This window comes from Citrobacter sp. RHBSTW-00671 (genome assembly GCF_014103415.1).
In the GTDB taxonomy this organism is placed as follows: Bacteria; Pseudomonadota; Gammaproteobacteria; order Enterobacterales; family Enterobacteriaceae; genus Citrobacter.
The window spans coordinates 3,223,433-3,279,676 of record NZ_JABXPR010000001.1; the positions used below are offsets into that span (position 1 = coordinate 3,223,433).

57 protein-coding genes, 2 tRNA genes and 2 pseudogenes (2 of these 61 only partly in view) are annotated in these 56,244 nt (G+C 51.7%); 28 read left to right on the forward strand and 33 right to left on the reverse strand.

What is annotated here, in order from left to right; translation table 11 throughout:
* The 3 genes and pseudogenes from HV261_RS15455 to HV261_RS15460 all read left to right on the forward strand — a co-directional run.
* On the forward strand, positions 1-66 hold the final stretch of the coding sequence (locus HV261_RS15455) for a Csu type fimbrial protein (RefSeq protein WP_202038744.1). Its footprint begins 882 nt before the window's first position; only the last 66 of its 948 coding nucleotides appear in the window; the start codon falls outside the window, past its left edge; its stop codon occupies positions 64-66.
* Positions 67-113: 47 nt separating this feature from the next.
* A pseudogene (locus HV261_RS27735) lies at positions 114-302 on the forward strand (deoxygluconate dehydrogenase); the annotation flags it as partial.
* A gap of 118 nt (positions 303-420) precedes the next feature.
* Entirely contained in the window at positions 421-903 is a 483-nt protein-coding gene (locus HV261_RS15460; protein WP_202038745.1) for a glutathione peroxidase, read from the forward strand.
* An 88-nt stretch (positions 904-991) separates the two neighbouring features.
* Here the strand turns inward: HV261_RS15460 and HV261_RS15465 are convergent, their stop codons facing one another.
* Complete coding sequence (locus HV261_RS15465; RefSeq protein WP_137381301.1) at positions 992-1,300, reverse strand: branched-chain amino acid transport AzlD family protein; 309 nt, start codon at positions 1,298-1,300, stop codon at positions 992-994.
* On the reverse strand, positions 1,297-2,004 hold the full coding sequence (locus HV261_RS15470; protein WP_202038746.1) for an AzlC family ABC transporter permease: 708 nt from the start codon (positions 2,002-2,004) through the stop codon (positions 1,297-1,299). Before HV261_RS15470 ends, HV261_RS15465 begins: the two co-directional genes overlap by 4 nt.
* A 124-nt stretch (positions 2,005-2,128) precedes the next feature.
* Here HV261_RS15470 and HV261_RS15475 point away from each other — a divergent pair, with 124 nt between their 5' ends.
* Together HV261_RS15475 and HV261_RS15480 are read left to right on the forward strand one after the other, a co-directional pair.
* Positions 2,129-3,001, forward strand: a complete 873-nt coding sequence (locus HV261_RS15475; RefSeq protein WP_202038747.1) for a LysR family transcriptional regulator — start codon at positions 2,129-2,131, stop codon at positions 2,999-3,001.
* A 238-nt stretch (positions 3,002-3,239) separates the two neighbouring features.
* Positions 3,240-4,277: a hypothetical protein gene (locus HV261_RS15480; RefSeq protein WP_202038748.1), complete on the forward strand. Its 1,038-nt coding sequence runs from the start codon at positions 3,240-3,242 to the stop codon at positions 4,275-4,277.
* 366 nt (positions 4,278-4,643) lie between these two features.
* Here the strand turns inward: HV261_RS15480 and HV261_RS15485 are convergent, their stop codons facing one another.
* Positions 4,644-5,225 carry a GNAT family N-acetyltransferase gene (locus HV261_RS15485; protein WP_202038749.1) on the reverse strand — a complete coding sequence of 194 codons (582 nt, stop codon included), beginning with the start codon at positions 5,223-5,225 and terminating at the stop codon, positions 4,644-4,646.
* A 220-nt stretch (positions 5,226-5,445) separates the two neighbouring features.
* A complete protein-coding gene (locus HV261_RS15490) occupies positions 5,446-5,916 on the reverse strand; it encodes a GNAT family N-acetyltransferase (RefSeq protein WP_202039705.1) in 471 nt (156 codons plus the stop codon).
* A gap of 198 nt (positions 5,917-6,114) precedes the next feature.
* On the opposite strand from HV261_RS15490, the gene HV261_RS15495 reads away from it, so the two are divergent.
* Positions 6,115-6,459 carry a DUF1294 domain-containing protein gene (locus tag HV261_RS15495; protein WP_202038750.1) on the forward strand — a complete coding sequence of 115 codons (345 nt, stop codon included), beginning with the start codon at positions 6,115-6,117 and terminating at the stop codon, positions 6,457-6,459.
* 134 nt (positions 6,460-6,593) lie between these two features.
* On the forward strand, positions 6,594-7,448 hold the full coding sequence (locus HV261_RS15500) for a DMT family transporter (RefSeq protein WP_202038751.1): 855 nt from the start codon (positions 6,594-6,596) through the stop codon (positions 7,446-7,448).
* 391 nt (positions 7,449-7,839) lie between these two features.
* Here HV261_RS15500 and HV261_RS15505 read toward each other — a convergent pair whose 3' ends face one another.
* Positions 7,840-8,061: a hypothetical protein gene (locus HV261_RS15505; protein ID WP_202038752.1), complete on the reverse strand. Its 222-nt coding sequence runs from the start codon at positions 8,059-8,061 to the stop codon at positions 7,840-7,842.
* Between the two features lie 97 nt (positions 8,062-8,158).
* On the opposite strand from HV261_RS15505, the gene HV261_RS15510 reads away from it, so the two are divergent.
* A complete protein-coding gene (locus HV261_RS15510; RefSeq protein WP_202038753.1) occupies positions 8,159-8,671 on the forward strand; it encodes a GNAT family N-acetyltransferase in 513 nt (170 codons plus the stop codon).
* A gap of 279 nt (positions 8,672-8,950) precedes the next feature.
* Here the strand turns inward: HV261_RS15510 and HV261_RS15515 are convergent, their stop codons facing one another.
* Positions 8,951-9,745 (reverse strand): AraC family transcriptional regulator, encoded by a 795-nt coding sequence (locus tag HV261_RS15515; protein ID WP_202038754.1) that lies wholly within the window; start codon positions 9,743-9,745, stop codon positions 8,951-8,953.
* Positions 9,746-9,897: 152 nt separating this feature from the next.
* Between HV261_RS15515 and HV261_RS15520 the strand changes: the two genes are divergently transcribed.
* The 3 genes from HV261_RS15520 to HV261_RS15530 are packed head-to-tail and all read left to right on the forward strand — an operon-like array spanning position 9,898 to position 12,927.
* Complete coding sequence (locus HV261_RS15520) at positions 9,898-11,862, forward strand: FUSC family protein (RefSeq protein WP_442781067.1); 1,965 nt, start codon at positions 9,898-9,900, stop codon at positions 11,860-11,862.
* Complete coding sequence (locus tag HV261_RS15525; protein ID WP_040233557.1) at positions 11,852-12,067, forward strand: DUF1656 domain-containing protein; 216 nt, start codon at positions 11,852-11,854, stop codon at positions 12,065-12,067. Before HV261_RS15520 ends, HV261_RS15525 begins: the two co-directional genes overlap by 11 nt.
* Positions 12,064-12,927 carry an HlyD family secretion protein gene (locus HV261_RS15530; RefSeq protein WP_005121043.1) on the forward strand — a complete coding sequence of 288 codons (864 nt, stop codon included), beginning with the start codon at positions 12,064-12,066 and terminating at the stop codon, positions 12,925-12,927. The genes HV261_RS15525 and HV261_RS15530 overlap by 4 nt, the downstream gene beginning before the upstream one ends.
* 303 nt (positions 12,928-13,230) lie before the next feature.
* Here HV261_RS15530 and HV261_RS15535 read toward each other — a convergent pair whose 3' ends face one another.
* Entirely contained in the window at positions 13,231-13,779 is a 549-nt protein-coding gene (locus HV261_RS15535; protein ID WP_202038756.1) for an AAA family ATPase, read from the reverse strand.
* Between the two features lie 263 nt (positions 13,780-14,042).
* Between HV261_RS15535 and HV261_RS15540 the strand changes: the two genes are divergently transcribed.
* From HV261_RS15540 to HV261_RS15560, 5 genes and pseudogenes are all read left to right on the forward strand, one after another.
* On the forward strand, positions 14,043-14,375 hold the full coding sequence (locus HV261_RS15540; RefSeq protein WP_063941528.1) for an EmrE family multidrug efflux SMR transporter: 333 nt from the start codon (positions 14,043-14,045) through the stop codon (positions 14,373-14,375).
* Positions 14,376-14,408: 33 nt separating this feature from the next.
* Positions 14,409-14,957, forward strand: coding sequence for a GNAT family N-acetyltransferase (locus HV261_RS15545; RefSeq protein ID WP_202038757.1), 549 nt, complete (start codon positions 14,409-14,411; stop codon positions 14,955-14,957).
* A pseudogene (locus HV261_RS15550) lies at positions 14,956-15,200 on the forward strand (glutathione peroxidase); the annotation flags it as partial. The gene HV261_RS15545 and the pseudogene HV261_RS15550, both read left to right, overlap by 2 nt.
* A 199-nt stretch (positions 15,201-15,399) precedes the next feature.
* Positions 15,400-15,476 (forward strand) — tRNA-Val (locus HV261_RS15555).
* A gap of 3 nt (positions 15,477-15,479) precedes the next feature.
* A tRNA-Val gene (locus HV261_RS15560) sits at positions 15,480-15,556 on the forward strand.
* Between the two features lie 67 nt (positions 15,557-15,623).
* Here HV261_RS15560 and HV261_RS15565 read toward each other — a convergent pair.
* Positions 15,624-16,421 carry an MBL fold metallo-hydrolase gene (locus tag HV261_RS15565; RefSeq protein WP_202038758.1) on the reverse strand — a complete coding sequence of 266 codons (798 nt, stop codon included), beginning with the start codon at positions 16,419-16,421 and terminating at the stop codon, positions 15,624-15,626.
* Between the two features lie 246 nt (positions 16,422-16,667).
* On the opposite strand from HV261_RS15565, the gene HV261_RS15570 reads away from it, so the two are divergent.
* A complete protein-coding gene (locus HV261_RS15570) occupies positions 16,668-17,408 on the forward strand; it encodes a substrate-binding domain-containing protein (RefSeq protein ID WP_202038759.1) in 741 nt (246 codons plus the stop codon).
* Here HV261_RS15570 and HV261_RS15575 read toward each other — a convergent pair.
* The 6 genes from HV261_RS15575 to puuE form a co-directional block, all read right to left on the reverse strand.
* Positions 17,377-18,129, reverse strand: coding sequence for an ABC transporter ATP-binding protein (locus HV261_RS15575; protein WP_202038760.1), 753 nt, complete (start codon positions 18,127-18,129; stop codon positions 17,377-17,379). The genes HV261_RS15570 and HV261_RS15575 overlap by 32 nt on opposite strands.
* Positions 18,126-19,130: a FecCD family ABC transporter permease gene (locus HV261_RS15580; protein ID WP_202038761.1), complete on the reverse strand. Its 1,005-nt coding sequence runs from the start codon at positions 19,128-19,130 to the stop codon at positions 18,126-18,128. Before HV261_RS15580 ends, HV261_RS15575 begins: the two co-directional genes overlap by 4 nt.
* Positions 19,117-20,172 carry an ABC transporter substrate-binding protein gene (locus HV261_RS15585; RefSeq protein ID WP_137383295.1) on the reverse strand — a complete coding sequence of 352 codons (1,056 nt, stop codon included), beginning with the start codon at positions 20,170-20,172 and terminating at the stop codon, positions 19,117-19,119. Before HV261_RS15585 ends, HV261_RS15580 begins: the two co-directional genes overlap by 14 nt.
* Positions 20,173-20,336: 164 nt before the next feature.
* Positions 20,337-21,347: an ABC transporter substrate-binding protein gene (locus HV261_RS15590; protein WP_202038762.1), complete on the reverse strand. Its 1,011-nt coding sequence runs from the start codon at positions 21,345-21,347 to the stop codon at positions 20,337-20,339.
* A 9-nt stretch (positions 21,348-21,356) separates the two neighbouring features.
* Complete coding sequence (locus HV261_RS15595; RefSeq protein WP_202038763.1) at positions 21,357-23,489, reverse strand: TonB-dependent receptor; 2,133 nt, start codon at positions 23,487-23,489, stop codon at positions 21,357-21,359.
* 216 nt (positions 23,490-23,705) lie between these two features.
* A complete protein-coding gene (gene puuE, locus HV261_RS15600) occupies positions 23,706-24,968 on the reverse strand; it encodes a 4-aminobutyrate transaminase (protein WP_202038764.1) in 1,263 nt (420 codons plus the stop codon).
* Positions 24,969-25,073: 105 nt separating this feature from the next.
* On the opposite strand from puuE, the gene pdxR reads away from it, so the two are divergent.
* Positions 25,074-26,552 (forward strand): MocR-like pyridoxine biosynthesis transcription factor PdxR, encoded by a 1,479-nt coding sequence (pdxR, locus tag HV261_RS15605; RefSeq protein WP_202038765.1) that lies wholly within the window; start codon positions 25,074-25,076, stop codon positions 26,550-26,552.
* Between the two features lie 98 nt (positions 26,553-26,650).
* Here the strand turns inward: pdxR and HV261_RS15610 are convergent, their stop codons facing one another.
* The 4 genes from HV261_RS15610 to HV261_RS15625 all read right to left on the reverse strand — a co-directional run bounded on the left by HV261_RS15610 (position 26,651) and on the right by HV261_RS15625 (position 31,757).
* Positions 26,651-27,859 carry a c-type cytochrome gene (locus tag HV261_RS15610; protein ID WP_202038766.1) on the reverse strand — a complete coding sequence of 403 codons (1,209 nt, stop codon included), beginning with the start codon at positions 27,857-27,859 and terminating at the stop codon, positions 26,651-26,653.
* Between the two features lie 3 nt (positions 27,860-27,862).
* Positions 27,863-29,755 carry an NAD(P)-binding protein gene (locus tag HV261_RS15615; RefSeq protein ID WP_202038767.1) on the reverse strand — a complete coding sequence of 631 codons (1,893 nt, stop codon included), beginning with the start codon at positions 29,753-29,755 and terminating at the stop codon, positions 27,863-27,865.
* Positions 29,756-29,844: 89 nt separating this feature from the next.
* Positions 29,845-30,318 (reverse strand): ester cyclase, encoded by a 474-nt coding sequence (locus tag HV261_RS15620; RefSeq protein WP_005121279.1) that lies wholly within the window; start codon positions 30,316-30,318, stop codon positions 29,845-29,847.
* Between the two features lie 11 nt (positions 30,319-30,329).
* Entirely contained in the window at positions 30,330-31,757 is a 1,428-nt protein-coding gene (locus HV261_RS15625; protein ID WP_202038768.1) for an aminobutyraldehyde dehydrogenase, read from the reverse strand.
* A 304-nt stretch (positions 31,758-32,061) separates the two neighbouring features.
* Between HV261_RS15625 and HV261_RS15630 the strand changes: the two genes are divergently transcribed.
* Both HV261_RS15630 and HV261_RS15635 read left to right on the forward strand, forming a co-directional pair.
* Positions 32,062-32,787, forward strand: coding sequence for a FadR/GntR family transcriptional regulator (locus HV261_RS15630; RefSeq protein ID WP_040233767.1), 726 nt, complete (start codon positions 32,062-32,064; stop codon positions 32,785-32,787).
* 24 nt (positions 32,788-32,811) lie between these two features.
* Positions 32,812-33,513: a cache domain-containing protein gene (locus tag HV261_RS15635; RefSeq protein WP_202038769.1), complete on the forward strand. Its 702-nt coding sequence runs from the start codon at positions 32,812-32,814 to the stop codon at positions 33,511-33,513.
* A 77-nt stretch (positions 33,514-33,590) separates the two neighbouring features.
* Here HV261_RS15635 and HV261_RS15640 read toward each other — a convergent pair whose 3' ends face one another.
* Entirely contained in the window at positions 33,591-35,072 is a 1,482-nt protein-coding gene (locus HV261_RS15640; RefSeq protein WP_202038770.1) for an APC family permease, read from the reverse strand.
* Positions 35,073-35,489: 417 nt separating this feature from the next.
* On the opposite strand from HV261_RS15640, the gene HV261_RS15645 reads away from it, so the two are divergent.
* On the forward strand, positions 35,490-35,630 hold the full coding sequence (locus tag HV261_RS15645; protein ID WP_003832695.1) for a hypothetical protein: 141 nt from the start codon (positions 35,490-35,492) through the stop codon (positions 35,628-35,630).
* Positions 35,631-35,676: 46 nt separating this feature from the next.
* Here the strand turns inward: HV261_RS15645 and HV261_RS15650 are convergent, their stop codons facing one another.
* Complete coding sequence (locus HV261_RS15650) at positions 35,677-36,570, reverse strand: LysR family transcriptional regulator (protein WP_202038771.1); 894 nt, start codon at positions 36,568-36,570, stop codon at positions 35,677-35,679.
* 117 nt (positions 36,571-36,687) lie between these two features.
* Positions 36,688-36,867 (reverse strand): hypothetical protein, encoded by a 180-nt coding sequence (locus HV261_RS15655; protein WP_005122845.1) that lies wholly within the window; start codon positions 36,865-36,867, stop codon positions 36,688-36,690.
* A gap of 248 nt (positions 36,868-37,115) precedes the next feature.
* Between HV261_RS15655 and HV261_RS15660 the strand changes: the two genes are divergently transcribed.
* The 4 genes from HV261_RS15660 to HV261_RS15675 are packed head-to-tail and all read left to right on the forward strand — an operon-like array spanning position 37,116 to position 40,221.
* A complete protein-coding gene (locus tag HV261_RS15660; protein ID WP_137383308.1) occupies positions 37,116-37,949 on the forward strand; it encodes an ABC transporter substrate-binding protein in 834 nt (277 codons plus the stop codon).
* A gap of 1 nt (position 37,950) precedes the next feature.
* Positions 37,951-38,769, forward strand: a complete 819-nt coding sequence (locus HV261_RS15665; protein WP_202038772.1) for an amino acid ABC transporter ATP-binding protein — start codon at positions 37,951-37,953, stop codon at positions 38,767-38,769.
* Positions 38,769-39,554: an amino acid ABC transporter permease gene (locus tag HV261_RS15670; RefSeq protein WP_202038773.1), complete on the forward strand. Its 786-nt coding sequence runs from the start codon at positions 38,769-38,771 to the stop codon at positions 39,552-39,554. Before HV261_RS15665 ends, HV261_RS15670 begins: the two co-directional genes overlap by 1 nt.
* The gene (locus tag HV261_RS15675; protein WP_202038774.1) at positions 39,544-40,221 is read left to right on the forward strand and encodes an amino acid ABC transporter permease; all 678 of its coding nucleotides are present in this window, start codon (positions 39,544-39,546) and stop codon (positions 40,219-40,221) included. Before HV261_RS15670 ends, HV261_RS15675 begins: the two co-directional genes overlap by 11 nt.
* A 9-nt stretch (positions 40,222-40,230) precedes the next feature.
* Here the strand turns inward: HV261_RS15675 and ydhT are convergent, their stop codons facing one another.
* The 9 genes from ydhT to ttrS form a co-directional block, all read right to left on the reverse strand.
* Positions 40,231-41,043 carry a protein YdhT gene (ydhT, locus tag HV261_RS15680; RefSeq protein WP_202038775.1) on the reverse strand — a complete coding sequence of 271 codons (813 nt, stop codon included), beginning with the start codon at positions 41,041-41,043 and terminating at the stop codon, positions 40,231-40,233.
* A gap of 3 nt (positions 41,044-41,046) precedes the next feature.
* Positions 41,047-41,832 carry a thiosulfate reductase cytochrome B subunit gene (gene phsC, locus HV261_RS15685; protein WP_115643466.1) on the reverse strand — a complete coding sequence of 262 codons (786 nt, stop codon included), beginning with the start codon at positions 41,830-41,832 and terminating at the stop codon, positions 41,047-41,049.
* A complete protein-coding gene (locus HV261_RS15690) occupies positions 41,829-42,497 on the reverse strand; it encodes a 4Fe-4S dicluster domain-containing protein (protein ID WP_048211825.1) in 669 nt (222 codons plus the stop codon). The genes phsC and HV261_RS15690 overlap by 4 nt, the downstream gene beginning before the upstream one ends.
* A 64-nt stretch (positions 42,498-42,561) precedes the next feature.
* Positions 42,562-43,230 (reverse strand): YdhW family putative oxidoreductase system protein, encoded by a 669-nt coding sequence (locus HV261_RS15695; RefSeq protein ID WP_202038776.1) that lies wholly within the window; start codon positions 43,228-43,230, stop codon positions 42,562-42,564.
* Between the two features lie 9 nt (positions 43,231-43,239).
* Positions 43,240-45,342 carry an aldehyde ferredoxin oxidoreductase gene (locus HV261_RS15700; RefSeq protein ID WP_048211827.1) on the reverse strand — a complete coding sequence of 701 codons (2,103 nt, stop codon included), beginning with the start codon at positions 45,340-45,342 and terminating at the stop codon, positions 43,240-43,242.
* A 119-nt stretch (positions 45,343-45,461) separates the two neighbouring features.
* Entirely contained in the window at positions 45,462-46,088 is a 627-nt protein-coding gene (locus HV261_RS15705; RefSeq protein WP_005122832.1) for a ferredoxin-like protein, read from the reverse strand.
* Positions 46,089-46,587: 499 nt separating this feature from the next.
* On the reverse strand, positions 46,588-46,797 hold the full coding sequence (fumD, locus tag HV261_RS15710; RefSeq protein WP_040233753.1) for a fumarate hydratase FumD: 210 nt from the start codon (positions 46,795-46,797) through the stop codon (positions 46,588-46,590).
* 92 nt (positions 46,798-46,889) lie between these two features.
* Complete coding sequence (ttrR, locus tag HV261_RS15715) at positions 46,890-47,474, reverse strand: tetrathionate respiration response regulator TtrR (protein ID WP_202038777.1); 585 nt, start codon at positions 47,472-47,474, stop codon at positions 46,890-46,892.
* Complete coding sequence (ttrS, locus tag HV261_RS15720; RefSeq protein WP_202039706.1) at positions 47,449-49,182, reverse strand: tetrathionate respiration histidine kinase TtrS; 1,734 nt, start codon at positions 49,180-49,182, stop codon at positions 47,449-47,451. The genes ttrR and ttrS overlap by 26 nt, the downstream gene beginning before the upstream one ends.
* Positions 49,183-49,408: 226 nt before the next feature.
* Here ttrS and ttrB point away from each other — a divergent pair, with 226 nt between their 5' ends.
* Genes ttrB through ttrA form a run of 3 tightly spaced genes read left to right on the forward strand, consistent with a single transcriptional unit; the run spans position 49,409 to position 54,227 of the window.
* Entirely contained in the window at positions 49,409-50,143 is a 735-nt protein-coding gene (ttrB, locus tag HV261_RS15725; RefSeq protein ID WP_005122827.1) for a tetrathionate reductase subunit TtrB, read from the forward strand.
* A complete protein-coding gene (gene ttrC / locus HV261_RS15730) occupies positions 50,144-51,169 on the forward strand; it encodes a tetrathionate reductase subunit TtrC (RefSeq protein ID WP_202038778.1) in 1,026 nt (341 codons plus the stop codon).
* Positions 51,162-54,227, forward strand: coding sequence for a tetrathionate reductase subunit TtrA (ttrA, locus tag HV261_RS15735; protein WP_202038779.1), 3,066 nt, complete (start codon positions 51,162-51,164; stop codon positions 54,225-54,227). The genes ttrC and ttrA overlap by 8 nt, the downstream gene beginning before the upstream one ends.
* A 78-nt stretch (positions 54,228-54,305) precedes the next feature.
* Here the strand turns inward: ttrA and HV261_RS15740 are convergent, their stop codons facing one another.
* The 3 genes in view from HV261_RS15740 to HV261_RS15750 are tightly spaced (at most 21 nt apart) and all read right to left on the reverse strand, a layout consistent with a single transcriptional unit that may run on beyond the window.
* A complete protein-coding gene (locus HV261_RS15740) occupies positions 54,306-55,118 on the reverse strand; it encodes a MetQ/NlpA family ABC transporter substrate-binding protein (RefSeq protein ID WP_137383318.1) in 813 nt (270 codons plus the stop codon).
* Between the two features lie 21 nt (positions 55,119-55,139).
* Complete coding sequence (locus HV261_RS15745; RefSeq protein WP_048211835.1) at positions 55,140-55,808, reverse strand: methionine ABC transporter permease; 669 nt, start codon at positions 55,806-55,808, stop codon at positions 55,140-55,142.
* On the reverse strand, positions 55,801-56,244 hold the final stretch of the coding sequence (locus HV261_RS15750) for a methionine ABC transporter ATP-binding protein (protein WP_202038780.1). It continues 579 nt past the right edge of the window; the window shows 444 of its 1,023 coding nt (coding positions 580-1,023); its start codon lies beyond the right edge, outside the window; its stop codon occupies positions 55,801-55,803. The genes HV261_RS15745 and HV261_RS15750 overlap by 8 nt, the downstream gene beginning before the upstream one ends.

Consider the following 56,244-nt stretch of genomic DNA (forward strand, 5'->3'; position numbering starts at 1 on the left):
CCACCGCAGAAATGGCCATCGGCAGGCGTGTATACTGACACGGTAGTGATTACGTTAACCTATTAACTCACAAGATGATCGCGACTCATGCGCCGTTCGGTGAGTTAGCGACATATCCAGCGGATGTGAACTTACTTAGCGGGTTAGATGTATTTGTCGACGATCAATCCAAAATGGGCTAGCGTCTAATGAATGGGCGTACTGTCTGGGAAACGATTCGTTTTGTGCTGACTCAACCGCGTGACTGTCATATTCATATCTTTTACTTTCCAGGACTCACGCGCGAAGATCAGCAGCATTAGGCTCTGAATCTGGCGGCGCTAAACCGAGTGGACCAGCGTACGCTTCTCACTTGCCCCAGCAGCACCGTGCTGGATGGCTATGCCGATATCTAACCGGTTCAGCTCTGAGGGATTCGCTATGACCACCTTTCATCAACTGACAGCCACCAGCCTGCACGGCCAGCGTATCCCTATGGCTGACTATGCTGGCAAGCTGGTTCTGGTGGTAAATACCGCCAGCCATTGTGGCTTCACGCCACAATACGCAGGCCTGGAAGCGCTTTACAAAAAGTACGCCGCTCGCGGACTGGTGGTGCTTGGCTTCCCCTGCAACCAGTTCGGTAAGCAGGAACCCGGCAACGCCGACGAAATCGCGCAGACCTGCCACGTCAACTACGGTGTAAGCTTCCCGATGTTTGAAAAAGTGGAGGTTAACGGCGCCGCTACACATCCGGTATTTCGTTATCTAAAAGATGAATTGCCCGGCATGCTGGGTGGACGGATAAAATGGAATTTCACAAAATTCCTGATCGGACGCGATGGCAAGCCGCTAAAGCGTTTTGCACCGTTCACTACCCCTGCGAAAATGGAAACCGTCATCCTGGCTGCACTTGAAATCTAGGTATTCTTGTCATTTGAACCGTCAGCCTGGTGCCAAAAGCTGACCTTACCGTAATGAGGTCAGTCAGGAAAACACTCGTTAGAACGGTTTAACAAAACCTGACCAGCGCTGAAACGCCAATCCCAAAAGCGATCGCAAGCAAAGGCCTTTTAAAAACCAGCATTACAATAGCGGTGGTCAATAATGCCATCTGAGCACCTTTGTCGCCGGTAAGAGCCACGGGGGCTAAAATCGCAACGAGAACGGAGCCTGACATGCCCTGAATAAAGGCTTTTATTCTGTTATTAAAAGGAACAAAAGACATAACCCAAACGCCCCCCCATCGGGTAGCAAGAGTGACCAGGGCCATAATAATGATAATAATCAGAGGCCCAAAACCTACCGTCTCAATACTCATTTTTTATCTCTCATGATGATTCCAGCGATGCCTCCGGCGAGGGCTCCGGCGATCACGTGGCTATTTTCTGGTAACCCTTTATACGCTATCAGCGAAGCCCCGGCCGCTACGGCCCAGATACAAAGCATCCTTAGATTTCTTTCTCCTTCGAACACCATGGAAAGGAGAAAACATCCCATGACCATGTCAAGTCCATAGCGTTTAGGCTCATGTATAGCATTGCCGAAATAAAGCCCTACCAGAGTCCCTGCTACCCAAAAAAGCCATAACGCAAGACCGCCGCCAAAGAGCAATCCAAGTCCTGCTTTTCCCCTGCCGAATGCCTGAATGGACATAGCCCAATTAGCATCGGATGCAACCATCATGATTCCGTAGCGTTTTGCAGGTTTTAAAAAACGTAGCCACGGATATAAGGTGGCTCCCATCAACAGATGCCGGGCATTAATGGCAAAGACGGTGGCTATTAGCGTTAATACAGGAACATGAGACGTCCAAAGCTCTAACGTAGCGAATTGCGCATAACCGGCAAAAACCAGCAAACTCATCATTGTTGCGGTTATCTGGTCCAGTCCTTTCTGCGATGCAGCCAGGCCAAAGGCAGCACCAAAAACAGCGACAAAAAGTGACACCGGGATAAGTTGCCGAAAACCAGCCCATACAAGCGAATGATTTAGTTGAGATAAATCAGATTCGTGATACGTCATCCGGGGCCTCATGCTCTTCCTCTCAGTCATGTTAAACAGAGCGCCACTATGACAGCGTTGTGAAATCAATAAAAACGCATAATAATTGATGTTAATATTTGATTATCGAATATAAGGATCAACGGTGCATTATCAAGACCTCCAGATGGACTGGCTCAAATGTTTTGTTGCGGTAGTAGACGCGGGGTCGCTTTCGGCAGCGGCACCTGAGGTTCATCGCTCGCAGTCTGCGGTCAGCATGCAACTCAAGAAGCTGGAATCCGCATTAGGATGTCAGCTTTTACTTCGCGGTCCTCGGCAGCATCAACTCACCTCTGAGGGACAAAAACTGTTGGGATATGCCCGAAGGATGCTCGACCTTCATGCTGAAACGCAGGCAGCATTCCACGGTAAGGAATTAACAGGGCGTATTCGTCTGGGGGTTCCTGATGATTATGCAGCAAAATACCTTACACCTGCGCTGAAGAGATTTGCGCCTAACTTTGGATCGGTCGAGATCGAACTGAGCTGTGAGCAATCAACATCACTCATTCCTCGCGTTGAGAGCGGCGATCTCGATTTGGCCCTGGTTTCCCGGGAACATCCCAGCCAGGGCTCGTTATTGTTTTATGAACCCATGGTGTGGGTAGGTTCTCCGCAATTTGAAGTGTGGAGGCGAGATCCATTACCTATTGCGGTATATGAAAGCACGAGCCTTGCTAAGCGTAGCGCTATCAATGCATTAGCATTACAGGGGCGGCGATATAAGGTGGTGTATAACAGCTCCAGTCTGTCGGGACAGATTACAGCAGTAGAAAGTGGCCTGGCTGTTGCCGTTCTCACCCAATGCAGCGTCCCCCCCCACTTGCAAGTTCTTGACAGTGAACATCTTTTGGGGCCCCTTGAACCGATGGAAGTAGCCTTGTTCAGAAGTCGTGCTTCTCAGAGTTCTTCAGCTGTGGATAGCTTGTATGATTTGCTAATCAGGACATTAAGGGTAAGAAAAGTTGAAAACTGAGACAATTTATCAGGTGCCTCAACGTCCGCTTCTCGCTCACTGAGGATCTTCAGCTCAGCAACTTCCGCTTCGTGCCAGGAGCAGACATTTATGACTTGGAAATGACCAGATTAACATGCACAATAATTAGGCTCACTGAATGAAAGCCATGAATAATTTTGTCGAGAGATTTCCTGATAATTTTGAGTTAAGAATGTAAAAGCAGTACATGTTGTCTATAGGTGGAAAGAGGCATTTAATGATCAATAATATTTGCATCAGTCTGTATGGTTCAATTGAAGATATCTGCAAACAGCAACTTGCTAATGCAGGTTTCAGAGTTCCTAAGGAAACTACTAACGGCTACTTATCTCTACTTTTGAACATGAATAAAAGGCTTATTGAACCCCGTAAAAGGAATGTACATTTTCACAGATCCTTGATTGTTCCTGAAAAAAATAGAAATGGTTTTGCTTTACTCATTAATAAAATGCAATGTGGGATCAACATTAACGGCTATCAAAGTCATCATTTGGAAAGAGCTAATTTCAATGATGATTTTTTGAATGATTTTGGCTTACATCATTTCCACCTTGGTGAAACAACTCAAAAGACTGGAAAGCATAAGCGCTACATTGAAAGAACTGGCAATACTGTTTTTGCAAAGGTTGATCAGAACGACATTTATTTATTAGGAGTGTTCGGTCATAACAGTGAAGAAAAACAATTCATCTATTCTGATGAACAACTGCTCAAGTCCTTATATGATGAGTGGCCACATCTCCTTGAACAGTGTCGAGTTAGAGGTGTGACAGGGCAAACACTATCCCCAGAAGAACGAAATGCCTTACGAAGTAACGGTGCCAATGTGATTACGGCCCTTAGTGATGACATTGCAATTATGTCCCCCGGGGGAGGGTACATGGCAAATAAAATGAGTGCTTCTGTTTCCATAGAAATGATACATCTATACCGTACAATTTCTATGCTTAAAAAATCATTATTTGAGATTCAAGAACAGCACTATCCATTTGATGCTGAATTCAAAGTGATCACTTTCGGTCACGATGAGTTAAGCTTATTTTGCGATAAAAACTGTTTTTTTACAAAAATACAGATATTAGATGGCCATCATAAAACCATGAGTTTAGCGCCTGGATATGGGCCAGTTTACTCTCATGGCTTTGTACTAGGTAAAACGACTAAGCTATATTTTGCATTGATTGAAGCGCTAAATACTACTGCGAGCAGAAATTATCTACATCCATTTCCGTCACTATATATACGACATTTATGAATCTTTAATATACAATTAAATCAAAACTAAAATTTTTCAGGCATTTATTTCGAATCATAGATGTGCCTAAAATCCACACAATTTCCTTAAGGGGTCTTTGCATGCGGATTAGGTTACCTTTAAAGTGAACTTCCGCTCCTCGCTCACAGCGGACCCGACAACCGACTGGTTGGCCCGCTTCACACCATGAGCAGGCGTTAGTAACGCCCGCCCTACATCAATTGGAAGAGCGCAGATCAATCTCTTCTCGCCAGCAAAAGAGTGACCGTGGTATTCCGTTTGAGGCCTGGCGTTCAAAGGCGTCGATTGCGAGGTAAAACACGTAATATCCCTTACCTCCTGTCGGCAATTCTTCGAAAATTTTTCTTACCGGTGACCGGAAAGGCGGCGCTCAAGGTTGGCCTGAACCTGCGGCCACTCATCATCAATTATGCTGTACCGTATGGAAGTACGCTTTCGACCATCAGGCATAATCCGTTCATTTCTGATGATACTTTCCTGGACCGCACCAATACGGAGAATGGCAGCCTGAGAGCGCTCATTCAATACATCAGTCGTAAACTGAACGCGAACACACTTAAGTTGCTCAAAGGCGTAGCGCAGCAGTAACAGTTTACTCTCGGTATTTGCAGCTGTTTTTTGCCAGCTTTGTGAATACCAGGTGTGACCAATTTCGAGTTTTCGGTTTTCGCGATCAATCTTCCAGAAACGCGTTGATCCAATGACACGTTGGTCGGATGAGAGCGTTACAGCAAACGGCATGACAGTGCCTTCGGCCTGCCCCTTCAGGGCTTTCTGAATGTACGAATCAGCGGTGTCAGCAGACGGAACTACCGTAAATGGCAGAGACCAAAGTTCCCCATCTTCAGCTGCATCAATCAGTAGCTGAGCATCCGTCTTAAGCAGAGGGCGGAGCGTTACAAGAGCCCCTTGCAAAGTAGGCGTCATATTTGTGGCCTCACAGTTATTTTGTGTAGATGGATTGGGCTGCATAATCCTGTACCGAATGACTTACTATGCTCCGTTTACATTTAATAATCGACTCATTCAGGGGCTATTGTCTGTTCACCGTTTATACTACATGGCAATATAAGTAATTCCCCCATGCATGACTCACTTCCACTATTCACTCACTACGGACCTTACCGGGTAGGAATCAGCCGGTGTTCTATTGTTTCGTCAAATATTTCCGCATCAGCGCATTTTGTAGTGTCACGCCACGACACACAGGGAAACCTCGTTCTACGACATGAAAGCCGTGTCGTAGAAAGAACGCTTCTGCAGCCTTACTGACATTTGAAGTAAATTCAGCCATTCCACGTTCTCTGGCTTCTTCATGAATGCGGTCCATCAGTAGCGTCCCTACGCCCTGTCTCGGGTAGGCTCCCGAGACATAGAAATGGTCAATGTAGCCATTTGGCTGAACATCCGCATATCCAGCTATTTCACCATCCACTTCAACAACAAAGGGACGTAGCGCCCTCATGCGATTGGTCCAGTGGTCCGGGTCGATATCTGATGGGGCCCAGGCAACTATTTGTTCATGTGTGTAGTAGTGGGATGCGAGGGTATGTACAGAAGATAAAAAAACGCTGAATAACGAAATTTCATCTCCATTTCTGAACCTTCTGATTTTCATAAAACCTCGTATGAGCGTGACTGGTAGAACAATATCATTACTTTTCATAATGCTCTATTTTCCAGGCTGACCATGCGATTCCGACATTTTCTGCATCGAAATCTGGATAACCTTAGCTTCTGAGAATCTCATCTCCCTTTATCAGTGTCGGTTTTGGGTTAAGATAATCGCCTCTCCGTTCTGGCTGTGGTTAATGATATGAATCTCAATCGCTGTTGTTATTTGCTACTGGTCTGCGCTGCGGTCAGTAGCCTTTTTGCCCCACATCCGTTGCTGATATGGGGCCTGCTCGCCAACATATTGACGCTGGCGATTTACGGCGTGGATAAAATGGCAGCGCGTAAGGCCTGGCGCAGAGTGCCGGAATCCACATTGCTGGTATTTGGCGTTGTGGGCGGATGGGCTGGCGCTATTGTCGGGCAACAACTCTTTCGCCATAAAACACAAAAGCAGCCCTTCAAAACTTACTTCATCATCAGTGTGATATTAAGCACCTCCGCTATGGTAGCCGCGTATCAATTCTTTCCATTCTCACTTTTCTGAGCATCATTTAGGGATAGCGCCAGCCCCCTGCGCTACCTTAGCGTGTTGGATTATCACCAAAAGCATCGTTAGCCTGTCTGTCCTGATGTACGCACTCTATACTCTGCAACAGATCATCAACATTAAGGATGGGTATGAAAAAGCTGTTGCTGGTTATCCTGGTGTTAACTGCATTTGCAGCCAATTCTATCCTCTGTCGTATCGCCTTAAAGAATGGGTATTCGGACCCTGAGACGTTCAGCGTGCTGAGATTATTCGGTGGTGCAGCAATGCTGTTTTTCTGGCATATAGCTCGGGGGAAACTGAAAGACATACGCTGGAAAATCATCGATGCCCTGTTGCTGTGTGCCTATGTATTATTCTTCTCAATCGCGTATGTTCAGCTCAATACCGCAACAGGCGCATTACTGCTATTTGGCGCAGTGCAGATCTGCATGATTGGCTGGGGATTAATAAAAGGTGAAAAACTTAGCGGATACAAAGCCACCGGGATCGTCATTGCCATTGGCGGGATCATTATGCTGCTGCTCCCCGGCGCAACCGCTCCTCCTTTTATACCTGCCCTGACGATGGTTGCTTCAGGCCTGGCATGGGGAGCTTACTCTGTACGCGGGAAAAATATCCTCTCTCCTGCCGGGACGACTGCGGGAAATTTCATTCTGAGCATTCCGGTTATTCTCATCCTGAGTCTGGTACGACAGGAATCCGTGCATACTGACGCCAACGGCGTCATCCTTGCCCTGCTCTCCGGCGGACTGGCTTCTGGTGTGGCTTACGTACTTTGGTACCAACTTGTTGCCACCATGTCTTCCGCAACCGCCAGCACATTGCAGTTGAGCGTGCCCTGTATTGCTGCGCTAGGTGGGGTGCTATTTCTTGGCGAATTACCTGATTTGAGAATTCTGGTTTGCACACTCATCGTTCTGGCTGGCATAGCCATTGTTATTTCATCCGATCGAACACAGAGCAAGAAATCAGCACAGGGATAGCGTCGAGGAGTCGCAGCACTGTGCTTCGGTGCTTTGATTCACCGCCCAGATGCGCCCTGTCACGCCCTTTGCGCGATAATCAACTTGCTTAATTACTCTGCAATTACACAGGAAAATAATATTCAGCCGTAAACTCAAATACATACATATAAATCAGTAAGATAAAAAATTGCAGGGACAGTTAATAGCGGGTTATAGCAGCTATTAATGTGTCCCTTTTCATGTCCCTGCCCTTAGAAATGCCCCCAAATTTGCCCCCAAAAACTCTCCCATCCATCTGTCAAGGTCATATCAATGGTGACCCTCAGCTCCACGCCTGGCGCGGAGTAAACACATCTGTGTAAGTGCACAATTTTCATATGCCACTAAAGCAGCGAGTTCCCATCGACATTCAGTCAGCTTTATACGCCAGCCACTCGCGCCAGACATTCTCAGGATCAATATCGCGGTAGCCGCGCTCTCTGATTATATCCTCAGCTACTTCGGCCGACAGGCGGATGGCTGTAGCGCCATCGCGGATGGACTCAACCTCATCGCGGATCAATTCCCGCCCCATGTCCTGTTCTTTATCAATCAGGACGACGATCAACGCAGGGATAAAAACAATATTCATACTGATAAGCCTCTGAAATATTCGCATATCACTGTATCACTGACAATTTTGATATAGTTCAGTAATCGTTAATTTATTACCAGGACGGGTATCATTCATGTCATTACAAATCCGTGAAGCCACACCAGCCGACGCGATGTTGCTTAATGCGCTGGGCTACCGCATCTACCGCGCACACTTCGAACATCTGTGGGAGTCTGAGTCTGAACTGGAAGCTTTTTTAGCAAGCGAATTTTCTCTGGATGAGCTGGAACAGAGCCTGAAAGAGCAAGCGGTTTGTTGGTATGTTGCAGAGACCGATAGGCCAATTGGTTTTGCGAAAGTGACCTATGAAAGCAGCATCCCTGATACGAATATATCAGGGATGCTGCTTAACAAACTTTATCTTGATCCTGCTGACAACCATAAAGGTTACGGTCAGGTCATGTTTGATACCGTCAAAGAGCTGGCCCGAGCCAGGGGGAAAGACTTTGTATGGCTGGAGGTTCTTGAACAGAACGAACGCGCCTGTAATTTCTACCGCAAACAGGGCATGACCTTAATTAAAAGCGACTATTTCAAAACTGCTTCACAGCAGAGCGTCATCAGGATCATGGGGATCACTGTCTAGCTTGTGACCGGCCGCTCCGTGCTGTGAGTTCAATGGGTCGATGCAACGCTATCCTTTGCTGGCTTAAGTTTAAAAATAAAAAACTGATATGATTTTAATTAAAGCATTTTACCACCGTACTTGGCAGAAGGTTTAATCGTTATTGGCAATGATATTTTACAATAATACCAAAACTATTTAGATTTTTCTGCAATATCCTCTCCTCACTGTGAGTTCAACTCAGTAAGCTTGCCCGCATCTTGCCCACGCGCAAATCAAGAGCCTCACACTTTATCAAGTCTATGAATCCGCCGTTTTGCGAACAGAAAAATAGTGCGCTGGCGTACTGCCCATGGTTTTTCTGAACATGGTGATAAATGCGTTAACCGACTCATACCCCAGGTTTGCTGCCACATTTTGTACTGACACCCCACTTGCCAGCTCCCGCAGGGCAATAATCAAGTGCAGTTGCTGACGCCAGCAACCGAAGGTCAGACCTGTTTCACGCAGCATTAAGCGCGCTAACGAGCGTTCGCTGAGTGCCAGTCGCTTTGCCCAGACTTTGAATGTGCTCCGGTCGTCAGGATTGCTGACTAACGCATCGGCCATAGCACGAATTTTAGGGTTCGCAGAGACCGGCAGGCTCAATTTCTGCTGTGGCATGGTCACGAGTTCATCAAGTGTCACTCTGGTTAGCCTGCCAACATGACTCTGCGGTGCGTAATCAACGCCTTCATTCGTTAAACGATCAACTAACTCTTTAATCAGCGGTGAAATGGCCAGCGTGCAGCATTTTTCCGGCAATGCGGCAGTGCCAGGTTCAATAAACAGATAGTTAAGGTGCGCATTCCATGTCGCTTTGGCGCTATGAGGAACGCCGCCGGGGATCCACACCGCGCAATCGGGTGGCACAATCCAGATATCGTTTTCCGCACGACAAATTACCGCCCCATACAGAGCAATAATCAACTGCCCTTTACGGTGCGAATGAACCGGAACTTCGGCTGCGTAATCGACGAAATCGATATGACGAGCGACTGCCGGGCTCGACGTGCTGTCGGGATCAAACAAGGTATTGGCAAGTCGGGATGTCATGTTATTGGCAACATTTAGGTATTTTTTGACAGAATAGAGTATTTAGTGACGTGTGCAAACCGGGAATAATTCTCGGCATGAATACAATCATCCCCCAACACGTCCCTTTTTGGCACGCGATACGCCGCTGGTCAGGCAGCATAATCACTCCCATGCTACTGAGTGACGCCCATGCCCTGCTCTATTCCCTCAGGAGTTTTGCCGCTGCGATGCTCGCCTATTATATCGCCCTATCGATTGGCCTGGAACGGCCCTCCTGGGCCATCATCACCGTCTATATTGTTTCGCAAACCTCGGTGGGCGCTTCGCTGAGCCGGTGTCTCTATCGCCTGGTCGGCACCGTGGCGGGCGCAGGGGCAACGGTATTGATCGTGCCTACGTTTGTGAATATGCAGATTGTATGCAGCGTGATGCTGACAGGCTGGATAGCCTTCTGCCTCTGGTTATCCCTGCTTGACCGTACTCCCCGCGCCTATGCCTTTGTACTGGCCGGTTACACCGCAAGCCTGATTGGCTTTCCCGCCGTATCCGACCCAGGCTCGGTGTTTAACATTGCTATCATCCGGGTGCAGGAGATAACGATCGGTATCGTCTGCGCCGCGCTGATCCACCGGTACATTCTGCCAAGTCGGATATCAGGCCTGTTCAACAGCAAATTGACGCAGACGCTACACGCGGCACGACAGCTTGTTGCCGATACCCTGGCGGGCAAGTCTGATAAGGTTTCAGCCCCCTTGCAACTCGCGCTTGCACTGCAATTCCTGCAGGGCATCAGCCACCACATCCCGTATGATTTTGCCCTTTCAGTTCCGGCCCGACAGGCCAGAAAAGCACTCCATGACAGGCTGGCGCGATTAGCCATCGTGAACGGCGAATTACGCGATCGCTTGCAGGTGATCGCGGATATGCCCACCGATATACAGACGCTGCTGAATGATGTCCAGGCCTGGCTCACCTGCGACAATGTCGGGAAACACAAAAGTACTGCTGAAGCCCTACAAAAACGTAGCACCCGGTTACTACAGAAGCGTGCGATGCAATCACTGACCTTTGAGGACGCGCTGGGGGTGAACTTCTTAGGCTACATAGCGGAGTTGATTAGTCTTATTCACCAGTGTGAGCGCCTTTCGCAGGCTATATTTCACGCGGAACCCGAGACCATACGGGCGGAAGATAGCGCGGCGAAAGGATATATTTTTCATCGCGATCCCCTGAGTGCAATCCGGACGGCACTGGGCGCGTTTGCCATAATCCTGAGCGGCTGTCTGATATGGATCGACTCAGCATGGTCAGATGGCGGTACAGCGGTTTCCATTCTTGGGGTTTGTTGCACTCTGTTTGGAAGTTTCGACACGCCTGCACCCCATATTGTGAAATACATTATCGGCTCCTTCTGGGGCGTATTGATAAGTCTCATCTATAGTTTTGCCCTGCTTCCCCAGGTCAGCGATTTTCCCGTACTGGTTGCCGTGCTTGCTCCGGTCTACCTGCTTGCCGGGTCACTCCAGGCACGGCCGCCCACCACGTTTATGGCGATGGGAATAACGTTGACGCTACCTGTATTGTGCGAGTTGGGTGCGCATTACAGCGGCAACTTCGCCGATGCGGCTAACACCGCCATCGCGCTATTTTTCGCGACCGGTTTTGCGGTCTTTAGCATGAGCCTGCTGCAAACCGTGCAAGCCGACGCGGCGATAAACCGCCTGCTGAAACTTTGTCAGCGTGATATCCGCCGGAGCGTGAACGGCGTATTTAAAGGAGATGAAACGCACTGGACCAATCTGATGATTGATCGAGCTGCCTTGCTGCTGCCACGCATACCGCGTAGCAGGCCATCATCCGCTCGGGCACTTGTTCACCTGATGCACTTTCTGCGCATTGGCCTCGGTGTGATGCATCTTCGCCGCTGCGACATGCCCTCAGGCTGTGGCATCAACGCCATCCTTTATGACCTTACCCGCTCTACGGAGACTGAAGCCTTGCGCGAGCGCATCGCGGAGATAACCGTTCAATGCTTGCCCGCCACTGATAAACCATCGCGCCAGTTAGTCGACAAACTGGTTGATTTGCACTGCGCGTTACGAACGCAGGACGAGGAATCCACAAATGATAAATGACATCAATATCGGGGGTGTTTTTTTTCCCGGTCTGCTGATGACTGTGCTCATCGCGCTGATCTGTACTCTATCACTCTTATTAATTTTCTCTTTCAGCAGGCTTTACCGACGTTTGCCCTTTCGCCCGTTGATTGATTTTTCGACTTTTATCATTAGTTGTTTCCTGCTTTTGCAGGGCCTGACCACTCTGGAGTTATTTGCATGAAATCTTTACTCTCTTTATTGGGTCGCTATGCGCTGACGTTAAGTGCCGTTGCAGTGGCGATACTCGTGGCATTTATTTTCTGGAAACAGTATGCGCAAACACCCTGGACACGCGACGGGCGGGTTCGTGCGGATGTGGTGCAGATTGCACCGGATGTTTCCGGGCCGGTGAGTCGCGTGGCGGTCCGCGATAACCAGTGGGTTAACCGTGGCGATATTCTCTATGCCATCGATCCCCACTGGCTGAAGCTGGCCGTGCTGAGTTCACAGGCTGACGTTGAGGCAAAACGTCATGAGATGCTGATGCGGCAGGATGCGGCAAGACGACGGGCGCTGATCAAAGGGGTGATATCCAGTGAGGACATCCAGCAAACAGGCAGTGCGGCAAGCATCGCGGCGGCCAATTATCAGGGCGCACTGACCGCGCTGGAACTGGCGCAGCTTAATTTAGCGCATGCCACCGTGAGATCACCGGTGGACGGCTATGTCACACATCTCCGTCTTCGACCCGGTGACTATGCCACCGCGGGAGAGACAAAAGTCGCCATTGTCGATGCGCACAGTTTCTGGGTGGTGGGCTATTTTGAAGAGACTAAACTGCGTCATATCCGCGTCGGGAAAACCGCGCAGATTTCACTGATGGGTTTTGATTCGCTGCTCATAGGCCATGTGGAGAGTATCGGGCGGGGAATTGGTGACAGCAACGATGAGACCGGCGGACTTGGGCTGCCGGATGTCAATCCCACCTTTAGCTGGGTTCGGCTGGCTCAACGCGTACCGGTGCGCATCCAGTTAGATACCATGCCTGCAGGCATTGAGTTAGTGGCAGGATTATCCGCTAGTGTATCCATTATGCCTTAACAGGTATTAACAGCTCTGACTATCATAGGGTTGAGGTCACGGTGTATGTGTAAATATCCCAGTAACACCGGTCATCCCATGGCTTCTGCGGACCTATAATGTTGATTTATTAATGAGCCAGGGAGCAACACGCAGGGTAGTAGCCATATTTCTATTAAAGAGGTGAAGCTTGACCGTTTTGGTGAGATCGAGGGTGTCCTGTTTGCGAAGGTCCCCATCGTGCCAGGAGCGGAAGTTGTATATTCACTGGAATGCGACAGATTCAGGTATGGTGATTCGTCATTACGCGTAGTTGATATTTTATCAACGTACTATCCTGGAAAGGATAAAATCCACACGATCCTCTACAGAAACACATGGCAATTCAATCAACTGATAATCATACGTACGGTATGTTTTCACCATTGCCTGATATGTCGCTATGGCGATATCGAAAGATTGTTTACGCTCTGTATCCTGTACATATATGTCACGCCAGGGTGGTGCAATAAATACGGTTCGGTTATAGCGAAATTTCTCGATGGCATTTTCCAAATGCCTCGGTATGGTAAGTTCAGAAAGGCTTAAATAACCTACAACATCAGGAACACCACGGTCGAATAAGCATGGTTGTGTTTGCCCTTCAGCTTCGTGCCACGAACGCATTTCCCAGGATAGCATGAGCTCTGCAAATGCAGTCTGGTTGGCCCACGGTAATGCATTGCCACCTATGTTCACCTGATCTTGTATAACGCCTCTTCCCGCTTCTTTAGAGCACCAAAACCCTCGTTTTTTAATCGTATCAATTATCGTGCTTTTGCCTGACCCTGGACCACCTGTAAGAATGAAACGATGTTGAAAAGCTGAAGACATTGAACCCTCCTATACATTTATAGACGCGATAAAGCAGCAATACTGATGGCGCACGTTTCACGAGTTGCCAGATTACTTGTTGACGGTTTTACTAGCTACATTTTATATCCCCATTGAATATCTGCTCCCGCTCAAAGCGAACCTTGCGGTACTTCGCTAGATGCCATGAAACGGACATTTCAGTAGTAGTTTGGGCTGTGTTCAAACTCACCCAACCCTTTGTGCTACGATATTTGCTTTAGATTGTCACATAGGATCAGATTTTGAATTCATACATTTTCCTTGCCGGGGCCATCGTAGCCGAAGTCATAGGTACAACCCTGATGAAGTTCTCTGACGGCTTCACACGCCTATGGCCATCTGTAGCAACTATTGTGTGCTACTGCACCGCCTTTTATCTTCTCTCCCAGACTCTGTCGACCATTCCGACGGGTATTGCGTACGCAATTTGGTCAGGTGCTGGAATCGTATTAATCAGCCTTTTGGGCTGGTTGGTCAGTGGGCAAAAGCTTGATTTTCCGGCGATCGCAGGCATGCTTCTTATTTGCGCTGGAGTTCTGGTTATTAATATTTTTTCAAAATCCTCCCCACATTGATTCTCTTATCTTGCTCAAGTAGGAAAAGCGCATATGAAAATACCAAAACTCCATACGGAACGCTTGCTGTTAAAACCATTAGAAGCCGAAGATGCCTCGCAGATTCAGGCGCTTTATCCACGCTGGGAGATAGTTCGCTATATGGTTTCCTCAGTACCCTGGCCCTATCCTGATAACGGTGCGGAGAATTACGTCAATAACGTTGCCCTGCCTGATATGGAAAAAGGGATTGCGTGGGTCTGGACTATCAGACTCCGCGAGGCCCCTGATGCTCTCATAGGTTTAATTTGCCTTTATGACGTTGAGGATAATAACCGTGGATTTTGGTTAGCTCCGGAATATCAGGGTCAGGGTTTTATGCGTGAGGCCAGTAATGTCGCTACGGATTACTGGTTTAATACGTTAAATAAGACGGTATTGCGTGCGCCGAAAGCATCTCTCAATATCCGTTCCAAACGTATATCAGACAGTAGCGGCATGCGGCTTATCAGGACGGAAAAGAAAGAGTATGTCAGCGGGTTGCTGGATTCTGAACTTTGGGAAATCACGCGCGACGAATGGAACGCTCGTCAGGTTGGTTAATATAAATTATGGAATGTACAGTGTGGGCTTCCCGATGTTTAAGGAAGTGGAAGTCAACGGTGCCGCTACGCACTCGGTATTTCGTTACCTGAAAGACGAATTATCCGGCGTGCTGGGTGGGCGGATCAAGTGGAATTTTGCTACGTTCCTGATCGGGCGTGACGGCAAGCCGCTCAAGCATTTTACCCCTTCACTACCCCAGAGAAAATAGAAACCACTATCCTTACCGCGCTTAAAGTCTGAGCGCCCCTGTAATTCAAACCGACCCTGGCATGCTCCAGTTCGCTGTCTGAATAAAAAACACGCTGCAAAATCAACAAAATATAATCAACTTGCTTAATTACTCTGCAATCGCGTGAAAACATGCAGAAAAATGCTAATTCCCTCTTGCCTCATTCGGTCTGTGCCGCTAATATTCGTCCCCGTTGTCACCTACAACGTTGCGTTCATAGCTCAGTTGGTTAGAGCACCACCTTGACATGGTGGGGGTCGTTGGTTCGAGTCCAATTGAACGCACCATTTGCGTCCGTAGCTCAGTTGGTTAGAGCACCACCTTGACATGGTGGGGGTCGGTGGTTCGAGTCCACTCGGACGCACCAAATCATATCCCTTTGATTTGGTGCTTTTCTACTTCGATAATTCTCAAACGTTCTCCTGAAACACATCCTATTCTTTGCGCAGACAGGCAAGATACTTCTGCACCGATCGCACCACAATTTGTCTGGCATTGGATTTAATATTCTGACCTTCAAATGCGCCATAGAGTCGATCGAATCTGACATCCTGCAGCGCGTGCATAATGTGGATAACCGCGCTTGCCGGCAATGGCAGTATATTGGGGTAGCTCCACATAAACGACACGGCATCCGCACCGGGCGTAACCTGCAGAATATCGCCTGCGAGGATTATCCCCTCTCCATCATCAATATGCATAATACTCCCCCCCGCAAAATGTCCGCCCAGGCGTAACAACGTCACGGTAGGGAGCAATTTATGCACATCGCCTTCCCATAACCGAATAGAGGGACTGTCACGCATAATCCACTGGCGATCGTCGGCATGCAGATAAATTGGTGCATCGAATGCTGCCGCCCAATCCTGCATCGTGGAGTAGTAGTGAGGATGCGAAATGGCAATAGCGCTCAACCCACCCAGCGCGGTGATGAGCGTCTGCGTGGCCGGGTCCAGATTCGCAATACAATCCCAGAGCACATTCCCCTGCGGGGTGCGTAGCAAAAATGCCCGCTGGTTAATGGCAAACCGTGGCACAGTCTGAATACTCAGTAGCGAACGCTCATGCTGCTGCCATTTATTCGTATGCGTCGCGTGAAGCACGGCTGGATCGATCCAAGATTGCCCGGTAACGGGAACATACTGGCGCTCATCTTCGCAGATTTTGCAATGCGTGATACCCCCTTGCGCATCGTCATACGACGTTCCGCAGGTCTTACACAAGATTGTCATTTGTCTTCCCCCTGCACGTTTGCCCTCTTCCGTTCCCGTTCAGGATCTTTTATTACGGTCAAAGCATAGAACAAAAAAGACTGCGTCAGCATCCCACCGCACGCTGGGTCAAATGTCCCTTTGAAAGTGAGTACCACACCAAATGATGCCAGCGGAACCGCGTCACCAGATGCCTTCAAAATTCCTGGTGCGGAGCGTATCATTCACCTTCTTCGCATAACCGCCATAGCCCAGAGATCAGATTTCATGTCCTCTTCAATCACCCTCCTTGCTGCGGGAAGTTTACGACTGGCATTTACCCCATTGCTCAATCAGTTCACCCGCCTTAGCGGCATTGAGGTCAACGTTGGCTATGGCCCGGCAGGGTTGCTACGCGAGCGTATTGAAGCCGGGGAACCGTGCGCACTGTTCGCCAGTGCAAATCGGGCACATCCGCAACGGCTACTGGACACACGCCAGGCCGTTTCCACGCATACACTGTGCTGGAATCAACTGGGTCTGGTCACCAACCGGCGCGGCGAATGGCTGGATTTACTACGCGACCCGGTGCTGCGTATTGGCACATCCACACCGGGCTGCGACCCTTCCGGTGATTATACCTGGGCATTTTTCGACAACATGGATGCACGGGAACCGGGCCTTGGACAACAGCTTCGTGCACGCGCCCTGCCACTGGTTGGTGGCCGCGATACGCTCAGCATCCCGCCAGGTGAATTGGCAAGTAGTTGGCTTCTTCGCCAGGGGTTGGCCGATCTGTTTATTGGTTACGCGCATTATGCCAAAGCACTGGGTTCACAGTCCGATGTTCGCTACGTTGCTATTCCCGCTGAACAGAACATCTTGTGCGAATACCAACTGGCGGTGCTTGATGCGTCTGAAGAAGTGATGAGGCTGGTTAAATTTATGCTTGCCCACGACGGTCAGGCATTCCTGACCGCCGCCGGATTCTTGCCCGTTAGCGCTGGATCGCAAACAGCGGTGCAATAAATGGGGTCTGATAGTTTTCCACACTGAATTTTCGCAGCGGCAGGCCATAGGCCTGGAACAGATTGTCTTCTGTCACCACATCGTCCGTCGGCCCTGCCAACCATTTGCCCTCGGGAAGCAACAGCAGCGTATGGGTTGCAATCTGTAAGGCGTGCAATGGATCGTGCGTCGAGAAAAGCACGCTACAGCCCTGCCGGTGTGCCAAATCGCTGATGAGCTGTAGCACGACCTGCTGATTGGCAAGATCCAGCGCTGAACATGGCTCATCAAGCAACAGCGTCTGGCATTCCGTAACCAGAGCGCGGGCAATCATCACCAGTTGCTGCTGACCACCAGAAAGAGAGCTAAACGATATGGCGGCGAGATGCGCAATGTTTAGCTGTTCCAGCGCCTGCTCCGCCCGTTGTTGATCCTGACGGCTGGGCTGAGCAAACAATTTTACGTGCTGTGCCCGCCCCATCAACACCACATCGCTCACCGTATAGGGAAACGGCAGATGGCAATGCTGGGCCACAATGCCTATCCCCCCATGAACCTTAATACTCCCGCCCAGTGCGGGTCGCGTGCCCGTGAGCGTATCCAGCAGCGTGCTCTTGCCCAGACCGTTTCGCCCAAGTACCGCCCAGATCTGGCCTTGCTCACACTGAAAAGTGAGGGGGTCAAACAATGGAGAGCGATAGCCATAGCTAAGCTGATTCACACTGAGCGCAACAGATGTCATTGTTTCCCCCGACGACTGGTACGAATAAGTAAGAAGGCAAACAGCGGTGCGCCGAGCAACGCGGTGATGATCCCCAGCGGTATTTCCGCATGCATCAGGGTGCGGGCGATATCATCGACCGCAATCATAAAACCGCCCCCCATCCAGAATGCACACGGGAGCAAGCGACGATGATCAACCCCCGCCAGCAACCGCGCAAGATGGGGAATAACCAGCCCGACCCAGGCAATGCTGCCGCTGACCGCCACCTGTGCGGCAACTAAAAACGCGCAGCACACCAGCACGCTACGCCGCAGCGGAACCACCGCCACGCCCAGTGCTTTAGCATCTTTATCATTGAGCGATAACAGATTTATCCGCCAGCGCAACTGGTACAACATCGTCGCCGCAATGGATACCGGGATCGCCAGCAGCAGGACTTTATGCCAGTTAGCCGTGGCAAAACTACCCAGCAGCCAGAATACGATGTTGGGCAAGGTTTCTTCCGTATCGGCCTGGTATTGAATCAGGCTCACCAACGCGGCAAAAAAACCACTTAAAATGATGCCAGACAAGATCAGCACCAGCGTATTTTCCAGCCCCTGTAAGGCCGCAATGGCATACACCAGAATCAGCGCCGCCAGACCGAAGAAGAAGGTTGACCCCATCATCAGCCACGGTTCAAGGCCCAGCAGAATAGCCAGTGTCCCACCGAAGGCCGCCCCCGAGGTTACGCCTATGATGTGCGGGTCGACCAATGGGTTGTGAAACACCCCTTGCAAGGTAGCGCCGCACAATCCCAACGCACCACCCGCCAGCAACGCCATCAGAATACGCGGTAGTCTGACCGTCCATATCACCTGACTGGCAATACCCTGCGCATCGCCAAAATGGGTGAGTTGATAAAACACTTCACGTAGCGACAACGGATATTGTCCGAGACACAGCGAACTGACCCCCAGCACCAACACCCCTGCTATCAGTAATGATTGCAGGGGGAAACCCCGTTTACTTAGCAGCATCAGACTGCCAGTTCACACGATAAAAACGTTGATAGTAATCCTGCGCCTGCGCATCCACGTCGACATTCTTATAGGCATCCGGGTAAAGTTTTTTGGCCATCCACAGCTCGCCTATCGCCAACGCTTCCGGCATCGGATAGCCCCAAGCTTTGGCATATTCAGGCATCAACCAGACACGATGATTTTTCACCGCATCAATGCCCTGCCAGTTAGGATCGTTTTGGATCTCAGTGACCACCTGTGGATATCGGTCCTGAACAAAAATCACCTGCGGGTTCCACGCCAGCACCTGCTCAAGCGCCACCTGACGTGCGCCTTTCACGCTGGCCGCCGCCACATTTAACCCTCCCGCATGTTGCATCATCAGGCCGGTGTATTTCCCGGAACCGTAGGTCATAAGATCAGGGTTAGCCATATAAATGCGAACCTTTTGCGCTTCCGGTATGGCCGCAACTGGCGCATTGAATTTTGCTCGCGCCGTAAAGACGTAATTGATCAGCGTTTCTGCCTGCGTTTTACGCCCTACCACATCCGCAATCAGGCGGATCCCCTGCTTTAAACCGTCGTTGTAGACCTGCTCTTCATCAGCCATCGTCGGGTTCATTTTATTCTGTTGCCCGGCAATATCCTGACGTAACGAGATAGCCACCACCGGGATACCGGCATTCTGAATCTGCTGGATCATCTCCGCCGGCGCATAGTTGGCGACAAACACCACCTGCGGATGAATCGCCAGCAGACTTTCGATATTCACGCTGGTGAGATCGCCAGGCGTAGGCAGCGTAGTTATTGTCGGCATAAACCGGGCAAACTCTGGCCCAAGCTGTTTTTTCCAGCTCGACATCACGCCGACGATATCCTGCGCAGCATCCAGTTGCACCAGAATATTCAGCGTCTGGTGTTGCAGCACAACCACCTTATCGACATGGTCAGGGATCGTAACCTGACGCCCAAGCTGATCGGTGATAGTACGATCCGCCTGCGCGGAAAAGGCAAAAAACATGCTGGCGCAAACCAGCACAAAAGAGCGAAGCGTTAACATAGATACCATCTGGATTGGGAAAAATTCGATATGCATTAAATTATATAACGTAATAGCTGGCAACCCATTCTCGCCAGACACGGTATACTGCAGCGCATGCTGCTACGGCAAATACAGCGTGTAACCCTGAACTGGCCTGCATTTGCCCGCCCACGCTTCCCGTTTTACCCCTGTGGGGGTAGCCCGGCTAAAATCCGCATCGCCTGCGCCTCGCTAAGCGAATAATCAAAAAACTGGCGGTAAAAATCGCGGGTTACGTTAACCATATCCAGACCGCTAAACAGTGTTGGATGCAGTTTTGACGCGGCCCACTGCAACTGCAACGCGCTTTCGGTTCCATAGCGATCCCAGGGGAAGACACCCGCCGGATTGCGCCAGACTTTTCCCTGTTTCACCGCGTTAAGTTCTTTGAACAACGCGGCATAAGGTGAACTGGCAATATCGCCACACCCCGCCCCGAGAATAATCACCTCCGGCTGCCAATACAGCACCCGCTCGGGTGAGACTTCTTTCATGTTACCGTCCACTTCCCCGGCGACGTTCCGCCCACCCGAGAGCGCAATCCAGGTATCAATCAACGTATTTCTACCGTCGACTTTCAGTGGATTTAGCGACTGAATATGCAGAACCCGCGGGCGCTGATTTTCCGCTAACGTCGCCGTTTTAGCGCGAACATCCGCAATCGTGTCGGTTAAAAATTGATTATATGCCACCGCCCTGGCGCGCGCCTGGTCCGTGCCCAACACGTCCGCCGTGGTCGTGACTGACTTTTCCATCGACGGATAATCAGTAAATGCCATTTCCAGCGTCGGGATACCCGCCTGGTTGTAGCTCTGCGCATCCCCCTTGCCCATTGCGACAAACAGAACGTCGGTATGCAGAGCCAGCAGGGCCTCGCTATTGAATGACGTCCCGTGAATTTGTAAGGCCTGATTAAGCGATGGGTTTATTTTGAACATCCACGGCTGGCTCTGTGGATGGTTGACAGTGGCGACAATCTGACGTCCCGCCCCCAGCGTCATCAGCACCGAGTGATGGGCAAACCAGCTATCCGCAATACGTTGAACCTGTGTGGGGACAGTTACAGTGTGACCGGCATCATCCACAACCTGACGCGTGGCCAGGGCGGGAAACGCCAGCCACACACAGAGCAACCATGTGTGGCACGTTTTCATCAGCAATCCTTAAAAATCAACCTGAACAGATATCTGCGCCTGACGTGGGGCGCCAAGTTGCGCACTGGCCGCCCCGGCCCCCGTATAACCCGTCAACGCGCCCGGGACAATGTTGGTCCAGTAGCGGCGGTCGGTCAGGTTAGTGATATCAAACCGGAAAGTCGTGGGCGTGTTCCACAGTCTGGTGGCATAACGGCTACCAATATTCACCGTGGTATAACTGCCTACCCAGGTATCATTCGCGTTATCGGTAGCCCGACGTCCGACGTAATGCACGTTGGCATCCACATCCAGTCCCTGAACCTGTTCAATGCTATAGACTGCCAGCACATTCGAGGTAAAGCGTGGCAAGCCGACAACCTGCTTACCCTCTGCATTACTGGCGGCAGTGTTGTGCAGCATGGGGTCCAACCAGGCGGCTCCCCCTAACACCCGTAAATTTTCCGTGATATGCCCATCAGCCATCAGTTCCAGCCCGCGGTTTTTCTGCGTCCCGTCCTGGGCAAATTCGCCATTGTCGTTGGTATAAGCGAAGGGACGTTTTGCTTCAAATAGCGCAGCGGTGAGCAGCAGATCTTTGACCGGCGCATATTTTGCCCCCACCTCCACCTGATGGCTGCGATACGGATCCAGTACGTGTCCTGCGTTGCTGGCCCCGGCCGGTGCGGTATCCCCCTGCTGCAAACTGTCAGCCCAGGTGGTGTACAGCGTGACGTTCTCAACCGGTTTATACATCAGGCTGGTGGAGCCGCTCATACCGTTATCCTTTTGGCGACTGGTTTCATGACCGGATTTGTTATAATTGCTGACGGTAAACAGGTTTTCGCTGCCAGACAGCAACAAACCCCATTGCGGAGTGAAATGCAGCGTATCGCTTAACAGAAATGCATGCTGCGTAGTGGTCGCCGAATGATAGCGATGAGTAAAGTCAGGATAAGGCGGGCGTGGATAGTCGGGGTGTTGATCAAGTGAAGAATGCCCCAGCGTAAAGGTTCCCCCATTTCTCGGGTTATAGTTTTTCCATACAAATCCGCGCATTCCGGTCGCGATATCCTGCGTCAACCAGCCAGAATCAATGCTGCCGGTCAGGTTCGCTAAATAGCTGTTGATCGTAAAGCGACTGGCCGCTGAATTCGAGGTCGTGGTGGTGTAGTGACCCCGATTATCCGTCAGGGTATTGGTTACCGCCGTCGATTCACGGTCAGCCACCTGGTGTAAGGCTCCCAGATCCAGCATCCAGTTACCGTCAAAATCATGCTTGATGTGCATGTCCGCGGTGGTCGTTTCATCATCATGACCCGCATACGACTGACCATATTTACTGTTAGTCGGATCGAATGCCGAAGGAAACTGCACGCCTTTTGCCAGCGCAAAGCTGCCCGGCATGCCTTTTTCGTAATAATGGTAATAGCTGAAATTACTCTCCAGCACGGTTTTATCGGTCAACTGAAAATCCAGGCCCAATCCTGCGTACTGCCGACGAACATGACTATCGGTGGTGTAACTGTGCCCTTCATCATTCATCAGGTTGAGGCGGTACTTCACTCGGTCTCCCGCGTCGACAGGGCCGCTGAAATCCATTGATGCCAGCGTTCCTGACCCTGTACCTTGCCCTAAGGTAACCCGATGCAGTGGCGTATCCAGAGGGCGTTTCGAGACCAGATTAAACATCCCCGCCGGGTTGGCTGGCCCGTACAGTGAGCCCGCGATACCGCTCAGTACGTCTATATTCTGGAACTGCTCTGTCGGATATTCGGTGGTGGAAACGGCATTCAGCCCATCAATCATATGGTTTTGCACCACGCTCCCTTGCATGCCACGGGTTTGTGGTCGAACACCCTCTCCCTGAACGGACGGTATGTAGCGATAAACATCCTTAACATCTTTGATTTGTTGCTGATCAATCACCTTTTTCGACAGTGTTTGTACCGACCACGGAACATCGATTAACTCTCGCTGGCCCAGGCTACCGATCGTCGCCTTTTTTTCAGCCGCCGCAGGCTCCTGCTCGGGGAACGAAGATTGAGCAGGCGCGGAGGCAGTCACGGTAATGGTGTCATCAGCATGGGCCGACAGGGGGGCGGCAAGACAAGAAAACGTCAGCAACCCGGAGGCAATTGGGGTGATTTTGCAATTTAACATGTGTTGATTCAATTCGTTAGATAGAAAGACTGGCGGTCGCTAACACAAGCGCCTTCTCTTGCGGGGCACGTTTATTATATTTGTATGATGAATAGGATAGGCTTAATCGATATGTATGTAAATATATAACGACAGGGGATTGGCGAATTGGCGACAACAAAAAAGCCGACGGTAATGGCTACTGTCGGCTTTACACACGATCTGTGCTGAACGAGATTACTTCATCGACGTTTTGATTATCTCTAACGCTTGTGCAAACTGATCCTGCGGAATAGTCAGTGGGTACAGGAAGCGGATCACGTTGCCATACTGACCGCACGTCAACAGCAACAGCCCCTGTTCAAGCGCTTTTTTCTGCACGCGCTGTGCGGCGGTGGCACTGGGTTCACCCGTGGCCGCATCGCAGAATTCAGCGGCAATCATCGAGCCTAATCCCCGCACTTCAGCAAGTTCAGGACATGCTGCACGCGCATCGGTCAGCACAGCACGCAGCTGCTCGCCAAGCGCTGCTGCACGCTGGCACAGCTTTTCATCACGGATGATATCCAGTACCGCATGAGCTGCCGCAATCGAGAGCGGGTTCCCGGCGTAAGTCCCCCCCAGCCCACCCGGCGCAGGCGCATCCATAATATCGGCTTTGCCTACCACACCCGATAACGGCATCCCACCCGCAAGGCTTTTCGCCATGGTCATCAGATCTGCTTTATCCGCATAGTGATCCATCGCAAACAACTCCCCGGTACGGGCAAAACCACTTTGCACCTCATCGGCAATCATCACGATGCCATGCTCATCGCAGATACGGCGAATTGCCGCGACAAACTCCGCCGGTGCGACAACAAAGCCGCCTTCACCCTGGACGGGTTCGAAGATAATCGCCGCGACCTGGCTCGGATCGATATCCGCTTTAAACAAACGCTCTATCGCTTTGACCGAATCTGCAGTTGAAATCCCCTGCAGCGCAGAAGGATACGGCGCATGGTAAACGGACCCCGGGAACGGGCCGAAGCCTTTTTTGTATGGTGCCACTTTGCCGGTTAACGCCATCGTCATGTATGTCCGCCCGTGGAAACCACCGCCAAAGGCGATAACGCCAGGACGGCCGGTGTGAGCGCGGGCAATTTTAACCGCATTTTCCACGGCCTCAGCCCCGGTGGTAAAGAATGTCGTTTTACGCTTACCGTCAATTGGCGCCACCGCGTTGATTTTCTCCGCCAGCGACACATAGCTTTCGTAGGGAACAATCTGATAAGCCGTATGGGTAAAGGCTTGCAGTTGCGCTTCAACGGCCTGCACCAGACGCGGATGGCGGTGCCCGGTGTTCAGCACGGCTATCCCGGCGGCGAAATCGATATACTGATTGCCTTCTATATCGGTAATCGTGCTGTTTTCAGCCGACTGGGCATAAAAATCACACATCACGCCCACGCCACGTGGGGTGGCATCCAGACGACGTTGTTGCAGGTTTTTATTGTTCATTCTCTACACCTTGTCCATAAACACAATTGGTTGAATTACCCTTTAAATTTAGACGCCATCTGGTACTTTAATCGAGAGCCAAATCGTTTTATTTTAAGGAGCCAAATGCGTTCACTTGCCGGAGATGTGATCAAGCATGCATTTAGCCAGCAGACTGACGAGAAGCTGCATCGTCGCCTGTATGCCGCCATCTGTAGCTGCATCCTTGAGGGGAACCTGAAACCCGCTACCCGCATGCCTCCTTCACGCGATCTGGCGAGTGAGTTGGCGTTATCACGGAATACTGTCCTGCGGGTTTACGAGCAGTTGCAGGCCGAAGGCTATATCTCTGCGCGCACCAGCAGCGGTACATTTGTGACCGACAGCGTGCTGGACAATCTCGGCCTGGCCCCTAATAAACAACTGGTTTCACCTGCAACACATGAAGACCACACCAGTTTGTCCGCCCGTAGTCTTGAACTGTTAGGGCATGCCAGCGCCAGCCCCCGCCAGTGGGGGGCTTTTATTCCTGGTGTACCGGACGTGCATTCTTTCCCGCATCGCACACTGAAAAAAATTCAGGATCGGTTGGCAAGGCGGCTACGCCCGGAGTTTCTCACCTACGATGCCACTGGTGGTTTGATTGAACTGAAAGAAGCGCTGGCGGACTATCTGCGCACCGCACGCGGCGTGCGCTGTACGCCCGATCAAATATTGATTACCGAGGGCATTCACCAGGCGTTGGATCTGGTAACCCGCTCGTTGTGTAATCCTGGTGATAATACGTGGATTGAAGAACCCGGTTACTGGGGAATAAAAAACATTCTGCGCATCAATGCCGTCAACTTTTCGGCCATCCCGGTTGATGAGCAAGGCATGGTTCCGCCTGCTTGCGTCGAACCGGCGCCGAAACTCATTTTTGTGACACCGTCACATCAATATCCCCTTGGCCCGGTAATGAGCCTTGGTCGACGGCGGCAGCTACTCTATCAGGCACGTGAAACGCACAGCTGGATTGTGGAAGATGACTACGACAGCGAGTTTCGTTTTTCCGGCCAACCCATCCCGTCATTACAGGGACTGGAAGAAGATGCTCCGGTTATCTATATCGGCACCTTCAGCAAGACCCTCTATCCGGCACTGCGGCTCGGGTACGTTGTGATCCCCAAACCGCTTGCCGCCCCACTGATGAAGGTACACAACGATCTCTATCGTGGTGGGCATCTCCTGATTCAGGCGGCGCTGGCTGAGTTTATTCGTGAGGGTTACTATGCAGCGCACATCCGTAAAATGCGCCAGTTATATAGCCGCCGACGCCATACGTTGGTAGAGCTCATCATCAGCCAGCTTGGTGAGGATTATCTGGGACCTTACAGCAGCAACGCCGGACTACATCTGATTTTACAGCTACCTGCGGGTACTGATGATAGCGCCATTGCCCAACAGGCCAACGCACAAGGTCTTCTGGTTCGCCCGCTTTCACGGTACTACGTGAAAGAAGAAAAACGCAGCGGTCTGCTGCTGGGCTTTGCCAGTATTGAAGAACATGAAATGGCTGAGGCGTTTACCCGACTGGCGGGTATTATCAGGATAAACAGCGAGTAAGCACTGCCGGATGGCGGTGCAAGCACCTTATCCGGCCTACGAATTACGCATTTTTGTAGGCCGGATAAGCGCAGCGCCATCCGGCATCATCGCACCGATTAATGTGAGGCTTTTTTAATCCCGGACAGATCTTCCTGGCTTATCTCACCATTACCCTCACCCCAGCTTTTACGCACGTAATTGATCACGTCGCGCATTTCGCTGTCGCTGAGCAACCCACTATAGGCTGGCATCTTAAAGGAGACATTCCCGCGTGTCGTCGGTGTTTCTGCGCCGTGGGCAATCACCCTGAACAACGGCGTTGGGTCGTCTACCATCACTAACGGGTTGTGAATGAGCGAAGGTGCATTATCATCGGTTCCTTTCCCTTCCAGACCATGACAGGTCGAGCAGTAGCGGTTGTAAGTCACTTTACCCGCTTCAGGCGAATTCGACCAGGAGGCCGTGACAGCTACTGTACGTGCCGGTTCCGTCTTCGCACTTTTCAGGCTCAACAGATATTGTGCAATCGCCGTGGCATCTTCGTGCGTCAAATACTGAGTGCTCTGGCTGACGACTTCAGACATCGATCCCGATACTGCAGCATGTTTGCTTTTCCCCGTCAGCAGCAATGACGTTAACGCCTGCTCAGACATCCCGGTTCCCCGTAGCGATGGCGCATACCAGCCGTCGATCATCGCCCCGCTCAGATACTCAGCATCGGCATTGGTATAGGCTTTTTCGTTCATCGCCATCCCTCGCGGGGTATGGCATGACCCGCAGTGACCCGGACCTTCCACCAGATAAGCACCCCGTTTTACCCGTGCTGCTGTATCATCCGCTTTGTGGTCTTCAACAGCGGCAGTCGGCGCATCGGTAAACAACCAATTCCAGATATGCAGCGGCCAGCGGGCCGAGACAAGCCAGGGAATTGCGTTCTCTTTATTGGGCTCTGCTGACGGCTTAACATCATGCATGAAGTAGCTATACAGCGCCTGAACATCTGCGTCGGACAGTTTCGAGTAAGAAGGATAAGGCATCGCCGGATACAGGGGATGGCCGTCTTTGGCAATCCCCTGACGCACGGCCTTCTCAAAATCATCGTAAGAATAGTTGCCGATACCGTGAGTCTTATCCGGGGTAATATTCGTCGAATAGATATCACCAACCGGCGTGGGGAACTTCTTGCCTCCTGCCATCGCCGCTCCGCCATCCGCGGTATGGCATGCCACGCAGTCGGAGATCCTCGCGATGTACTCACCGTTAGATTCAGCGGCAGAGACAGAAGCAGTAAACAGGCAGGCGATGAGAACGGTTACATTACGCATAGATCACCCCATATCCTTGAGTTCATTGACCGCGCGCCATGCCTGATCGATAGCAGCATGAGCATAAGCGCTCCAGTCAGCATCAGAGTTAGCGATGGCAATACGTCCGATAGGTTTACGCGCCCGCTCAATAATCTCCGGCATTTTTTCCATATCGTCGAACAGTGAATTAGCGTAATACGCATAACCATGCGCCCAACGGTTAACGGTAATGGCCGCAATATCCCGCTGATTGTCAAAACCGGTTGAGCCAAACATTTCCTGCAACTGAGAACGGATCATCTCTTCATGTGCGGCAAACGTGGTCCCCAGCAGATAAGCACGACCCAAACGGAACTGCTCCCTCGCGGACAGATTACTGCCAGGATACGTGGGCACATAGACCATATGAATCACCATGGGCTCGTCCGGCGAGGCCGGGTGTTGATATCCGCCGATACTGACCGGATAGTCGAGCTTGATTCGGCTGTAAGGCGCGGCTGGCGAATAAAACTCATGAACCCCCAGTTGCTTAAACGCTTGCCAGTTTTTGACCACCACATTGGTGTACACCAGCGGCGCCTTCACGTTCAGTTTGAGATCGGCCTGCTGCTGCTCCGGCGTTTCCGGTACCAGATACGGGATCATCATGTTATAGCCCGCCATAATGGCGTTCTTACCGCGCACGCGATGCATTTTGCCGTCGCAAAGATACGTGACGGCAACGCCCCCCTCCACGTTCGCCGCATTTATCACCGTGCTGTTCAGGCGCAAACGCGTGGCGTTTTCCGGCAGGTCGAGCTTTTCATAATGCAGTCTGGCGAGGACAGAATCTTCCATGGTATTGCCCGGCAGCGCGTCCGGCACCATGTGTCTGACCAGCAACCGTGCCAGACCCGCATTGCCATCCGGGAAATGATAGACATAGGGTTCTTCGAGGTCGGCCAGCGATTCACCGTCCAGCGGCGGCAGCCCTAACGCTTCCATTCCCGGCAATGCGCACGCACGAGCATCACTACCGGATATGCCTTCAATACCGATGGCAAAGAAATCGTTGGAACGCTGCTGAAAATAGAGCAGCGCCATTTTGCTTAAACCAACCCTGGTGGAAAGAAACTCACTATAGCTGTGGGTATCCAGCCATTCTGTTTTCTCATCAACCGTCATCCCAGGAAGATAATCAACCGGACGCACGTGCAGATCGATCAGCGCTTTACGATCTTCCTCACTCAAGGGGAAGTCGTTGATAAAGTCTTCGATATTCCGGCCATTGAGCCGATCCGGCGGAATATCATCGGACACCGCACGCCCCGGATCGCCGCTGACTATTTTCGTCTCACCAAAATTCTTTTTATCGAAGAAGACGCCGCGACTAAGCTGCCAGTCGGGGTAGAAATTAACGTCAAAACTCTTTTTCAACCGCGTGACGCTTACGCCGACGGTTTCCATCAGCTTATTCACTTCGGGGCTGAAATTATGCGCGGGTGACTGAAAGGCTTCACTCCCGCCATATCCGATCAGTTTTTTGCCTGCTGAGGTAAATTCATTGCGTTTGGCGTGACCACCAAAATCATCATGGTTATCGAGGATCAGCACCTTGCTGTTTTTCCCGGCCAGTTCATGCCAGAAACAACCCGCGGCCAGTCCGCTGATACCGCCGCCCACAATCACCAGATCGTACTCTTCCTCTACGGGCAGAGCGCTTAAATCAAAGTGTTTATGTTCACGGCCTAACGCATGAGCCATTTCAAACGAACCCGGATGGTTACCGCGTAGCCCCGTTAACGCCGGCGGATAATAACTTCCATCAATAAATTCGTGCCCCTTTCCAGCCGCTCTGACCAGATCCAGAGGGGTCAGTCCCGCAGCGATCGTCACCGCCACGCCGTTGAGAAAATCACGTCGGGTAATTGCCATTACTTTGTCCTTTTGCCACTGACACATTGTCCTAAAAAACACTACAAATGAGAGGTTCCCCCTCGCAGATACAAGGAGGATACCGCCGACTACTTCACTGGCTTTAGCTCTTCATCCAGTTTTTTAGCGTCATAATAATCACCCTGCCAGGTGATTTTTCCTGCCTTAACATGAATATAGCTGACACCTTCAAATTTGATCGGATTATTTGTCGGCGGGCTTCCCGCCCATTCGCCGCTATTTTTACCCGAGAATTCCCAACGAAATGCCACAGTATCTTCATCAGCAACAGGTTTACCGACCATTTTCCAGGTCAGATCCGGGACCGCCTTAATAAATGCACCGATCACGTCTTTTTCAGCTTTTTCCCGGCCGGTTACCGGCTCCCCTGCAGCGGCATCGTAATAAACGGCATCGTCCGCCAGGTACTGGGCTGCCAGCGGCGCATTATGCGCATTCCATGCTGCCATATACGCTTTTACCGTATTCAGCGGTGAGCTTTCTGCCAGGCTGAACCCTGAGAACATCACTAATGAAAGCGCGGCTATTTTTAATGTTTTCATCGTATTACCTGTTATTCGGAAATATCACACATGATATGTTTCACCCGGGTATACTCATCGAGCGAATAAGAGGAGAGATCTTTTCCGTAGCCGGATTTTTTGAATCCACCGTGCGGCATTTCGGCGCACAGCGGAATATGACTGTTAATCCATACGGTGCCGAAATCGAGATCAATGCTGAAACGCTGCGCGCGACGGTGATTGCAGGTCCAGACGCTCGCGGCCAGGCCATATTCCACATCATTCGCCTTGTGCAACGCATCTTCATCACCAGAAAACGACTGAATGGTCATTACCGGACCAAACACTTCGTGTTGAATGGCTTCATCGTGTTGATGCAGGCCGGAAATTATCGTCGGCTCAAAGTAGAAACCCGGCCCAGGCCCCGCATGGCCACCGGTTTCAATTTTCGCATGTGCAGGTAAACGCTCAATAAACCCCTTCACCTGCTCAAGCTGGTTTTTGCTATTCAACGCGCCATATAACGCATCCTGATCCTGCGGAGGACCAAACTTGATACTTTTCGTTTTTTGGATCAGTTTTTCCAGGAACGTCGCATAGACAGAATCTTCCACCAGGATGCGCGTGGCGGCAGTACAATCCTGTCCGCCATTGAAAAATCCTGCGGTAGTGATGGCAGTAATCGCCTTGTCCATATCGGCATCAGCGAATACGACGGCGGGCGCTTTGCCACCCAGTTCAAGATGGGCCTTTGTCAGGTTAGCTGCGGCTGATGCCGCAACCTGCAGACCCGCGCGTACCGAACCGGTAATCGACACCAATGAAGCCGTCGGGTTAGAAACCACCAGTGAGCCAGTACTGGCCTTGCCCAACACGACGTTAAACGCCCCTCGCGGAAATAAAGGTGCCGCCAGTTCAGCCAGGAGCAGCGTACTTACCGGGGTGGTATCGCTTGGCTTTAAAACCACCGTATTGCCAGCGGCCAGCGCCGGTGCAATCTTCCATACCGCCATCATAAACGGGTAATTCCACGGTGTGACTTGTCCCACTATGCCCAACGGCTCACGGCGAATCGTTGAGGTGAACCCGGCGGAATATTCTCCGGCGGCCTTCCCTTCCAGACAACGTGCTGCACCGGCAAAAAAACGGATCGCATCGCACGACGCAGCGATCTCTTCTTTTTCGATAAAATGACGCAATTGACCGGTTTCCTGGCTTTGCGCGTTGACCAGTCGTTCAACATTTTTTTCTATCTCATCCGCCAGTTGCAGCAGTGCTTTTTGCCGCTGGGCAGGTGTCGATTTTTTCCATATGTTAAATGCCGCCGCGGCCGCCGAGTAGGCAAGCGCCACCTCAGTCGCACCGGCATTAGGCGATAACGCGTACGTTTCACCGTCAACCGGACTCACCAGCTCAAACGTGTCTTCTGTGTTACCCGCTACATATTGCCCGTTTATAAAATGCTTCAGGGTTCTCATGCCTGTCTCCCGCCAATTAATACATAAAGAAGCTTATGTAATATATATATTGTAAAAATTTTTCAAATGCGCAACATTGACACTATGATAAGCCTCGCACTTTTAACTTAAATTTTACATTTTCAGGGTAAGGTTTTTCATCGTCAGCGCGCAGCGCGTTTTGACGCTATCGGGACACACATCCGTCTGTGCAGCGATGTTGCGCGTGGGCAGGTAAAATAACGCGGCCATTCTGACCTTTCGTGCCCCGCGGGCATGTGTTAAAAATGGTCGTTGTTTCAGGGAATTGAGTGCAGAAAAGATTATGATTACTCATGCGGTCATATTTGCGCCTATCGGGCAGGTCAGTCGTTCAGACCAGATAGTGCAGCGCCTTTCAAACGCCATTATTACCGGGTTGCTGGAGCCAAAAGAACAGCTGCCCAATGAAACCGATTTGGCAAAGATGATGGGTGTCTCACATATCACTATCAGAGAAGCGCTCAACACGCTTCGGGCTAATAATCTTATCCATACGGTTCGTGGCCGTAATGGCGGGAGCTTCGTTTGCGAGAATATTGATGGCAAAAATAGCGCCCTGCATCCGTTTAAATCGATCAGTACCGATTACCTTTCGGATTTAGGCGAAATGCATTGCGCCATTATCAGCCACAGCGCCAGGTTAGCCTCCAGACGCATGACCGCAGCGGATATTGCCAAATTTCGCGAGTTTGTAGACGTGCTGAGGAAAGCCGACTCACCGGAACTGATGACTCAGGCCGATATGCGTTGTTTGCTGGCAATTGCGGCCAGCTCTCATTCGGCACGGCTGGCCAACCAGGAGCTTCAGGTCCAGGCCGAGTGGGCATCGCTGGTGGCAATACTCTATCGCGCCGACAATATTCATGCGGAAATTATTGCGCTTTATTCGGCGCTCGCCGACGCGCTCGCCGCCCATAACGAGACCGGGTCAGTCCAGTACGCCACGCAGATCATCGACACGTTTACCTATTACCTTATTGAAAAAAAGCTGAAATATAATTCGAACTGACAATCAGTGAAGGCAGGACAGACCATGAGCTCTTCGACATCCTTAAGCGCATTAATCCGTAAAATTGATGATATTACCGCCTCTACCGTAGAGTCTACCGTTGCGCTGGCGAGGAGCATTCACGAGGCCATTGCCGGTGTGCAAAAAGCGTCAGCCGAAGTTGTCCTCGACTCCGCTGTCAGATCAACGGTTCAGCAACACATCAAGAGCACACTGAACAACAATCACTACTGTTCAGGCGCAGGTTTCGCCAGCCATATTGCGAGTACAGCAACCACCAAAGAATATTGGCTGCTGGAATGGTGGTATAAGAAAGATAATGGATTGAGTCAGGCACATCTGGATTTGGATCAGGCGACGCAACAGCGGCTGGATTTCAGAACCTTTGAGTGGTTTAAGCATTCGCCTCCGGCAGGTGAAGCGTATATCCATGGCCCGTATGTCGACTATATCTGTAACATCTCCTATACCCTAACCTCGGCGGTTCCGGTTTACTATCATAAACAGTTCCTCGGCGTCGCCGCCGTCGATCTGCTGGTCAGTCAGATAGAAGCCGAACTGCTCTCCTGCCCTCACCCTGATTATGTCATTCTGACCAATCTGGAAAACCGGATCATCTTTTCCAGTTGGCCGCGCTTTCGCGTCGGTGAATTATTGTCACCTGCGCACAGCACGGTGGTGTATCAAAGCGACTACTTTATCCTTTATCACTACCAGAAAGGCTGAGCGTTACCGGATAAAGATGCCAGCGTCGTATCCGGCGCGCAAAACGTTCGAAACTAAGGGCCCGAAGGCCCTTAGTTTTAGTTATCCTGCCTCATATTGAGCTTCGTGGCGTAGGCAATAGCATCGTTTTCCGGTGCAGCCGAGCGGCCAAACGGTCGGGTAATGAACATGTAGATCAATCCTGAACCGACCACAATCGCCAGACCAAACAGGACTGTCCAACGGTCGATGAAATCACTGCTGTCAGCAGGCTGTGCCAGTAACCAGATCCCACACAGGCCGTAAGCTAGTGCCAGCACGTTGACAATCACGCCCCAACCGCCAATCGTCCACTCTCCGGCGGGTTTCCAGCCTTTCAGGCGTTGACGCAGCGCGGCCAGTACCACCATCTGGAATGAAATATAAATACCGATAACTGCAAATGCGGTGATACGCGATAAGTTATCTGGTTGGAAATAGACCCAGACACAAATGATAACCGGCAACACACAGCTGACGACCATGGCATTATCCGGGACACCATTTTTAGAAATTTTGGCCATCCACTCACTGCCCGGCAGCATTCTGTCACGGGAGAAAGAAAAGATAAGACGACTTAATGCCGCTTGCAGAGACAAAATGCACGACAGCATCGCGATAATCGCGACGATAATAAAGACCGTCGCACCGGTTTCCCCCAGCGCTTCATTGAGGATTGCCGGGATCGGATCGGCAGTTTTGCCATTCACGATACTCACCAGGTTCGGTGACGCCAGCAGATAGCCCATGACGGAGATAATGGCGGAGATCGCGCCAAACACGATACTTAAAATCATGGCTACCGGGATTTTTTTGCTTGGATTTTGCACTTCCTCTGCCACGTTACCGCACGCCTCGAAGCCAAAGAACATAAACAAGCCCATCAGCGCGGCGGACATAAAGGCGGTGGAATAACTTCCGTCATGCGCCAGTACCCCCATCGAATCAAAGATGACGGAGAAAGGCTGTGAACGGTGGAAAATCAGCAGGTAAATACCCAGCGCAATCACGCTGACGATTTCACACCAGAAACCAATTTTGGCGACCCTGGCCAGATTCCTGGTCCCGGACATATTGACGGCCATCATCAAGAGCAGCAGCAAAACGGAAGTCACCAGCATAGTGGCGGGTGTCTGGCCATAATGAAAGAGTGATTCAACAAATGTTGATGTGTATTCCGCGATCGAGGTAATTGTCACCACCAGCGCCCACAGGTAGATCCAGGCGGCGATCCACGCATATTTCTTACCCCACAACCTTCTCGCCCAGGGATACAGTCCCCCGGTGATCGGATATTGAGACGCTACCTCACCAAACACCAGGGCGACTAACAACTGCCCACACGCGACGATCAAAATCCACCACACTGCGGGTGGTCCTGCCAACGTCACTGCCAACGCGAACAGCGAATAAACAGCGGTAAGCGGCGACAGGTAGGTAAAACCCAACGCAAAATTTGAAATAAGCCCGATCGAGCGGTTGAACTGTTCTTTGCCATCTTTTTGAAAATTATCGTTTTTCTTATCAGGATTCTGTTCCATATTGCTTTCTCTTTTGTGGAATAGTCGCAGGGTTGAACAATTAATGTATAAAAGATATTAAGTTATATGTATAGTGATTTTGTCGCATATTTGTTAAAACAAATCGCACATCACGTTCCTGAATAAACAAGGACTCGACTCGTTTTAATAACAATTAATTAACATAACGAGTGGGTTACGGGAGGTTTTCAGCGTTGGAGGCCTGGACGCTGATGTCGTGCGGGACACGGGAAAACGCGCACGCCGTTGAGCAGCACCGTCTGCTGCTGGAAGCGAACCGCCATCTGTGGGATACGCTGCCGAAAAAATACGCTGACCTGGTATAAGAACGTGCTTAGTAGCAATAATCGCTGCTGTTCAGCAACATTTTTGCAATATAATGGAATGATGTTAAACGCTGAACCTGGCAGGTGAATGATGGAAATTGATCTCGATAATCTGGTCTTTGATGGACTGGAAGAAGCGCAAGAGCGTAATGCTGAACGTCTGGAAGATGCGGACAAAAAAGCGCAGGAAATTATTGCTGATAACGACTGCGGCGATGCCTGCAAAATCTAATTTCTGAACCGGCGCAATGCCGGTTTTTTTATAGTCAGCCTGCGCTTCACGCCGTATAACGTAACGCTTCAATCAACTGTGCAAAGGCCGCGGTATGTTGTCTACGGCTAGGATAGTACAGGTAATAACCGGGAAAAGGTTCGCACCAGTCTTCCAGCACTTTTTCCAGTGCTCCCTCTGCTACCGCCTGTTCGACGGTATCTTCCGGTACAAATGCCAGACCCATGCCCGAAATTGCCGCACTGATACGCGGTGGAAGATTGTTAAAAATAAGCTGCCCTTCTACCCGCACGCGGAGATCCTGCCCATTTTTGGCAAACTCCCAGGCATACAGCCCGCCGAGGGTCGGCATGCGCATATTGATGCAGTTATGATTCTGTAGATCGTGTGGGGTTTGCGGTTTGCCATGACGGGCAAAATAGGCGGGTGACCCCACCACGACCATGCGCCAGTCGGGACCGATCCTGACAGCAACCATATCTTTGGCCACCTGCTCACCGAGCCTGATACCGGCATCATAGCGTCCCGTCACGATATCCGTCAGGCTATTGTCGATGGTCATTTCCACATTTACATCAGGATACGCCTGCAAAAACGGCTGTAGTGCAGGCCAGACTGTCGATTGCAACGCATGTTCCCCGAGCGTCAGACGGATATTACCCGCCACACGCTGGCGAATATCGGTTAATGCCAGTAGCTCCGTTTCAATGTCATCGAAACGCGGACTGATACTGTTGATAAGCCGTTCTCCGGCTTCGGTTGGCGCGACGCTTCGCGTGGTACGGGTCAACAGTCTGACATCCAGTCGCTCCTCAAGCCCGCGAATGGCATGGCTTAATGCTGACTGCGAGACCCCTAATTTCGCTGCGGCGCGGGTAAAACTGCGTTCACGGGCGACGACAATGAGATAATAAAGATCGTTAAAATTATCACGCAGCATGCTTGTTCCCAATCCAGACCTGTTTTGTCGTATGTTACAGGTCAGAATGGGGATTCAGTAGTATTTCTGCTTATTTTGCACACTTCATTCCAGTACATTTCGCGCGTCAGGCGAAGTTCAGCGTGTTGTTTTATCACGGAACCACTCCGGATCAATGTTGGCGATATCCACCCCATACAGGCTGGCGACAGGAAGAACAGACTCCACAACACGCTGAAGATTTCGTTCCGCACTATGCTGTGGCGTCTGTGGATGTCGATTCTTGATACGCAACCAAAGATATTTAACCCCGTTCATCTTCTCCGCCGCCTCTGTCTGTTGGACACAACGTATTCCAACGCAGAATGCGTAAAAAATGAAATGCGAATTTTTGCCAACGTTGTGCACTATTTTGCATTTCAGTTTTTCATTATTTTCACCCGTAATTAACACCCCTTTCACTAATATCATTTTGTATATAGATAAGAATTTTTTCTTATTTGGTCACCGCCGCAAGTTATGGGAGCGTAAAAAGCACAAACCAAAACAACAGGGATTCAAAGAAAATGATGGCAACGAAAATTCACAGCACAAAAAAAACATGGCTGGCACTCAGTGTCCTGCTGGCGTCAGGCATTGCCGCGTCAAACGCGCAGGCCGATCAACTGGCCGATATCAAAGCCGCAGGTGTGGTAAAAATCGCCACCTTTGACGCCAATCCACCGTTCGGTTCTATTGATGCAAAAACGCATAAGATTGTCGGCTACGACGTTGATTTCGCTGAAGCGCTGGCTAAATCACTTGGCGTTAAACTGGAACTGGTCGCCACCAACCCGGCTAACCGTATTCCGTTATTGCAATCCGGTAAGGCCGATTTAATCGTAGCGGATATCACTATTACACCTGAGCGTGCACAGGTTATCGATTTCTCCGCCCCTTACTTCGTTACCGGGCAGCAATTCCTCGTTCCGGCAAAATCCCCGGATAAGCTTGATGACTACAGCAAGGCCCGCATCGGTGCGGTGAAAGGGACGACAGGTGAGCAGGCGTTGCATCAGCGTTTTCCACAATCACGAGTGCTGGCCTATGACGATATTCCGCTGGCATTAACCGCACTGCGTAATGGCAATGTCCAGGCGATCACCCAGGACAGCACCATTCTGGCAGGGTTGTTAGGCGGTGCGCCGGATAAAGCAGATTTCAAAATTTTGCCCGACCTGTTGAGCAAAGAAGAGATTGGCGTGGGTGTAAAAAAAGGTGAGCCTGCGCTGTTGAAGGCCGTGAACGACGAGTTATTAAAGCTCGAGTCTACCGGGCAGGCAGCCAAAATTTATGATGTCTGGTTTGGTCCGCAAACCAAAAACCCGCAGCCCCGCGCCTTCAAAATAGAAGCGAAGTAATATGCTCTCAGGCCTTTTTAATCGACCCGCAGCTTCGGCTGCGGATTTTACGCATCTGCGCCAGGCGCGTGTTGAACTGCGTAATGTCATAAAACACTATGACAATCATACCGTGCTTAACGGTGTCAGCCTGTCGGTTGAACCGGGCGAAGTCGTCACCATTCTCGGACCTTCTGGCTCAGGAAAGTCGACGCTTATTCGCCTGATCAACCAACTGGAGTCACTGAGCGGCGGCGATATTTTTATTGATGACAAACCCATCGGTCAGCTGCACGGCCCCGCATTGCGTCAGCTTCGTAGCCGAATTGGCTTTGTGTTCCAGCAATTCAATCTCTACACCCACCTGACGGCACAGCAGAACATCACGCTGGCGCTGGAATATGTTCACGGTTGGAAAAAAGCGGATGCTGAGCAACGGGCACTTGCACTGCTGGAACAGGTAGGATTGGCCGAGAAAGCCGATGCGTATGCCGCCCAACTTTCCGGCGGACAGCAACAACGTGTTGCCATCGCCCGTGCACTGGCCTCCTCGCCGCAAATCATCCTGTTCGATGAACCCACCTCCGCGCTGGATCCAGAAATGATCGGCGAAGTGTTGCTGGTCATGAAGAGTCTGGCCCATAGCGGCATCACCATGATTGTCGTGACCCATGAAATGCATTTCGCCCGGGAAATTGCCGATCGTGTGGTGTTCATTGATGGCGGCGATATTCTCGAAGTCGCGCCTCCTGAGGCGTTTTTCACTCGCCCTCAGCACCCCAGAACTCAACGTTTTCTGAAAAAAGTGCTCGACCCGTTACACCAGGAGTCATCGTTATAATGCATGCAATGGACTGGCAGGGGGTGCTGAGCGGGCAACCTCTGCAATGGGTAATTTCCGGTTTTCTGACCACGCTTTGGGTCACGCTAGCCGGCGTGGTACTGGCCACGGTGTTTGCCATCTTTCTGCTCAGCCTGCGCCTGACAGGACACCGCTTTGCGGCCACCGTGGTCAGCGTGTGGGTTTCTGTTTTTCGCAATACGCCTTTACTCGTTCAACTGATGTTCTGGTACTTCGCTGCATGGAATCTCCTTCCTCGCGACGTGATTACCTTCATTAATGCGGAACACGCCTGGTCCATTCTGCCGGGGGATGTCTGGTGGTTAACGCCGGAGTTTCTCTGCTCCGCATGGGGGCTGGGTGTCTTTACCTCGGCCTTTCTGGTCGAAGAGGTCGCCTCCGGTTTACAGGCTGTGTCTGGCGGGCAGCGCGAGGCAGCCATCGCACAGGGGTTTTCGTCATGGGCGACTTTCCGTCACATCCTGCTCCCTCAGGGGCTGGCAAATGCCTGGCAGCCAATTGTGGGGCAATATCTTAATCTGATGAAGCTGTCTTCATTGGCCAGCGGCATTGGCTTTGCCGAACTGACGTACCAGGTGCGGCAAATTGAAAGCTATAACGCCCATGCGCTGGAAGCCTTTGCCGTCGGCACGGCACTCTACCTGTTGACCGGTATTGTGCTGGGGATGTTGTTAACCCGTCTTGGCCCTGTACCTGCAGCAGGTAAACCGTTGGCGCGTAAAACAGGCATTTTTCGTTTCAGGAGCCTACTGCATGATCGCTAATATTTCGGTTATTACCGACAATCTGGACTACCTCCTGTGGGGGCGGGTCGCAGAGGGTCAACCGGGGGGCGTTCTGCTCACGCTGTTGATGGCGATTGGCGCAGCGGTACTGGCGCTTCCGGCCGGGATCGCACTCGCCTGCTGCGCCTGGCGTTTTCCTGGAGCGATACGCAAGGGGCTGTTTATCTGGGCAGAGTTTATTCGTGGTATTCCGTTAATCTTCGTGATTTTCTGGATGTGGTATCTGTTGCCCATGCTCACAGGCAGTGATTTACCGGGAGCCATAACCGTCACGCTGGCATTAGCCTGGTTTACCGCCGCCTCGGTGATGCATTCCGTGTACGCGGGTATGACTGCGCTGCCAGGCGGTCAGTATGATGCAGCCGTCGTTCAGGGATTTAGCCCACTCCAGGCGCTCGGGTTCATTCTGTTGCCGCAGGTTCTGCGTAATGTACTCCCCTCGCTAACGGGGATTTTTATCGGACTACTCAAGGATACGTCGCTGGCGTTTATCGTCAACGTGCCTGAGCTCACGACGGTGGCGGGTCAGGTTAACAGCCGGGTACAAATTTACCCGGCGGCCATTTTTGTCTTTACCGGACTGGTCTATTACCTGCTGTGCTTTAGCCTGGAGAAGATCACTCAGCGTCGGTTCGCATTGAAATAGCACCACGGCTCAACATGCCACAAACTGATGGTCTTCGTTGAGCCGATACTTCACCCCTGCGCGAATGTTATTTTCCCCCTCAATAGCCACCGCAAAGCGCATTCTCTTACCGTCGTGATAGGCAAGCGCCGCGCAACCACCTGGGCCGAGGATTATCGAATCGACCACGCCAGTACTGGCAATAACGGTGTTTTCTCCGTTGGCCATGATCTGCACGTTGTCCGCGCAGTTGGCGATTTTCGACCCTGCGCCAAAACTGGCTATCTGGGTTAAATCTCCGCTGCTGGCGATACGACTTCTGTCACCCAGCGAACTGATGCGCACCCGCATACCCGTGCTGGCCATTCGTGTACCGTCTCCCACACTACTGACACGGGTGGAGTTTCCCGCGATGGCAATACGACCGCGCTCACCGGAGCTGGCAACATGAGCGTTATAACCCACGCAGCCAATACGTGCGCTGTAACCTGCGCTGGCAATCTGCGCGGCGTACCCGGCGCTGACGATTTTGATGTTATCGCCCGCGCTACCAAGACTGTCGCCATCAGCCGCGCTCGCCAATTGTTTACCGTTGTCGTCTGCCGTCTGCGGACAGACAACACGGCCCATCGCACAGATATCCTGCTGGACAAAATTCTCTTCATCCTGCCATCTTGACCAACCGTATTCCACGAGGCTATCTGCCCAGTCACTATACCCTTCCTGCTGGAGTGCACGGTGCACCTCCGCGTAGCTGCCTCCCTCAGGAAACGCACGCAGAAACCAGCGATACATCACGGGCCCGACGCGCCAGGCCCGTAAGTCACCACGAGTAATCATCATCTCTTAATGCCGGTGATAGCCATCCACCATGCACTTAAAGGTTTCGCCCGGTGTGCGTCCTGTCGTGCAGAGATAAAGATGTCCAAAAATGAAAAACACGCTCACGATCGCCAGCGCAAAGTGCGCCTGCAGCAACCAGTAACGTACGCCAGGGAACAGATCGCCCACAGCCTGTGGGTACAGGGATAGCAACCCGGAGATCAGCAGTAGCGGCAGCAAACCGTACATCACGCCGACATACGCTGCCTGCTGTAACGGATTGAATTTCGAACGCGTTGATGCCGGGAATGGATGCGCTTCGCCCTGCATAATGCCAAACAGGTAGAATCGCGTCTGCCTCTGCGCCCGGCCGATCCAGCCCTGACGCTGAATAATATAATGATGACCGTTCCCCCCAATCAGGTTAATCAGGACAAAACCAATCCAGCAGGCAAGCAGCAAAAAGCCACAGACCTCATGCACAGTCAGCAGGCTTTTCATCACTGGGGCACTGACCGCGGTGAAGTGGTTTAGCAGGCCGCTGGCCAGCAGCAGCAGAAATAACAGCGCATTCGACCAGTGCCACAAACGGACCGCTTTCGAGTATAAATAGACCTTCTCTCCGTGTCCTGCCGACGCTTTATTCGCTGAACGAAAGCGCAACATTGCGTGGAGTGCCAGCACCAGCCACATCCCCACCAGCATTAACCCGGCGAAAACCAACCAGACGGGCCAGTAATCCGGCGAAAACATCGGGACGTACTGCGCAAGCTGTGCGTGAAACTGTTCGGCATTCTGCGACGCGTTCATACATTATCCTTTTTAATCAAATGTTGACCGAACCGACGATACAGATGGGGCTTCCCGGCGCCTGCAAGTTGATATTCGTAGTACTTGTTTTCCCGCAACCAGGTCTGAATTTCCGGGCTGTCCTCACGGCCAAAAATCAACGCGTGTTCTGGACAAGAATTGACGCAGATTGGCGGGAAACCTTTCGCCAGACGCGATTCGGCGCAAAAGTCGCATTTATCCGCCACTTTGGTTTGTGGGTTGAGATAGCGTACCTGATACGGACATGCGCCAATGCAGTAACTGCAGCCGATGCAACGAGAGGTATCGACTCGCACAATCCCGTTTTCATCTCGCCAGGAAGCACCGGTAGGACACACCTCAATGCAGGGGGCATCGTCACAATGCTGACAGGACTGACGAAAATAGTGATACAACGTTTCGTTATCGTTATCCGTTACCGGGATATGGGCTATCGATAAACGACTCCCCTGAACAGGAACATGATTCGTTTTCCTGCACGCTCGGGCGCAAATATTACATCCGTTGCACAATGATTCGTCGTGGATCATGACATAACGAACGTTTTTAGTACTTTTCGTACTCGCTAACAGGTTTTGGCCTGGGCCGGTGAAAAAAATCACCGTCCCCATGCCAATGACAAATTTTCGTCGGGTGAAGGACATCGGGTTATCCTCTAATGCTGTGACAGTGATCGTCCACACGTTCCATGACATCAACCTGAAAAATTCAGGGGTTCTGATACTGCTCAACCTCAAGCCATTCGCACAGGCCATACGCTTTGCCGTAACTCATAAAGCGCTCGCTAAACAGATAAGGTTCCGCATTCGACGATTCCACAGCACGTATGTCTGCATAATCAGGATGCGTTTCCATGGCCGTGAGCGCCGCCGTAACCTGCTCAGGTTCAAAGTGGTATGGCGGCTGCGCCAGCATGGCGACCTTATAGGGGCGAGGATACGTTTGGCAGTCAAAACGTACCGCTTCTGCAATGGCACGGCAGATATCATTTTCCACCACCTGCACACACATTTCGGCGTAGTTTGCCGTCATGGTTTGCGTCGAGTAGAAGTAGGTATCCTCTGAGCCCTGGATACAGGTAATATCTGCGTCGGATGCGTGCTGACACATCGCGTCCAGCAGCGTAGCCAGGTCACTTTCAGGAACCGAATAAGGTGGCAACAGAAACACGCTGCGTGCCACCAATTGACCTGAAGCAGAATGCTGGCGGATAAAATCCGCCACTATCGACTCCGGGCTGGTAGGTTCCTGAATGAGTGACGCACTCCGGTGTGCGACAGGCTGGTGTAACGCGTGCAGCCACTGTCTCTTTTGGCTATCCACGTCATCACCAGACGCATCCTCTGCAGGGGCCAGGTCGTTACTCACGTACGTCATCTGCGTTCCTTACGCCGGCAACAGATTGTGTGCAGCCAGGTCGGCTGCCACATCCTCAAGGCCGAGACGGTGAAGGGTGTCGCGAGTTGGGCAGCCCAACGCCGGGTCCCAGCCCATTTCCTGATAGAACATCGTAAGCGACTGACGCATATCTTCCCGGTCCATCTTGTCGGTTCCTTCGGTAAAGACCGGGATCTTCGGATCTTTATCGAACACCCATGAGCAGATCAGGTCGTGCTCATTACGCATATCCATGGTTTGCATCAACTTGACGGTATAAGCGCGATGCAGGGTAAAAATGCGCTCCGCGGCCAAATCCAGACTAGCCTGCGTTGTTTCATCCCCCGTTACGGCCTGGAAGAATTTCGCTTCCAGATCGAGGTCTCCGCGATAGTTTCGGCTCTTCAGTGGCGAAACCGTCATAGGCCAGACCCAGTTGCACAGCGTAACCGCATTGTGCAGACAGACCTTCAACAGCGTCCATTTGGCGTATTTGATTTTGGCGGCATTAATCGGGGTGTAGTTTTTGGTTTCATCGTAGGCATCTTGTGAACCAAACAGTTCGCCCGCCACTTCACGCTGTAGCGCCAGCGGTAAACCGGAGCCGATAAAATTGATATGGGTATGCGTCATACAGTCGCGGTTGAACATACAGTTGGTGATCGCCCCCACCTGCGCCGAGGCTTCGTTCGCATGGTGAACAGGGAAACCAAACGGCGACCACAGTTTGTTCTTCGCGTAACCCCAGTACTCTTCGCCTAAATTCCAGCGTTCTGCAATCGCGTAGGAGCCATCTGCCAGGTGGCTGAGTTCCCCCACGCGATGCGCCAGTCGATAGTAGAAATCTTTGATAAAGTTCGGATCGCCGGCTTCCAGTTGATCCCAACGGATCTCTGCATACTCTGCCGCAGGTAACACCCGCTTAAAGACGCCTTTGGAGTAGCAGTACGTAAAGTCACGATGTAACTGACCGTAGTTACACCAAATACCATAATCGTCGAACAGGTTCAGACCAACCAGGTTCCCTACGACGCGCCCATCGTCTTTATCGTCGAAATCTTTCGGCCCATTAGGGAAAATAGTGGTATGTACAAAGTTCGCCACGCAGGTATTCCCACCGGTACTCGGCACACCAAAGTCTTTCACTCGGGGAACATTAAGTTGCGACATACAGCGAATTGGACATGAATGGCAGCCACTCATTTTGACGGTGTACTTCTCAGCGGCTGGGCCGAGATCAAACACGGATTTATGGGTACGAAAACCGACCGTATTCTGGTTTCCCGGTGGAATTTCCCCCGTTTCGATTGGCCCTCCTTCCGCAGCGCCCCAGAACAACCCTTTGCGGGCCGTCCAGCGCGAATTAGGTGAAGAGTATTCAGCCCAGGCCTGTGGCGTGCTCGGCACAACATGGTTGTTGTTGGCGCCGATAAGCTCGGTCATCATGTAGTCATTAAGCCGCTTCATCTCTTTGCGATCGGCAATATTGACCCCTTGGGTCCCCTCTACCGCAATGGCCTTCAGGTTTTTCGACCCCATGACTGCGCCAGTGCCGGCCCCGCCGCTGTGGTTACGGCTGTTAATCATGCAGGAAAGCGGAACGAGATTTTCACCCGCCTGACCAATGGCTGCAACGCACGTTTCCGGGCTGGTGATACGGCAAATTTCTTCGGTGGTTGCGCGCGTACCCTTACCCCATATGAAGTCCGCTTTTTCGATGCTGACCTTATCGTCTTTGATGTTGATCCAGACCGGAGACGGTGATTTCCCTTCGATAATAATGGCGTCGTAGCCCGCGAATTTCATTTGTGCGGCAAAGAAACCGCCCATATGAGCATCGACCACTAAATTGCCTTTGGTAAATGTCGATAATGAGGTGATATTGACGCGAGAACTGCAGGGTGCGCCTGAACCGGTTAGCGGCCCGGTCGCGAAAACCAGCTTATTTCCTTCATCAAAAGGTTTGGTGCCTGGCTGGACTTCGTCGTACATAATTTTATAGCCAAAGCCCATCCCACCGACAAATTTCTTAAATTTACTGGAATCTTCAACGGTGATATTACCCGTGGTGAGATTGACCCGTAAAATATTACCTGTCCAACCATTAGCCATCATGTTTTCCTTTGCAAGAAGGTCCGATAGATATACTCGCCACCTTTAGGCAGTTCTTTTATTCAAAAACTGCAATTTTCTGGCATTAAATGACGCGTATCAGGCAGCCCTGCTATCCATCAAACAGTAATATCTTTCCACTCGATAATTTTTAATGCCCCAGTCGGACAAGCATTAGCGCATTCCCCGCATAAAACACATTTTGAGGATTTCTTCGTTACGGTATTAACGGTCGCCATCATCCATGGGCAGGCCGTGGTACAGGCACTGCAGCCAATACAGCGTTTATGATCTACGGCAATGCAACCGTCTTCCTGTTTCCAGGTAATTGCGCCAATCGGGCAGACTTTCATGCACTGGGGATCTTTACACTGACGGCAAGTGTCTGCGGTGTAGTTTAAATCGCCGTACAACCCGCCACCGGACCCGACTCCATCATCGCCAAAGAAGTAGTTACGATGAATTTTGATGCGGGAAAAGAAGGTGCCAACAGCGCCATCGTTATAATTAGTACAGGAAATTTCACAGCGGTGGCAGCCAGTACAGCGGGCTCGTTGAGTCACCAGCACCCCTTTCGGCGTATTGATAAGTCCGACGGTGCCGCTATCGATATCTTCCTGCTTACAACCCAAAAGGGATAGCAGAGCGGGGGCAATCGTTAATCCTGCCAGACCTTTCCCTGATATACGCAGAAACTCAAGCCGCGTTAAACCACAATCTAAAAATGGACGATCAACCTGGTTCATTTATTTCGCATCCTCTTCGCAAACGCTGTAGTAGCAACAGATCCAGGCTAATTTTAATGAATGCAGATCAGGTCAAATCGGCCATAAATGTTGCCAACAACACGTGAATTTTTGCCCTAACCTGATCGCACAGATGACGGTGGTTAAACTGAATCAATCCATACCCTAAACACGGGTATAATCCTTTAGGGTTAGGCGGATAAATAATGTGGTTATTCCCCCGCTGTAACCTTGATCGTTATCAATTAAAAATCGGAAGGAAAATAATTAATGTGGAGTGATATTTATTATCATTAAGCGAGATTGAAATAACATTTCATATGCTTGAAAAATATTTGGGAGTGCAATCACAAATACTGTGTTATATATCACTCGATATATAACAAAATATATAACGAAATTTGTAATTTTAGTGACCGAACTAAATTATATTTATTGGAAGATAACGAAGATGAAAATAAGAGGACGGCAGAATAATTCTACCGCCCTCTTTTATGGATTAACCGGCCAATGCTTTGATCACCGTCTCCATGGCCTGTTTTTCTAACTCACTGCGTTTCACACGCTGATTGGCGAGGGTTGTTCTCAGTACGCCAGCAATGACGATATGCTTAGGCTCTTGCCCCAGATCGCGCATTTCCAGCACTACTTTACCGACTACTCTGCACATCTCGCGGTACAGCTCGTCGTCTTTGGTCTGATTTCCCATATTCACCCGCTCGTCATTAACTCAAACCCACAGCATATATCACTCTGGCGAATTAGACAAAATCCAATGAAAATCAAACAAATGTCACAATTTTACTGGGTCCGCTGAAGTCGATTTACCAGCTCGGCAAGGCTTCCGGCCTGCATTTTTTCCATCACCCGCGCCCGATGCACTTCAACCGTGCGAACGGCAATATTCATGGCATCGGCGATTTCCCGATTTATCAATCCCTTTGCAACCAGATTCGCCAGTTCTCGTTCCTTCGGTGTAAGTTGCTGATAGCAAGCAACGATTTCCTGTCGCGAAAAAGCCGCTGCCGAGGTCTGCAAAGCATTTTCCAGCGCAGCCTGTAGCGGCGCAGCTGAAACCGGCTTCTGTAAGAAATCGACGGCTCCGCGTTTCATTTGTTCAACCGCCATGGGCACATCACCATGCCCGGTAAGAAATACCACCGCCAGGGTGCTCTCGCGCTGACGCATTGCTTCATGCACGGCATGGCCATCCAGTACTGGCATGCGCATATCCAGCAGCAATACGCCGACCTGGTGCAGATCGGCCTGAGCCAAAAACGTTTCGCCCTGCTCCCAGCAACGTACCTCATACCCCATACTTTCCAGTAAAAATGCACAGGCCTGAGTAACCGCTACATCGTCATCCAACAGATGAATTATCGCCACAACGCCCTCCCTCCTGTGTTTGCTTAAAATATAATGTCACCACAGCGCCCGCCAGACCGTCAGGCGCAGGGTGATTTTTGATGCTAATGTCGCCATTTGCGTAGCGAACCAGTCGCTGACAAATGGCCAGCCCGAGTCCCATCCCTTCCTTGCGGGTGGTCATAAAGGGCTGGAATGCCTGATATAACTGCGCATCGTCGATCCCTCCGGCGTTATCCTGCACCAGGATGCGCACACCATGCTCCTCACAGCACGCTGAGAACCACACCGTTTTTGCCCCCGCCTGGGCCGCGTTTAGTACCAGATTAGCCAGAACCTGCTCCAGCAAAACGGTCGGCAGTGTAACCGAGAGCGAATTATCGACCTGCGTGTGTAACGCGACCGTCGGGAATTGCTGCGCCATGCGTAATAACTGCCAGACATGATGGATCGCATCATGAACGTTAATGGGCTCCCAGTCGTCGGTCATCACCGGATTTCCCTGCGCCTGACTGACCCACTGACGTAAATTGCGTAGCGTATCGGCGCCCCGCTGCGCCTGCACGTCAATCTGTTCAAGGGCGGGTAACAACGGATGCTGCTGATCCTGGCCGCGCAGACGAATCAGACAGCCCTGTGCATAGTGGCGGATAGCCGAAAGCGGCTGGTTAAGTTCATGAGCGAATCCGGACGTCATCTCGCCCAGCACACTCATTTGACGCGCGGTTTCCAGCGCCTGTTCCTGTTTGCGCAACAGCACATTATTACGCTCAAGCAGTCTTCCGCGTCGGCGGACCAACAGCATGACCCAGATGTAATTGAGCGTCAGCAACAACAGGACGATACCCGCTGCCCCCATGGCCAGACGATGTTGAATAAACCAGCTTTTGACATCCAGCCAGAGTTGGCGCTGCTGTGGGTGTTGACGGACATCGCGCAGTAAAGCTTCTACTTCGCGGGTCGAGGCCGGCGCTCCCCAACGAAAGACGGCGTTTTGTGGCGCGTTAAACAGTACCCGCGTCACGCGATCGGCGAGTTCATCACTGACCGCGGGCAAGGCAGCAAACGACCAGTCAGGATAGAGCGGCGTGCTGGTTACGCAAGGAATTGACGTTGGATAGGTAATCACGGGCCTAAAGTCCGCTTTGCGGATTAGCCCTTCTTCATCCATTTTTTCCAGCAGACACACGGGCACAATCACCGCCTGAACCGCTTTTTCACGTAATAAATACAGCAAGGCATCGGCAGGAAAACCGGTAAACGTCAGACGTAAATCACGCTCAGGGCGCAAACCAGCATCGCTGAGTGCTTTGTATCCCAGCAAATAACCGCCAAATGCCTGAGCATCAATAGCACCTACCGTTTTACCAATCAGATCGTGTGCATTCACAATCCCACTGTCACGCCTGACGAGGACAGCACTGCCAATCACGTTGCTGGTTGCCTTTCCGCCACGCGTGGAGCGTAATGATGCCAGCCAGCGAAGCGCTGCATGGCTGTTTAGCTGCACGAATTGCGCAGGATTGGTGACCACAAACTGGACGGTTCCACGGTTAACCGCCTCCTGCATCTGCTGCAGATCCAGCGGTTGAATATGAAACTGTTCACCCGATATTTGCTGATTTAACAGGGTTTCCAGCGGTTGCCAGTGGGTACGGGTAGAGACCTCACCACGCATCGCCAAAACGCCAATGTTCCATGTCTGTGCCCTGACCACACCGCTTAGCATCCATAGTGACGCCAGCACCGTCAGACATTTTACTACGTTGCGTCCCACTCAATTATCCCTGTCAATTATGTTGTTTTAGATCAACAACAAGCCGGGTATGTGGTTAACCACAATAGAGTACCCCCATCACGATTTTTACACTGTAAATCATTGAGATTCTTTATTCATCACACGCAAATCAACGGCGTGACCAATGTTTCGTTGTTGCATCGTGACGGGAGAAAATATGGACAGCAGTAAACGGCAGTTTCTCCAGCAACTGGGCGTCCTGACCGCTGGCGCATCACTGGTTCCCCTGGCACAGGCCCAGTTTCCCTTTTCGCCTGAACGGCATGAAGGATCGCCTCAGCATCGCTACGGCATGCTGGTCGATCTGCGTCGGTGTATCGGCTGCCAGGCCTGCACCGTGAGTTGCGCGATTGAAAACCAGACGCCGCAAGGTGAGTTTCGTACCAACGTTAATCAATATCAGGTGCAACTTGAAGGCCAGCAAAGCGTCACCAACGTCCTGCTGCCGCGCCTGTGCAACCATTGTGATAACCCCCCTTGCGTGCCGGTGTGTCCGGTACAGGCCACCTTCCAGCGCGAAGATGGCATTGTGGTTGTCGACAACACCCGCTGTGTCGGCTGCGCCTACTGTGTGCAGGCCTGCCCATACGATGCACGGTTTATCAACCATGAAACGCAAACCGCCGATAAATGCACTTTTTGCGTTCATCGACTGGAAGCCGGCCTGCTCCCGGCCTGCGTCGAGTCGTGCGTTGGCGGCGCGCGCATTATCGGTGATATCAAAGATCCACACAGCCGGATTTCTCAAATGCTGCAGCAACATCATGACGCCATCAAGGTCCTGAAACCGGAAAGTGGCACCTCGCCGCACGTGTTCTATCTGGGTCTGGATGAGGCCTTTGTGACACCATTAATGGGGCGTGCCCAGCCCGCGCTCTGGCAGGAGGTTTAAATGAACCCTACCCTGATTATCGAAGAGGTTCTGACGCATCCACAGGACGTAAGCTGGTTACCCTGGGCGGTGCAATATTTCTTTTTTATCGGCATTGCTGCCTGCGCGGCACTGTTTGCCTGCGTGCTCCACTGGCGCAAAAAGGAGAGGCCGGAGTTAGAAAACCTCACGCTGCTGATAGCCCTGACCTGCGCGATTACCGCACCGTTGGCACTGACGGCTGATTTACACCAGACGGCACGCGTCTGGCATTTCTATGCCTACCCCACACCGTGGTCATGGATGCCGTGGGGGGCGCTATTTTTACCGCTGTTTACCGGGTTTTTAGGGCTGTGGTTTATCGCACAGCAGGTTAAGCGATTAACTGCAAAAAGTTACAGTGTCACGAAATGGTTGGCCGTGGGCAGTGCGCTGTCGGCGATTGGACTGTTGGTCTATACCGGTCGCGAGGTCTCTATTGTTGAGGCGCGCCCGATCTGGTTCAGCTACGCCTTCCCGGTTGCGATGTTCCTCAGCGCCCTGCAAACGTTCCTTGCCCTGCTTATCGCCACGGTGAAAAACGCAGGGACAACATTACCGCGCAAACTGGCATGGGGACAGATAGTCACGCTGTGCGCGCTGGCTATCGTGGTGGTGATATGGGCAAGTAGCAACACGCTATCGGGGTCGGCAATTCGCCAGTGGCTGGATGTGGCGGCTTCCGCACGGCATTACGCCCTCGGCTGGATTGCACTTTGGGTGTCCTCACTGGGTCTTTGCGCCCTGGTGTTACGCCATCCGTTATCACTGCCATTCCGTATTTCGCTGGCAATAAGTGCAATGGCATTGTGCTGGCTGATGCGCTGGACATTACTCATTCAGGTACAGACCGTACCGAAATTTAACGCCCAGTTTAACCCCTATACCCTGCCCGGTGGCACTGATGGCTGGCTGGCTATTCTTGGCACTTTTGGCCTGTGGGTCGCACTGATCATTATGGTTCGTGAAGCCCTGAACGCGATCGCAAGGAGAATGCAACATGGCTAATTTAACTCGCCGTCAGTGGCTTAAAGTCGGTCTTGCCGTCGGGGGCATGGTGACCTTCGGCCTGAGTTATCGGGACGTGGCAAAGCGTGCGATTGATGGTTTGCTTGACGGAACATCAGGAAAAATAACCCGCGACCGTATCTTTGGTAATGCACTCATCCCCGAAGCACATGCCCGGCCGCGCTGGCAACAGAACCCGCAGCAGGTGATCTCCATGACGCAGTGTTTCGGCTGCTGGACGCAATGTGGCGTGCGTGTCCGTGTTGATAGCGAACAAGGCAAAGTGTTGCGTATTGCGGGCAACCCGTACCATCCACTATCTCACGAACACCACATTGACTCCTCTGTTCCCTTTGCCGCCGCGATGGAACAACTGGCGGGCGAAACCGGCCTCGATGCCCGCTCCACCGCCTGCGCTCGCGGTGCAACGTTACTTGAAGGCCTGTACAGCCCACTGCGTATTCTGGAGCCAATGAAACGCGTGGGTAAACGTGGAGAAGGCAAATGGCAGCGCATCAGCTTTGAGCAACTGATCAAAGAAGTGGTGGAAGGCGGCGATCTGTTCGGCGAAGGCCATGTTGACGGTCTGCGCGCGATCCACGATCCCGATACGCCGATTGATGCCCGACACCCCGGTTTCGGCCCAAAATCCAATCAGCTACTGGTCACCAATACCAGTGATGAAGGACGTGATACATTTTTGCGCCGCTTTGCCCTGAACAGTTTCGGCAGCAAAAACTTCGGCGCACATGGCGCGTACTGTGGTCTGGCCTATCGTGCCGGATCTGGCGCGTTGATGGGCGATCTGGATAAAAATACCCACGTGAAACCCGACTGGGACAATGTCGAATTTGCGTTGTTTATGGGGACGTCTCCAGCACAATCCGGCAACCCGTTTAAGCGCCAGGCACGGCAACTCGCCAGTGCCCGTTTACGTGATGACTTCCGCTATGTTGTGGTAGCGCCAGCGCTACCGCTAACGACGGTACTTGCCGACGATCGTGGACACTGGCAGCCCGTCCGCCCAGGGACGGACTCCGCACTGGCGATGGGGATGATCCGCTGGATAATTGAAAAGCAGCGCTATAACGCTGATTACCTAGTTATTCCTGGCGTACAGGCCATGAAGCAGGTCGGGGAAAAAAGCTGGACCAACGCCACCCATCTGGTCATTACCGATGAAATTCCAACGCTCGCCGGTCAGCATTTAACGCTGGCGCATTTACGCGCAGACGCCGCCAACGAACCCACCGTCATTAACGAAGCCGGGGAGATCGTCGCCGCCAGCAGTTGCCAACGTGCCCAGTTGTTCATCTCCCGTGACGTCACGCTGGCCGGGGGGCAAACGGTCACGGTAAAAAGTGGCTTCCAGTGTCTGAAAGAGTCCGCAGAGAAACTGTCAATGGCGCAATACAGTCAGCAGTGTGGCGTTTCTGAGGCAGACATTGGCGCACTGGCCGATTCGTTCACCCGTCACGGACGGAAAGCGGCAGTGATCACCCACGGCGGGATGATGGCAGGTAACGGTTTTTATAATGCCTGGTCGGTGATGATGCTCAATGCGTTGATTGGGAACCTGAGCCTCGAAGGCGGTGTGTTCGTCGGTGGCGGTAAGTTCAACGGTGCAACTGACGGCCCGCGCTACAATATGGACAGTTTTGCCGGGAAGGTAAAACCTAAAGGTCTGAGCATTGCCCGCAGCAAGACAGCCTATGAATCTTCCGAAGAGTACCGCAACAAAGTCGCCGCCGGGCAATCGCCCTTCCCGGCCAAAGCACCCTGGTATCCGTTTGTCGCAGGCCAGCTTACCGAATTACTGGTTTCTGCACTGGAAGGTTATCCGTATCCGCTAAAGGCCTGGATCTCCAACATGACCAACCCGTTTTATGGGATTGCGGGCTTACGCGGCGTGGCAGAAGAAAAGCTTAAAGACCCTGCGCGTTTGCCGCTGTTTATCGCGATTGATGCGTTCATGAACGAAACAACCGCGCTTGCGGATTACATCGTACCGGACACGCATAACTTCGAAAGCTGGGGATTCAGCGCCCCGTGGGCCGGTGTCGCCAGTAAAGCCACCACCGCCCGTTGGCCCGTGGTCAGGCCCGCTACCCGTCAGACCGCTGACGGTCAACCCGCCTCGATGGAGGCTTTCTGCATCGCGGTGGCAAAACGCATTGGCCTCCCCGGCTTTGGCGACAATGCCATTACCGACCCGCAGGGCAACGTGTATCCGCTCAACCGCGCCGAAGATTACTATCTGCGGCTGGCCGCCAACATTGCCTTTATGGGCAAAGCGCCGGTGGCAGAGGCACGGGAAGAGGATATCGCGCTGACCGGGGTGCAGCGAATCTTGCCGGTAATAACCCAAACGTTAAAAGCCGATGAGGTGAGTCGCGTGGCGTTTATCTATTCGCGCGGTGGCCGTTTTGCGCCAGACAACAGTGGTCGGGTCGATAACCGCGTCGGCAATGCGTGGGAAAAACCGCTGCAAATCTGGAATGCGGATGTCGCGGCCCACCGTCATGCGATTACCGGCGAACGCTACAGCGGCTGTCCGGCCTGGTATCCTTCGCGCCTCTCTGACGGGCGTTCAGTGGAGGAACTATTCCCTGAGCAGGAATGGCCGCTGAAGTTGATTTCATTTAAATCGAATACCATGTCCAGCGCGTCGGCCGTGATCCCCCGGCTGCATCATCTTAAGCCGGTCAATCTGGTGGCGCTCAATCCGCAGGACGGCAAGCGCTATGGTTTATCGCACGGCGATACCGTTCGCATCACGACGCCGGGTGGGCAGGTTGAAGCGCAAATCAGCTTACTGCAGGGCGTGATGCCGGGGGTAATCGCGATTGAGCATGGCTATGGACATAAAGAGATGGGCGCTGCGCAGCATACGCTCGACGGTGAGCCGATGCCGTTTGATAAAAAGATAAAGTCAGGGATCAATATCAACGATCTGGGTTTTGCGGATCCGACACGAAAAGTGGCTAACACCTGGCTGGATTGGGTTTCAGGAGCCGCGGTACGTCAGGGGCTACCCGCGAGGCTTGAGCGAGTGTAACTCGGGTGCCGGATGGCAACGCTAACGCGTTTTATCCGGCCTACAGCACAGCTGTAGGCCGGGTATGGCAAAAGCGGATCAGTTATTAACCGGGATAACCGCGCCTTTATATTTGGTGCGGATCCAGTCCTGGATCTCTTTTGAGTGCAGCACATCAACCAGCGCCACGATATCCTTTTTCTTCTCATCACCGCGATGAACGGTAATGATATTGGCATACGGGTTGTTTTCACCGCTTTCTACAGCAATCGGATCTTTCACCGGATCCAGCCCGGCGTCGATGGCGTAGTTGGCGTTAATCACGACCGCATCCCCTTCTTCATTGTTATACATCTGCGGTAACAGTGCCGCTTCAACGTTAGGTAAGAACGTCAGCTTTTTCGGGTTCTCTACGATGTCGCTAATGCGCGCCGTCACTTTATCCACCCCCGGCTTCAGCTTGATCACGCCCTCTTTTTCAAAAATCGACAGAATACGACCTTCTTCAGATACCGCATCACGCATGATCACCTTGCCACCTTCCGGCAGATCCTTCAGTGACTTCACTTTTTTTGAATAGATACCAATCGGCTCGATATGAATCGCCCCGGCGCTGACGAAATCATAGGATTTGTCGCCAGCATGATCTTTAATCACGCTATTCAGGTACGGGATATGCTGGAAATAGTTGGCATCGATCTCACGACCCGCCAGGGCGGTGTTCGGCAGAATGTAGTCCTGGAATGGTTTAATCTCCAGGTCTATCCCTTGCTTCGCCAGAATCGGCTTGGCCTGCTCAAGGATCTCCGCATGGGGTACGTTTGACGCGCCAACGGTCAGCGTATCAGCCCAGGAAGCAAAGCTCAGGGCACTTAGGGTTGCTGCTGCGAGTAATGTCAGTGATTTTTTCATGATGATGGTTTCCGTATTTTATTAGCGTTTATCTAACAGAGAGGTGATCACATCGCCGCAAAGCTGAATGATGAAGACGATGAGCAGAATCGTTACCGTCGCCACCAGCGTGACGTCGCTGTGGTTGCGCTGGAATCCTTCCAGATAAGCCAGGTTCCCTAAACCACCGGCACCAATCACCCCCGCCATCGCGCTGTAGCTAACCAGGGCAATCAGCGTCACGGTGATCCCGGACACCAGAGCGGGTGAGGATTCCGGCAGTAAAACCCGAAAAACAAGCGTCGTCAGACGTGCGCCCATCGAGCGCGTCGCTTCAATAACGCCTTTATCTACTTCACGCAGGGCGATTTCGACCAGGCGTGCGTAAAAAGGTGCAGCGCCCACAATCAACGCGGGCAACGCGGCATTCGCACCGAGAATGGTGCCAACGATCGTTTTGGTAAAAGGTATTAACAACACGATCAGAATGATGAACGGGATCGAGCGGAAAATATTGACCACCAGCGAGATCGCGCTATACAAGGCGCGGTTCTGGAATAGTCCACCGCGTGCGGTCAGGAACAGCGCCAGCCCGAGTGCAATCCCAAGGACAAACGTTGCCGCGCCAGAAAGCGCCGTCATATAGAGCGTTTCCTGGGTCGCTGCCAGCAGTTGGTCCCACTTCAGATGGGGAAACAGATCTTCAGGCATGTTGAATCACCTCGCCTTCAATGTCGCTGTGGCGCAGGTCGGCCAGAATATTGCTGAGTTGTTCTTCGGTAGCCACGACGTGCACCCAAAGCTGACCGAACACGCCATGCGCGGTTTGCGTCATCTTGCCGTGCAAAATGTTAAACGGCAGGCCATAGCGCAGGGTTAATTCCCCAACAACCGGCCGGTGAGTGCGCTGCCCGGTAAAGGTTAACTTGATCACGACACCGCCCAGTTCGCTTGCCAATTGCGGATTAAACTCCTCTTCTTCGGTGTATTGGCTCACCTGCCGGACAAACTGTCGGGTAATCGACTGCTGTGGATGGGTAAAGACGCTGAGCACGTCGCCTTCCTCAACAACTTTGCCATTTTCCATCACCGCGACGCGATCGCAGATTTTGCGCACCACATGCATCTCGTGGGTGATCAACACGAT

What these genes read in the sequence shown, in the direction of transcription:
- HV261_RS15460 (WP_202038745.1), top strand. Translation starts at nt 421, where the DNA reads ATGACCACCTTTCATCAACTGACAGCCACCAGCCTGCACGGCCAGCGT.
- HV261_RS15465 (WP_137381301.1), bottom strand. Translation starts at nt 1,300, where the DNA reads ATGAGTATTGAGACGGTAGGTTTTGGGCCTCTGATTATTATCATTATT.
- HV261_RS15470 (WP_202038746.1), bottom strand. Translation starts at nt 2,004, where the DNA reads ATGACGTATCACGAATCTGATTTATCTCAACTAAATCATTCGCTTGTA.
- HV261_RS15480 (WP_202038748.1), top strand. Translation starts at nt 3,240, where the DNA reads ATGATCAATAATATTTGCATCAGTCTGTATGGTTCAATTGAAGATATC.
- HV261_RS15485 (WP_202038749.1), bottom strand. Translation starts at nt 5,225, where the DNA reads ATGACGCCTACTTTGCAAGGGGCTCTTGTAACGCTCCGCCCTCTGCTT.
- HV261_RS15490 (WP_202039705.1), bottom strand. Translation starts at nt 5,916, where the DNA reads ATGAAAATCAGAAGGTTCAGAAATGGAGATGAAATTTCGTTATTCAGC.
- HV261_RS15495 (WP_202038750.1), top strand. Translation starts at nt 6,115, where the DNA reads ATGAATCTCAATCGCTGTTGTTATTTGCTACTGGTCTGCGCTGCGGTC.
- HV261_RS15500 (WP_202038751.1), top strand. Translation starts at nt 6,594, where the DNA reads ATGAAAAAGCTGTTGCTGGTTATCCTGGTGTTAACTGCATTTGCAGCC.
- HV261_RS15505 (WP_202038752.1), bottom strand. Translation starts at nt 8,061, where the DNA reads ATGAATATTGTTTTTATCCCTGCGTTGATCGTCGTCCTGATTGATAAA.
- HV261_RS15510 (WP_202038753.1), top strand. Translation starts at nt 8,159, where the DNA reads ATGTCATTACAAATCCGTGAAGCCACACCAGCCGACGCGATGTTGCTT.
- HV261_RS15515 (WP_202038754.1), bottom strand. Translation starts at nt 9,745, where the DNA reads ATGACATCCCGACTTGCCAATACCTTGTTTGATCCCGACAGCACGTCG.
- HV261_RS15520 (WP_442781067.1), top strand. Translation starts at nt 9,898, where the DNA reads ATGCTACTGAGTGACGCCCATGCCCTGCTCTATTCCCTCAGGAGTTTT.
- HV261_RS15525 (WP_040233557.1), top strand. Translation starts at nt 11,852, where the DNA reads ATGATAAATGACATCAATATCGGGGGTGTTTTTTTTCCCGGTCTGCTG.
- HV261_RS15530 (WP_005121043.1), top strand. Translation starts at nt 12,064, where the DNA reads ATGAAATCTTTACTCTCTTTATTGGGTCGCTATGCGCTGACGTTAAGT.
- HV261_RS15535 (WP_202038756.1), bottom strand. Translation starts at nt 13,779, where the DNA reads ATGTCTTCAGCTTTTCAACATCGTTTCATTCTTACAGGTGGTCCAGGG.
- HV261_RS15545 (WP_202038757.1), top strand. Translation starts at nt 14,409, where the DNA reads ATGAAAATACCAAAACTCCATACGGAACGCTTGCTGTTAAAACCATTA.
- HV261_RS15565 (WP_202038758.1), bottom strand. Translation starts at nt 16,421, where the DNA reads ATGACAATCTTGTGTAAGACCTGCGGAACGTCGTATGACGATGCGCAA.
- HV261_RS15570 (WP_202038759.1), top strand. Translation starts at nt 16,668, where the DNA reads ATGTCCTCTTCAATCACCCTCCTTGCTGCGGGAAGTTTACGACTGGCA.
- HV261_RS15575 (WP_202038760.1), bottom strand. Translation starts at nt 18,129, where the DNA reads ATGACATCTGTTGCGCTCAGTGTGAATCAGCTTAGCTATGGCTATCGC.
- HV261_RS15580 (WP_202038761.1), bottom strand. Translation starts at nt 19,130, where the DNA reads ATGCTGCTAAGTAAACGGGGTTTCCCCCTGCAATCATTACTGATAGCA.
- HV261_RS15585 (WP_137383295.1), bottom strand. Translation starts at nt 20,172, where the DNA reads ATGTTAACGCTTCGCTCTTTTGTGCTGGTTTGCGCCAGCATGTTTTTT.
- HV261_RS15590 (WP_202038762.1), bottom strand. Translation starts at nt 21,347, where the DNA reads ATGAAAACGTGCCACACATGGTTGCTCTGTGTGTGGCTGGCGTTTCCC.
- HV261_RS15595 (WP_202038763.1), bottom strand. Translation starts at nt 23,489, where the DNA reads ATGTTAAATTGCAAAATCACCCCAATTGCCTCCGGGTTGCTGACGTTT.
- puuE (WP_202038764.1), bottom strand. Translation starts at nt 24,968, where the DNA reads ATGAACAATAAAAACCTGCAACAACGTCGTCTGGATGCCACCCCACGT.
- pdxR (WP_202038765.1), top strand. Translation starts at nt 25,074, where the DNA reads ATGCGTTCACTTGCCGGAGATGTGATCAAGCATGCATTTAGCCAGCAG.
- HV261_RS15610 (WP_202038766.1), bottom strand. Translation starts at nt 27,859, where the DNA reads ATGCGTAATGTAACCGTTCTCATCGCCTGCCTGTTTACTGCTTCTGTC.
- HV261_RS15615 (WP_202038767.1), bottom strand. Translation starts at nt 29,755, where the DNA reads ATGGCAATTACCCGACGTGATTTTCTCAACGGCGTGGCGGTGACGATC.
- HV261_RS15620 (WP_005121279.1), bottom strand. Translation starts at nt 30,318, where the DNA reads ATGAAAACATTAAAAATAGCCGCGCTTTCATTAGTGATGTTCTCAGGG.
- HV261_RS15625 (WP_202038768.1), bottom strand. Translation starts at nt 31,757, where the DNA reads ATGAGAACCCTGAAGCATTTTATAAACGGGCAATATGTAGCGGGTAAC.
- HV261_RS15630 (WP_040233767.1), top strand. Translation starts at nt 32,062, where the DNA reads ATGATTACTCATGCGGTCATATTTGCGCCTATCGGGCAGGTCAGTCGT.
- HV261_RS15635 (WP_202038769.1), top strand. Translation starts at nt 32,812, where the DNA reads ATGAGCTCTTCGACATCCTTAAGCGCATTAATCCGTAAAATTGATGAT.
- HV261_RS15640 (WP_202038770.1), bottom strand. Translation starts at nt 35,072, where the DNA reads ATGGAACAGAATCCTGATAAGAAAAACGATAATTTTCAAAAAGATGGC.
- HV261_RS15645 (WP_003832695.1), top strand. Translation starts at nt 35,490, where the DNA reads ATGGAAATTGATCTCGATAATCTGGTCTTTGATGGACTGGAAGAAGCG.
- HV261_RS15650 (WP_202038771.1), bottom strand. Translation starts at nt 36,570, where the DNA reads ATGCTGCGTGATAATTTTAACGATCTTTATTATCTCATTGTCGTCGCC.
- HV261_RS15655 (WP_005122845.1), bottom strand. Translation starts at nt 36,867, where the DNA reads ATGAACGGGGTTAAATATCTTTGGTTGCGTATCAAGAATCGACATCCA.
- HV261_RS15660 (WP_137383308.1), top strand. Translation starts at nt 37,116, where the DNA reads ATGATGGCAACGAAAATTCACAGCACAAAAAAAACATGGCTGGCACTC.
- HV261_RS15665 (WP_202038772.1), top strand. Translation starts at nt 37,951, where the DNA reads ATGCTCTCAGGCCTTTTTAATCGACCCGCAGCTTCGGCTGCGGATTTT.
- HV261_RS15670 (WP_202038773.1), top strand. Translation starts at nt 38,769, where the DNA reads ATGCATGCAATGGACTGGCAGGGGGTGCTGAGCGGGCAACCTCTGCAA.
- HV261_RS15675 (WP_202038774.1), top strand. Translation starts at nt 39,544, where the DNA reads ATGATCGCTAATATTTCGGTTATTACCGACAATCTGGACTACCTCCTG.
- ydhT (WP_202038775.1), bottom strand. Translation starts at nt 41,043, where the DNA reads ATGATGATTACTCGTGGTGACTTACGGGCCTGGCGCGTCGGGCCCGTG.
- phsC (WP_115643466.1), bottom strand. Translation starts at nt 41,832, where the DNA reads ATGAACGCGTCGCAGAATGCCGAACAGTTTCACGCACAGCTTGCGCAG.
- HV261_RS15690 (WP_048211825.1), bottom strand. Translation starts at nt 42,497, where the DNA reads ATGTCCTTCACCCGACGAAAATTTGTCATTGGCATGGGGACGGTGATT.
- HV261_RS15695 (WP_202038776.1), bottom strand. Translation starts at nt 43,230, where the DNA reads ATGACGTACGTGAGTAACGACCTGGCCCCTGCAGAGGATGCGTCTGGT.
- HV261_RS15700 (WP_048211827.1), bottom strand. Translation starts at nt 45,342, where the DNA reads ATGGCTAATGGTTGGACAGGTAATATTTTACGGGTCAATCTCACCACG.
- HV261_RS15705 (WP_005122832.1), bottom strand. Translation starts at nt 46,088, where the DNA reads ATGAACCAGGTTGATCGTCCATTTTTAGATTGTGGTTTAACGCGGCTT.
- fumD (WP_040233753.1), bottom strand. Translation starts at nt 46,797, where the DNA reads ATGGGAAATCAGACCAAAGACGACGAGCTGTACCGCGAGATGTGCAGA.
- ttrS (WP_202039706.1), bottom strand. Translation starts at nt 49,182, where the DNA reads ATGCTAAGCGGTGTGGTCAGGGCACAGACATGGAACATTGGCGTTTTG.
- ttrB (WP_005122827.1), top strand. Translation starts at nt 49,409, where the DNA reads ATGGACAGCAGTAAACGGCAGTTTCTCCAGCAACTGGGCGTCCTGACC.
- ttrC (WP_202038778.1), top strand. Translation starts at nt 50,144, where the DNA reads ATGAACCCTACCCTGATTATCGAAGAGGTTCTGACGCATCCACAGGAC.
- ttrA (WP_202038779.1), top strand. Translation starts at nt 51,162, where the DNA reads ATGGCTAATTTAACTCGCCGTCAGTGGCTTAAAGTCGGTCTTGCCGTC.
- HV261_RS15740 (WP_137383318.1), bottom strand. Translation starts at nt 55,118, where the DNA reads ATGAAAAAATCACTGACATTACTCGCAGCAGCAACCCTAAGTGCCCTG.
- HV261_RS15745 (WP_048211835.1), bottom strand. Translation starts at nt 55,808, where the DNA reads ATGCCTGAAGATCTGTTTCCCCATCTGAAGTGGGACCAACTGCTGGCA.